Consider the following 57671-nt stretch of genomic DNA (forward strand, 5'->3'; position numbering starts at 1 on the left):
CTCGTGCAGGGCCGCCGTGGCCAGCTCCCGCCCGGCCGCCTCGCGCCGCCCGGGCGCGGTGTAGCGGGTCACGGAGGTCAGGGCCTGGCCGTGCAGCATCTGGAGCACGCCCACGTCCGACTCGCGGCCGGCGAACGCGGTCACCAGGGCCTGGAAGTCGCGGGCCGGCATCAGCCCGTCCCGGGTCAGGTTCCACACCGCCGACCAGCACAGGGCGCGGGCCAGCGGGTCGGTGAGGTCGCCGAGGTGCCGGCGGAGCGTGGCCAGGGACTCGGCGTCGAAGCGGATCTTGCAGTAGGTGAGGTCCTCGTCGTTGACGAGCACCAGCGCCGGCCGCTCCTGTCCGGCGAGTCCGTCGATGACGGTGCGCGCGCCGACCACGTCCGTCTCGGCCCGCGCGTAGCGGGTCAGGGACCCGTCCTCGATCCGGTACAGGCCGACGACCACGCGGTGCGGGCGGGCCGGTTCGCCCTCCTGGAGCACGGCGAGCTCGGTGATCCGGCCGGCGGCGTCCACCGTGAGCTGCGGGGTCAGGCTGTTCACGCCTGCGGTCTGGAGCCAGGCCCGCGACCAGGCGCTCATGTCCCGCCCGGAGACCTCGGCCAGCACCGACAGCAGGTCGTCCAGGGTGGTGTTGCCGTAGGCGTGCGCCTTGAAGTAGCGGCGGGCGCCCTCCAGGAACGCGTCCCGGCCCGCGTAGGCCACGAGCTGCTTGAGGACGGCGGCGCCCTTGGCGTAGGTGATGCCGTCGAAGTTGAGCTTGGCGTCCTCCAGGTCCCGGATGTCGGCCGTGACCGGGTGGGTGGAGGGCAGCTGGTCGGCGCGGTAGGCCCATGCCTTGCGGCTGTTGGCGAAGGTCACCCACGCCTGGTCGAAGCGGGTCGCCTCCACCTGCGAGAACGAGCCCATGAAGTCCGCGAAGGACTCCTTCAGCCACAGGTCGTCCCACCAGCGCATGGTCACGAGGTCCCCGAACCACATGTGGGCCATCTCGTGCAGGATCGTGTTGGAGCGCCGCTCGTAGGCGGCCCGGGTCACCTTGCCGCGGAAGATGTACTCCTCGCGGAAGGTCACCATGCCGGGGTTCTCCATGGCGCCGAGGTTGTACTCGGGCACGAACGCCTGGTCGTACTTGCCGAAGGGGTACGGGTAGTCGAAGTGCTCGTGGAAGAAGTCGAAGCCCTGCTTCGTCACGAGGAACACGTCGTCGGCGTCGAAGTACCGGGCGAGGCCCTTGCGGCACATCGCGCCCAGCTCGATGGTCAGCTCGCCGCGCGTGTAGGTGTCGGTGACGTAGTGGTACGGGCCGGCGACCACGCACGTGATGTACGTGGAGATGGGGGCGGTCTCCGCGAAGGTCCACACCCCGTCCTCGTGCGACTCCACCGCGCCGTTGCTCCAGACCCGCCACGCCTCGGGCGCGGTCACCACGAAGCGGAACGGGGCCTTCAGGTCGGGCTGTTCGAAGTCGGCGTGCACGCGCCGGGCGTCGGCCGGCTCGTACTGGGTGTACAGGTACACCTCGCCGTCCTCGGGGTCCACGAAGCGGTGAAGGCCCTCGCCGGTGCGGCTGTACGCGCAGTTCGCGTCCACCACCAGCACGTTCTCCGCGGCCAGCTCGTCCAGCGCGATCCGCGAGCCGTCGAAGACGAGCGCCGGGTCCAGGGAGCGTCCGTTGAGGGTGACCGCGTTCACGGAGGGGGCGATCAGGTCGGCGAAGGTGCTCGCGCCGGGCCGGGTCGCGCGGAACCGGATCGTGGTCACGGAGCGGAAGGTGCGCGGCCCCGCGCCGTCGGGGCGGGTCTGCCCGGCGGGGTCGACGGCCGAGCGGACGTCGAGGTTCACCTCGTACCCGTCGACGGTCAACAGCGCGGCCCGCTCCCGGGCCTCGTCGCGGGTCAGGTTCTCACCGGGCACAGGCACTCCTTCGTGCGTTTCGTTTCCGCGTGGCCACCCGGCGGGGTGTCCGCCGGCCTCGGCCGCTCGAAGTCTCCACGAAATCCTCGCACGGGGAATGCGGGCCCGAGGACGCCTGTTGCGCTGGGGGAACGCCCGTACCGCCCGAGTGACCGCCGTGAAGGAGTCCCCCATGTCCGAGACCCAGGTGTCCGAGGCCCAGGTGCCCGAGAAGACCGTCGTGGACTTCTGGTTCGACCCGATCTGTCCCTGGGCGTGGATGACCTCGCGCTGGGTCCTGGAGGTCGAGAAGCTGCGCGACATCCGGGTGCGGTGGAACGTGATGAGCCTGGCCGTCCTCAACGAGGCCCGGGTGGACGAGCTGCCCGAGTACTACCGCGAGATCGTCGGCCCCAAGGGCCTGGCCCCGGTGCGCGTCGCGACCGCCGTGGCGCAGAAGTACGACGACGAGACCGTGGGCCGGCTGTACACCGCGCTCGGCACGAGGATCCACAACGGGGGCGAGGGCTACGGCCGTGAGGTGATCGTGGCCGCGCTCGCCGACGCCGGACTGCCCGCCGAACTGATCGAGGCCGCCGACACCGACGCCTTCGACACCGCCCTGCGCGCCTCGCACGCGGACGGCATCGAGCGCGTGGGCCAGGAGGTGGGCACCCCGATCATCTCGGTGCCCGGGGCCGACGGCGAGGACGTGGCCTTCTTCGGGCCCGTCGTGACCCCGATCCCGCGCGGCGACGCCGCCGCCCGCCTGTGGGACGGCACCCTGCTCGTGGCCTCCGTGCCCGGCTTCTACGAGATCAAGCGGACCCGCACCGCCGACCCCAGCTTCGAGTAGTCCCACCCCGCACGACGGCGAAGAGCCCCCGCGAGTCACGTCCTCGCGGGGGCTCTTCGTTCCACACGTCCGGCCGCGAAGGTTGAGAAGACGATCACGAGGCGGACGGCACGGGGGCGCCGGCCGGGCCGCTCGTGGCGGCGGCCGGCCGACGGGGCCCGGAAGACCGGGCGGGTTGCCGCGACTCAGCCCTTGGTGGGGATGAGCAGCGGGGTCTTGGCCTTGGCGTCGACGTAGCGGGCCGCCACGTCCTGCCAGTTGACGACGTTCCACATCGCCTCGATGAAGTCCACCTTCTGGTTCTTGTACTGAAGGTAGAAGGCGTGCTCCCAGGCGTCGAAGACGAGGATCGGCACGGATGCCTGACCGACGTTGCCCTGGTGGTCGTAGATCTGCTCCACGATCAGGCGGCCCGAGACGGGCTCGTACGCGAGCACGCCCCAGCCGGAGCCCTGGGTGGCGGAGGAGGCGAAGGTGAGCTGCTTCTTGAACTTCGCGAACGAACCGAAGGACTCGGTGATCGCGTCGGCCAGGTCGCCCAGACCGTCGGCGGCGGTGGGCTCGCCGCCGCCCTCACCGGTCTTCGGGGAGGCCATGTTGTGCCAGTAGATGCTGTGGAGGATGTGGCCGGAGAGGTGGAACGCGAGGTTCTTCTCCAGGCCGTTGAGCGCGCCCCAGTTCTCCTTGTCGCGCGCCTCCTCCAGCTGCTCGATGGTGTCGTTCGCGCCCTTGACGTACGCCGCGTGGTGCTTGTCGTGGTGCAGCTCGATGATCTGCGGGTTGATCACGGGCTCCAGCGCCGAGTACTCGTACGGAAGCTCGGGAAGCGTGTAGATGGCCATGCGATGTCCGGTCCCCTCAACGTGCTCACTGCTCACTGCGGATGCCTATTGCAATCAATGCGCAACTGCACGCTAGCAGTATCTATTCCGCGTCACACGTAAGGGTCACCTCAGCTGTCGGCGCTTGTTTCCGGCATGCGAAAGGGGCCCCGCGCGCGGTGTGCGCGGGGCCCCTTCGAGGTGCCGGTGCCGGTCGGCTCAGAGCGCGGCGGCCTTCTTCTGTCGCAGGTAGCCGAAGACGCTCAGGGCCACGGCCAGACCGCCGGTGAAGACCACCTGGATCCGGGTGTCGGCGCTCCAGGCCATCAGGATCAGCACGCCCGCCACGCCGGCCAGGGTGACCCAGGTCAGGTACGGGAACAGCCACATCTTGACGACCAGCTTCTCCGGGCACTCCTTCTCCATCCGGCGCCGCAGCACCAGCTGGGAGGCGGCCGTGAAGCCCCAGACCACCAGCACGGTCGCGCCGACCATGTTCAGCAGCCAGGCGAAGACGGTGTCCGGCCACCAGTAGGACAGCAGCACCGCGACGAAGCCGAAGCCGGAGGAGGCCAGCACCGCGCGGCGCGGCACCTTGTTCGTCACCTTGCCCAGGGCCTTCGGGCCCTGACCGCGGGTCACCAGCGAGTACGCCATCCGCGAGGAGCCGTAGATGTTCGCGTTCATCGCCGACAGCAGCGCGATCAGGATGACCACGTTCATGATCTGACCGGCGTGCGGGATGCCCAGGGAGTCCAGGGTGGCCGCGTACGGGCCGACCTCGGTGACCGCCGAGCTGTGCCACGGGATCAGGGTGACGATGACCAGCATCGAGCCCACGTAGACGATCGCGATCCGCCACATCGTGGTCTTCACGGCCTTGGCCACGCCCTTGACCGGGCTGTCCGACTCGGCCGCCGCGATGGTGACCGTCTCCAGACCGCCGTAGGCCACGACCGAGGCCAGCAGGCCCACCAGCAGACCGTCCACGCCCTTGGGCATGAACCCGCCGTCGCCCATCAGGTGCGCGGTGCCGGGGGAGTCGGTGCCGGGCAGCAGGCCGAAGATCGCGGCGATGCCCAGGCCCAGGAAGATCGCGATGGCGCCGACCTTCAGGGCGGAGAACCAGAACTCGAACTCGCCGAAGTTGGAGACGGCCGCCAGGTTGGTGACGCAGAAGACCGCCATGAAGATCAGCACCCACATCCACGAGGGAGTGGCGGGGAACCAGTCGACCATGATCTGCGCGGCGCCGATGGCCTCGATGGCCACGCCCACGCACAGCAGGTTCCAGTACATCCAGCCCGAGGTCAGCCCGGCCCAGGGGCCGATGGCGCGTTCGGCGTGCACGGAGAAGGAGCCGGAGGCGGGGTTCGCGGCGGACATCTCGCCGAGCATCCGCATCACGAACATCACGAGCAGACCGGACGCGGCGTAGGCGAGCACGATCGACGGACCGGCGGCGGCGATGCCGGCGCCCGACCCCACGAAGAGCCCGGCACCGATGACGCCACCGAGGGCGATCATCGAAAGGTGGCGCTGCTTGAGGCCGTTCGACAGGGGGGAGGACTCGGGGGACTCCGGGTCGCTCGCCCGGTTGTCCGGGGGAGTCAGCGTGCTCTGGCTCATGGGGTTGCCTGTCCGGGTGTGCGGTGGTTTGAACTGGCCACAAGCATGACCGGTGTCCGCTGAACGGACAGGTTGCGTCCGTTATTCGGACAGGCGCCTCACGTTTCGTGATCACCCCCGCACGCTCGGGTCCCCGTCGGGACCACCGGGCCGCCCCCGCCGGGCCGTTCGGCCGGCCCCGGTCGTGTCGACGTGAACGGCCCCCCTCAACGCCGCCGCCCCGCCCGCGCGGTGGGCGCGGACGGGGCGGGGTCGGGAACGGGGGAGCGGGAACGGTGGGCGCGGGGCTCGGGCCTCAGCCCTTGGCGGGCGCGCGCCGCTCGCGCACCAGGGCCACGATCAGCACCAGCACGGTGGCCCCGCCCGACCACAGCAACTGCGGGCGCGCCGAGTCGTCGAGCATCATCAGCACGAAGACCGCGGCCATCGCCACCAGCGCCGCCCACGTCAGGTACGGGAAGGCCCACATCCGCAGGGTCAGCCGCTCGGGCATCTCCCGCTCGATCCGGCGCCGCAGCCGCAGCTGCGAGACCGCGATCAGCGCCCACACGAACAGCAGCACCGCGCCGACCGCGTTCAGCATGTAGAGGAAGACCGTGTCCGGCCACAGCAGGTTCAGCACCACCGACACGAAGCCGAAGGCCACCGACGCGAGCACCGCCGGACGCGGCACCCCGCCCGGCGAGACCTTCAGCAGCGCCTTGGGCGCCTCCCCGCGCTCGGCCAGCGAGAACACCATCCGGGAGGAGCCGTACAGGTTCGCGTTCAGCGCCGACAGCAGCGCCACGAACACCACGATGTTCATGATCTGCCCGGCCGCCGGGATCCCGATCGAGTCCAGCACCGCCACGTACGGGCTCTGGCCCGGGGTGAGCGAGTCCCACGGCAGCAGGGCCACGATCACGAGCATCGAGCCCACGTAGAAGAAGAGGATCCGCCACACCGCGCTGCGCACCGCGCGGGCCACCGAACGGGCCGGGTCGTCGGACTCGGCCGCCGCGATGGTGACCACCTCCAGGCCGCCGAAGGCGAAGATCACCGCGAGCACGCCGGAGACCACCCCGCCCCACCCGTTGGGCACGAACCCGCCCTGCCCGGTCAGGTTCGACAGGCCCACCGGGTCGGTGTCCGGCAGCAGCCCGAACACGGCCAGGGTGCCCAGCACCAGGAACAGGACGATCGCGCCGACCTTCAGCGAGGCGAACCAGAACTCGAACTCGCCGAAGTTCTTCACCGCCGCGAGGTTGGAGACGGTGAAGACCACCATGAAGATCAGTACCCAGCCCCACTGCGGCACCGAGGGCAGCCAGCCGTGCGCGATCGACGCGGCGGCCGTGGCCTCCACGGCCAGCACGACCACGAGCAGGAACCAGTACAGCCAGCCCACCGTGAACCCGGCCCAGCGGCCCAGGGCCCGCTCGGCGTGCACCGAGAAGGAGCCGGAGGAGGGCATCGCGGCCGACATCTCGCCCAGCATCCGCATCACCAGCATCGCCAGCACGCCGGCGAGGAGGTAGGAGTAGACGATGGCCGGACCGGCCAGGGTGATGCCGGCGCCCGAGCCGACGAAGAGGCCGGCGCCGATCACGCCACCGAGGCCCAGCATCGTCAGGTGGCGTTGTTTCAGGCCGTGGGACAGGGGCTCGGCGGGCGCGGCGAGGGAATTCGCCGCGGGTTCGTCGGGCTGGGGTGCGCGCATGAGGGGTGCTCGTACTCTCGTGCTCGGTCGGGCGGTGGATACATGGTTGGCGGGACCCTACAGTTTCACCGAGTAACACCCTTCTTCGCAAAACGGACTCTTGGCGTGATCTTGCTCGTGACCAGGATCACCCCGAGAAGGGTCAGGTCCGGGTGTGGACCTGATTCTTTGTCGGAAGTCCACCAATCGGTCGATCAAGGCTTTGTCGCGGACCCCGATGTCGGCGAACGGGCGCCCGCACTAGCGTCGGGACGTTCCCCATACCTGCCCCCTCGCGGAGTCCCCATGAGCACTGCATCCGTCGCCTCCCGTCCCGGTCTCGTCCTGGCCGACCTGCTGCCCGCGAGCCGCGTCCGTGACGTGGCCCTGGTCGCCGGCGGCGCCGCGCTCACCGGGATCGCCGCGCAGATCGCCGTGCCGATCCCCGGCTCCCCGGTGCCCGTCACCGGTCAGACCTTCGCGGCCCTCCTCGTCGGAACCGCCCTCGGCGCCCGCCGCGGCGCCCTCTCCCTCGGCCTGTACGCCGCTCTCGGCGCGGTCGGCCTGCCCTGGTTCGCCAACGGCACCTCCGGGGCCTTCGGCGCCTCCTTCGGCTACGTCCTCGGGATGCTGCTCGCCGCGACCGTGGTCGGCGCCCTCGCCCGGCGCGGCGCCGACCGCTCCGTGCTCCGCACCGCCGGCGCCATGGTGCTCGGCTCCGCCCTCGTGTACGCCGTCGGCGTCCCCTACCTCATGGGCGCCACCGGCATGGGCCTGACCGCCGCCCTCGCCGCCGGCGTCGTCCCCTTCCTCGTCGGCGACGCCCTCAAGGCCGCCCTCGCCATGGGCCTGCTGCCCACCGCGTGGAAGCTCCTGGACCGCCGCGCCTGAGTCCCGGCGACCGAACGGCCCCGGACCGCGAGCGGTGGTCCGGGGCCGTCGGCGTTCCGCGGGGCGATCAGCCGGCGTCGACGCCGGCCCGCCGGCGCAGCACGTCACGCGAGACGCCCACCGCCACCACGACCGCCGCCACCAGCACCGACAGCAGCACGACCTCGCGGTTCGCGTCGTCGAACAGCATGTAGACCAGCACGAACGAGATCATCGCGGCCGTGGCCCAGGTCAGGTACGGGAACAGCCACATCCGCACCGTCAGCCTCTCCGGCGCCTCGCGCAGCAGGATCCCGCGCATCCGCAGCTGCGTGAAGCAGATCACCAGCCACACGAACAACGCCACCGCGCCCGAGGAATTCAGCAGGAACAGGAAGACGCTGTCCTTGAACGCGTAGTTGAAGTAGACCGCCACGAACCCGAAGACCACCGAGGCCAGGATCGCCGTCACCGGCACGCCCTTGGCGTTGACCTTCGCGAAGGCCCTCGGCGCGTCCCCGCGCTCGCCCAGCGAGAACGCCATCCGCGAGGCCGTGTACAGCCCCGAGTTCAGGCAGGACAGCACCGCCGTCAACACGATCACGTTCATGATCTGCCCGGCCGCGGGGATCCCGATCGAGTCCAGGGCCGCGACGTACGAACCCTTCTCCTGGATCGACGGGTCGTTCCACGGCAGCAGCGTCAGCACCACCAGGATCGACCCCAGGTAGAACACGCCGATCCGCCAGATCACCGAGTTCGTCGCCTTCGTCACCGCGCGCCGAGGGTCCTCCGACTCGCCCGCCGCCAGCGTCACGATCTCGCTGCCCATGAACGAGAACACCACCATCAGCACACCGGTCAGCACCGCACCCACCCCGTGCGGGAAGAACCCGCCGGTGTCCGTCAGGTGCGCCAGACCCGCGCCCGGGTTGTCCGACCCGGGCAGCAGCCCGAACACGGCCAGCAGGCCCACCACGACGAACGCGCCGATCGCGACCACCTTGATGCCCGCGAACCAGAACTCGAACTCGCCGTACGAGGCCACCGAACCCAGGTTCGTCACCGTCAGCACGGCCATCACGATCAACGCCCACGCCCACTGCGGCACGGCCGGGACCCAGCCTTCCAGGATCACCGCGCCGGCGGTCGCCTCCACCGCCAGCACCACGACCCAGAAGAACCAGTACAGCCAGCCGATCGAGAACCCGGCCCAGCGGCCCAGCGCCCGGTCCGCGTACGCCGAGAACGACCCCGAGTTCGGGCTCGCCGCCGCCATCTCGCCGAGCATCCGCATCACGAAGACCACCATCGCGCCGACCAGCGCGTACGAGATCAGGATGGCGGGCCCGGCCTTGGCGATGCCGCCGCTCGACCCCACGAACAGACCGGCGCCGATCACGCCGCCGATCGCGATCATGGAGAGGTGTCGGTTCTTCAGACCGGCCTTGAGGCCGTCGGAGGGCTGGGGGGAGTCGGTGCCGGAGCCGGGTTCGCCGGAGGGGCCGCCGCCTGCCTTCCGAAGGGTCGTCGTGTTGCTCATGGACGAATCCTTGGGTGTGAGGGGTGCTCGGGTTACGAGTTGCCCGACATCAAACCCCGGCCCCCGCCCGGGGCGGAAGACCCTCCCCCGGACGGTTGCCCCGGGCACGAAGTCCGGGACCTTCGTCCCCCCTTGCCCCATCAGGGTCCTTAAGCGTTACTTGAGGTTTTCGAGTGACCCACGCCACCCCGCGACGAGCCCCGGCCGGCCCCGTGCCACACTCGTCCCATGCGCGTGTACCTCGGATCCGACCATGCCGGCTACGAACTGAAGAACCACCTCGTGGACTGGCTCAAGAACAACGGCCACGAGCCCGTCGACCTCGGCCCCCACATCTACGACGCCGTGGACGACTACCCGCCGTTCTGCCTCCGCGCCGCCGAGCGCACCGCCGCCGACGCCGACAGCCTCGGCATCGTCATCGGCGGCTCCGGCAACGGCGAGCAGATCGCCGCCAACAAGGTCAAGGGCGTCCGCGCGATCCTGGCCTGGAGCGTCGAGACCGCCAAGCTCGGCCGCGAGCACAACAACGCCAACGTCATCTCCGTCGGCGGCCGCATGCACACCCAGGACGAGGCCGTCTCCTTCATCGAGGCGTTCCTCGCCACCCCCTACTCGGACGAGGAGCGGCACACCCGCCGCATCGACATGCTCTCCGCGTACGAGACCACCGGCGAACTGCCCCCCATCCCGGCCCACCACCCGCAGGCCGACGCGAGCTGACGCCCGCGGCCACACCGGACCCGCCACGACGTGCCGCCCGCCCCGCCCCGGGGCCGGGCGGCACGCGCACGACCGCACCACACCCGAGGAGCCCGCCGTGCCCGAAGGGCATACGATCCACCGCCTCGCCCAGGACCACGCCGAGCGCTTCGCCGGCCGCCCCGTCCGCGTCAGCAGCCCCCAGGGCCGCTTCGCCGACTCCGCCGCCCTCCTCGACGGCCGCGTCCTCGACACCACCGAGGCCCACGGCAAACACCTCTTCCTCGGCTTCGGCGACGACTGGATCCACGTCCACCTCGGACTCTTCGGCAAATACGGCTTCGGCCCGCTCCCCGCACCCCCGGCCACCGCCACCGTCCGGATGCGCCTCACCGGCCACGACACCTACGCCGACCTGCGCGGACCCACCACCTGCGCCCTCCTCACCGAGGACGACAAGGCCGCGATACACGAGCGCCTCGGCCCCGACCCGCTGCGCCCCGACGACGACCCCGACCGCGCCTGGGCCCGGATCAGCCGCTCCCGCACCACCGTCGCCGCCCTCCTCATGGACCAGAAGGTCATCGCCGGCGTCGGCAACGTCTACCGCGCCGAGGTCCTCTTCCGGCACGGCATCGACCCCTACCGCGCCGGCCGCGACCTCACCCGCCGCGAATGGGACGCGATCTGGACCGACCTCGTCGCCCTCATGCGCGAGGGCGTCCGCCTCAACCGCATCGACACCGTCCGCCCCGAACACACCCCCGAGGCCATGGGCCGCCCGCCCCGCGTCGACGACCACGGCGGCGAGGTGTACGTGTACCGCCGCGCCGCCATGCCCTGCCACCTGTGCGGCGACGAGATCCGCACCGCCGACCTCGCCGCCCGCAACCTCTTCTGGTGCCCCACCTGCCAACAGCGCTGAGCGCGGGGCGCGGGCGGGGGGCTCAGGCGAAGCGGGGCATGATCCGGTCGTGGATCAGCCGCAACTGCGTCGGGATGTCCGCCACCCCGTCCAGCACGCGTCCCGTGAAGGCGTGCACCAGGGTCCGGTCGGTCAACGCGCAGATCATGTGGTTCACGCCCGCCGGGGCGATCTCCCGGGCGATCTTCTCGGCGCACTCCTCCGGGGTCCCGGAGATCGACAGCCGCTCCGCCACCTCCGGCGGGGTCAACTCGATCCCCGCCGCCAGATCGCCCTCCCGAATGGCCTCGATCGCCGGCTTCAACACCACCGGGTCCACCCCGTTGCGCACCAACTGGGCCTCGGGCATCGCGGAGGCGTAGATGCCCACCATGCTGCGGGCCGCCTCCTTCGCCGCCGCGCCGTCCTCACCGACCGAGAACACCACCCACGCGCCGATGTCCAACGACGCGAAGTCCCGGCCCGCCCGCTCGGCGCCCGCGCGGACGTGCCGCACCGCGTACTCGTACGCCTCCCGCGTGTAGCTCAACGCGTGGTGACACCCGTCCGACAGTTCCCCCGCCGCCTCGAAGGACCGCGGCCCGAGCATCGCGCCCAGCTTCAACGGCACCCGCTCCTGCGCGGGACGGGCGAAGGTGTACAGGCCGTCGTACCGGTAGAACTCGCCCTCGAAGGTGATGCTCCCCTCGTCGAGGAGGGTCCGCGCCACGTGCAGCGCCTCCTTCGTCCGCGACAGGGGCTTGGCACGGGCCGCGTCGATGCCGTACTGCGCCAGCAACTCGACGTTCCCGCTGGAGAGCACCGCCTCCGCCCGCCCGTTCGACAGCTCGTCCAGGGTGGCCAGCGCCTGGGCCAGGTGCGTGGGCTCGCGCAACAGCATCGGGGACACGCTCGGCCCGAACCGGATCCGGCTCGTCCGCCCGGCGGCCGCCGCGAACAGCAACCACAGGTCCTTGTGCCAGGTCTCGTCCGCCGCGTAGCAGGCGTGGAAACCCAAGGAGTCCGCCAACTCGATCGCGTCGAGGGACTCGTTCAACGGATGGTCCGGTAACAGGGCGTAACTGAATCGCATGCCGCGAGCATAGGCCCGCGTCACCCCCGCCGGACCGGGCCCGCCCATTCGCGCCACACGACGACCGAGACCCGCCCACCCGCACGGGCCTCGGCACCGAAGACTCAGAACCCGTGCGGCAACCAGGGGGCCACGTCGCCCGCGAACGCCGTCGACGCCGCCGCCAACGCGCCCGGCCGCAGCTCCGTCACCAGACCCGCCGCCGCCAGCTCCCGCAAGGTGGTCCCGCCGAGATAGGCCGCGCCCAGCTCCCGCACGTCCAAGCGCAGCTCCGCCGCGTCCGTCGTCGGAGCGCACTGCGCGCCCTTGGCGTCCCCCGTCAACCGACGCCGGCCCGAGTTCTCCGGCAGGAACCCGTCCACCACGTCCAGCACCACGTCCACCGGCGAGCGGTAACGCCGCGCCGCCAGCGCCGCGTCCACGTCCACCAACCGCACGTGCAACGAGTCCCGCACCCGGACCTCGCACCGCCGCACGTCGTTCACCAGGTGCAACAACGGCGCGTCCACCGGCAGCCTGTGCACCCGCACCCGCGAGACCAGGTCCAGCTCGAACACGTACCGCCACAACGCCGCGTACGCCGCCGGGGTCGACGCGTCCAGGGTGCGGACCTCCGCCTTCCCCTCCGCGCCCGACAACTCCCAGTCCGAACGCAGCGCGTACCGCACGTAGCCCACGACCTCGCCCGCCGCGTCCTCCGCCACCACGCACACCAGCGGGGAACAGCCCTCCCGGTTCGCCTCCGGGTCCAGCAGGTCCTGCTCCTCCCAGCCCGGGCGCCGCTCCATCATCCCCGGCCGCTCCGGCACCAGCGCCGCGTACACCCGCTCGCACGCCGCCAGCGCCTCGCGCGGATCCACCCGCCGCAACCGCACCTCGTCCACGCCCTCGGGCAGCCGCGCGATCCGGGCCCGCGTCACGTCCGCGTCCAACGAGACGCACCGCGTCCCGACCCCGTACCCGAACCGGCCGTAGATCTCCGGCTCCGAGGCCGTCAGCACCGCCACCGCCTCGCCGCGCGCCCGCACGTCGTCCAACTGCCGGCGCATCATCGACGTGAGGACCCCGCGCCGGCGGTGCGTCGGCGCCACCCCCACCATCGTCACCCCGGCCACCGGCAGCACCCCGCCGCCCGGCAACGTCATCCGGAACGAGAACGCCCCGGCACACCCCACCGGCGTCTCCCCGTCCCACACGCCCAGCGACCGCTCGAACTCGGTCAGCGACCGGTACAGCTTCCGCTCCTCAGGCGACTCCGGCGTGCCCCCGAAGGCCCATTCGAGGTTTCCGTACCAGGAGTCCCACTCCTCGGGCCGCAGCACCCGCGTCTCAATAGCCATAGGACCATGCTTAACAGGGCATTCCGCCGGAGTCGAAGGGTTTTCGACCCGGAATCGACATCCGTCGCAGGGGTAGCCCTGCGCGTACACAGCGAAGGTGGATAGGGTCCCCTGACAATGGCCAAAGCCCGTGTGGAGACGATCGCGGCCCGGATGCGCAAGACCTGGCACCGGGCACGCACCGCCCTGCGCAAATCCGCCGTGGACTACTTCCGCGGCGACGCGTCCGACTGGGTGGCCTTCGTCGGCCTCTTCCTCACCATTCCCGCGATCACCTGCGGCACACTCCTGTGGCCCGTCTGGTTCTCGCCCTCCGCCCTCGTCATGCCCATCGTCGCCGGCGGACTCCTGCTGCGCCCCGCGAGCCTCCTCGCCCTCTACGCCTCCGCCGCCGCCTCCCTGATCATCGAGGCCCTGGTCCTGGGCCCCTACACCGAGGGCCCCGCCCGCGTCACCCCCGGCACCGTCCTCGTCGTCGCCGCCACCGGACTCTTCGGCCTGGTCATCGCCCAGTTCCGCAGCCGCGTCGGCGTCCCCTGGAGACGCGGCGGCACCATGCTCTTCGACCTCCGCGAACGCATCCGCGTCCAGAGCGAACTGCCCGCCCTCCCCGACGGCTGGCACCACGAGATGGCCCTGCGCCCCGCCGGCGGCCAGTCCTTCTCCGGCGACTTCGTCGTCGCCGCCCGCACCGGCCCCCGCGGCCGCACCCTGGAGATCGTCCTCACCGACGTCTCCGGCAAGGGCATGGACGCCGGCTCCCGCGCCCTGCTCCTCTCCGGCGCCTTCGGCGGCCTCCTCGGCTCCCTGCCCCCGCCCGACTTCCTCCCCGCCGCCAACGGCTACCTGCTCCGCCAGGACTGGGACGAGGGCTTCGCCACCTCCATCCACCTGGTCCTCGACCTGGAGACCGGCGACTACGAACTCCTCTCCGCCGGCCACCTGCCCGCCCTCCAGCTCAACGCCGGCACCGGCCGCTGGAGCGAACGCACCGGCGAGGGCCCCCTCCTCGGCGTCTACGACGGGGCCGAGTTCGAACCCGCCAAGGGCACCCTCGGCAAGGGCGACGTCCTCATGCTCTTCACCGACGGCCTCGTCGAGACCTCCGACCGCGACATCGCCGAGGGCATCGACCGCCTCACCGGCGAAGCCGACCGCTACGTGGCCGCCGGCTGGGAGGGCGCCGCCTGGCACCTCATCGAGAAGGTCGCCAAGGACGTCAACGACGACCGCGCCCTCCTCCTCATCCGCCGCTCCCACTGAGCCGAGGCCCCGGCAGGCCGGCGCACGGCGATTGGCCGGCCCGCTCCCGCCCCGCCCGCTCTACCGTGCGCCCATGCACCCGCGCCTCGCCGCCGACCTCGACCGGCTCGCCGACCTCCTCGACACCACCGCCGCCGTCGCCCGCGACACCCTCGCCGGCCTCCACGACCGCCCCGTCCTCCCCCCGGCCGGCCCCGCCCCGACCCCGGAGGTCGACCCCGAGGACGGCATCGGCTTCGACGCCGCCCTCGCCGCCTTCCGCCGCGACTGGGAACCCCGCCTCTCCGCCTCCGCCGGCCCCCGCTACCTCGGCTTCGTCACCGGCGGCGCCACCCCCGCCGCCCTCGCCGGCGACTGGCTCACCGCCACCCACGACCAGAACCCCAACTCCGCCCTCGACCCCGCCGGCCAACACCTCGAACGCGAGACCCTCGCCCGCCTGCGCCCCTGGTTCGGCCTCTCCGACGCCCACACCGGCACACTCGTCTCCGGCGCCACCCAGTCCAACACCGTCGGCCTGGCCATCGCCCGCGAATGGCTCGGCGAGCACGCCGGCCTCAGCCCCGCCGCCGACGGCGTCACCGCCCTCACCGCCGCCGGGATCACCCCCCGCGTGTACTCCGGCGCCCCGCACTCCTCCGTCGCCAAGGCCCTCGCGATCCTCGGCCTCGGCCGCTCCGCCCTCGTCACCCTCCCCACCCTCCCCGGCCGCGAGGCCGTCGACCCCGAGGCCCTCGACCGCGCCCTGAGCGCCCACCCCGGCCCCGCCGTGATCCTCGGCAACGCCGGCACCGTCAACACCGTCGACTTCGACGACCTCACCGCGCTGGCCGCCCTCCGCGACCGACACGGCGCCTGGCTGCACGTGGACGCAGCCTTCGGCGCCTTCGCCGCGCTCAGCCCCGACCACGCCCACCTCCTGGCCGGTCTCGACGCCGCCGACTCCGTCTGCGTCGACCTGCACAAGTGGCTGAACGTCCCCTACGACAGCGCCGCGCAGTTCACCCGCCGCCCCGACCTCCAGGCCCGCGTGTACGCCAACACCGCCGCCTACCTCGGCCCCCTCGGCCCCGAGCCCGACCTCGTGCACCTCACCCCCGAGAACTCCCACCGACTGCGCGCCCTGGCCGCCTGGTTCACCATCCGCGCCTACGGCCGCGCCGGCCACCGTGAGATCGTCGAACGCGACATCGCCTGCGCCCGGATCCTCGGCGAACACCTCGCCGCCGACCCCGCGCTGCGCCTGCTCGCCCCCGTCCGCCTCAACGTCGTCTGCTTCACCCTCGCCACCGGCCCCGACCCCACCGCCCTCGCCGCCCTGCGCGAGGCCGCCGCCGAGGAGGTGTTCACCACCCCCACCGTCCTCGACGGCACCCCCGCCCTGCGCGCCGCCTTCGCCAACTGGCGCACCACCCCCGACGACGCCCGCCGCGCCGCCCGCGCCCTGTCCGCCGCCGCCCGAAAGGTCACCGCCCGATGACGCACGAAGCACCGCGACACCTCACCCTCGCCGAGGTCGAGGCCCTGGCCCGCGCCGCCCACGCCCCGCAGACCGACAAACTCGGCCGCCCCTACGTCGAACACCTCGCCGCCGTCGCCGCCGGCGTGCGCGAGCGGGGCGGGGACGCCGAACTCCAGGCCGCCGCCTGGCTCCACGACGCCGTCGAGGACCACGCCCTCACCGAGGAGTGGCTGGAAAACGCCGCCCTGTCGGACCGGGTCAAAGCCGTGGTCCGCGCCCTCACCAAGGCCCCCGGCGAGAGCCCCGAGAGCTACACCGCGCGGATCCTCGCCACCCCCGGCGCCCTCCTCGTGAAGACCGCCGACCTCGCCCACAACACCGACCCCACCCGCCTCGCCGCCCTCGACGACCCCACCCGTGCGCGCCTGCGCGCCAAATACGCGCGCACGCGGGCCCTCCTCGGCCTCGCCGGTCCCGCCGACCCCACCCCCTCCGGGGATGTCGATCAGTCAGGCCACGGGTAGCCGGCCCCGGTTGGTGGGAGGATGCTCCATGTGGGTGTGTGGGAGGACCGCGCATCCCGGGCCGAGCGGGGACGACCGAGGATGTGAGGGATCATGGCCATTTCGCTGTCGGCGGTGGTGTTGCTGGCGATCATCATGGTGGTGCTGATCAGAGGGAAGAACCTGAAACCGGGCCCGGCGATCGTCGCCGTCCTCTTCGGCTTCTTCCTCGCCTCCAGCTCCATCGCCGGGAACGTCAACCAATTCCTGAACTCGATCGCCGACACCCTCGGCAAGATCAGCTTCTAGGGACGCGCGCCCGACCGCACACGCACCGCACGCGGGACGCCGACGACGCCGTCCCGCCCACCGGCCGTGCCCGGACACCCGCCCGCGGCCCCGTGAAACGCCGAAGGGCCGGAACGGGGAGCGGACTCCACCGTCCCGACCCTCGGTCGAAACGAAGCGGGCGACGGGAATCGAACCCGCGTAGCCAGTTTGGAAGACTGGGGCTCTACCATTGAGCTACGCCCGCAAGCGCACCACCGGACCCCGGACCCGGGGTGTGGCACGTCACGCATCCTAGCGGGTTCCCGGGCGGCGGCGCACACCACTTCCCGACACCGCCGACGAGCGCGAGAACCCGCGTGTCGGAGGGTCCCCGGGCATGTACCCTACGTGTCGCACCGACGGGGTGTGGCGCAGCTTGGTAGCGCGTCCGCTTTGGGAGCGGAAGGTCGTCGGTTCGAATCCGGCCACCCCGACCATCATCTGTTCGTCGCGTCCGATCCGCCGACGGCCCCGGGCCGTCGGCGCGGACCGCCCCACAACCCCGCGCACGCGCCCCCGCGCGCGTACTCCCACGCCCCGCGCGCACCCCTCTCCACACCTCGCCGGCCGACCCCCGACGTGAAGATCGCGTTGTGGGCAGGTTCTCGTGTGCGGTTACTATGCAAGCTGCGTGCCCGTGTGTCTGATGTACCGGGCCCGATCCGCCGGCCCGCTGATTCCCAGCGTCGGCAGAACCCCCCGATGTCAGCCACAAGGAGACCGAACCGTGAAGAGCGCCGTGGAGACCCTGAACCCGACTCGGGTTCGGCTCACTGTCGAGGTGCCCTTCGAGGAGCTCAAGGACAGCCTCGACGCGGCGTACAAGAAGATCAACAAGCAGGTCACGGTCAAGGGCTTCCGTCAGGGCAAGATCCCGGCCCGGGTCATCGACCAGCGCTTCGGCCGCGGCGCGGTGCTGGAGGAGGCCGTCAACGACGCCCTCCCGAAGTACTACACCGAGGCCATCAACGAGGCCGAGCTGAACCCGCTGGGCCAGCCGGAGATCGACGTCACCGAGCTGAAGGACGGCGAGCTGCTGGCCTTCACCGCCGAGGTCGACATCCGCCCCGAGATCGAGATCCCGGACTACTCCGGCATCGAGGTCGAGGTCGACGCGGTCGAGGTCACCGACGAGGACGTCGAGAAGTCCGTCGAGCATCTGCGCGAGCGCTTCGCCGCCACCAACGTGGTCGAGCGCGCCGCCGCCGAGGGTGACGTCGTCACCATCGACCTCGAGGCCAAGGTCGACGGCGAGGTGCTGCCCGACGGCGTCGCCTCCGACGTCTCCTACACCATCGGCTCCGGCGAGCTGCTGGAAGGCATCGACGAGGCCGTGACCGGCCTGGAGGCCGGTGGCGAGGCCACCTTCACCTCCCAGCTCAAGGGCGGCTCCGCCGAGGGCAAGGACGCCGAGGTCACCGTGAAGGTCACCAAGGTCTCCGCCAAGGAGCTCCCGACCCTGGACGACGAGTTCGCCCAGATGGCCAGCGAGTTCGACACCCTCGACGAGCTGAAGGCCGACAGCCGCAAGCGCCTCGAGAACATGAAGCAGTACGACCAGGCCACCCAGGCCCAGGAGCGCGTGCTGGAGAAGTTCCTGGAGCTCGCGGAGATCCCCGTCCCCGAGAAGCTCCTCGAGGACGAGGTCAACACCCGCAAGCACAACCTGGAGCACCACCAGCTCGGCCAGATGGGCCTGAGCCTGGAGAAGTACCTGGAGTTCCAGGGCAAGACGGTCGAGGAGTTCGAGGCCGAGACCAAGGAGCAGGCGGTCAAGGGCATCAAGACCCAGTTCCTGCTGGACGCCCTGGTCAACAAGGAGAAGCTGAACGTCAACCAGGAGGAGCTCACCGAGCACCTGCTGCGCCGCGCCCAGTCCTCCGGCATGTCCCCCGACCAGTTCGCCCAGGCCGTCGTCGAGGGCGGCCAGGTCCCGATGCTGGTCGGCGAGGTCGCCCGCGGCAAGGCCCTCGCGGTCGTCGTCGAGGCCGCCAAGGTCGTCGACACCAAGGGTGAGGTCGTGGACCTCTCCGACGAGGACGAGGAGACCGCCGAGGTCGCCGACGCCGCCGTCGAGACCGAGGCCGTCGAGGCCGAGGCCAAGTAAGGCATCGCTCCGCCCCGGCGACACGCCGGGGTGAGCAGGGGAAGGCCCGGACGCGCCACGCGTCCGGGCCTTCCGCGTCACGGGGCCGCGCGGGGCGTCGGCCGGGGGCCGTCACCTTGCGCTCCAAGCGAACAGTTCGGGAAGCGGGATGGCGTCGTCCGACCTGCGCGTTAGGGTCCTTGAATACGAGGGCACGGAAAGCTGACGAACTTCACGGAACGCCGGCTTCCGCACCGGTCCGCCGAGTTGGACCGTGCAGGACCCGTGACCCCGAGAACGACACGCGAGGACGGCAACGCCGTCGGAGACGAGCAGGTGGCTACATGACGAATCTGAAGCCTTACGCCGCGGGGGAGACGGGTATCGGTGGTGGCCTCGGCGACCACGTCTACAACCGGCTGCTGGGTGAGCGGATCGTCTTCCTCGGCCAGCAGGTCGACGACGACATCGCCAACAAGATCACGGCGCAGCTCCTGCTCCTGGCGGCCGACCCGGACAAGGACATCTACCTCTACATCAACAGCCCCGGTGGCTCGGTGACGGCCGGCATGGCGATCTACGACACCATGCAGTACATCCCGAACGACATCGTCACCATCGGCATGGGCATGGCCGCCTCCATGGGCCAGTTCCTGCTGACGGGCGGCACCGCGGGCAAGCGCTTCGCGCTCCCCAACACCGACATCCTGATGCACCAGGGCTCCGCCGGCATCGGTGGCACCGCGTCGGACATCAAGATCCAGGCCCAGTACCTGCTGCGCACCAAGCAGCGGATGGCCGAGATCACCGCCCACCACTCCGGTCAGACCGTCGAGGCGATCATCCGCGACGGCGACCGCGACCGCTGGTTCACCGCCGAGGAGGCCAAGCAGTACGGCCTGATCGACGAGATCATCTCGGCCGCCTCCCTCGTCCCGGGCGGCGGCGGCACCGGGGCCTGAGCCGACAGGCCCACGGACCCGACCCCGCGCAGCGCGACCCCAGCCCGCAGAACGCCACCAGGATGGTGAACACCCAGATGCTGAACAACCTCTCCGGCCTCCACACCGGCCCGCAGGTGGAAAGCCGCTACGTCGTCCCGCGCTTCGTCGAGCGCACCTCGCAGGGCGTGCGCGAGTACGACCCGTACGCGAAGCTCTTCGAGGAGCGCGTGATCTTCCTCGGCGTGCAGATCGACGACGCCTCCGCCAACGACGTGATGGCGCAGCTGCTGTGCCTGGAGTCGATGGACCCGGACCGCGACATCTCGATCTACATCAACTCGCCCGGCGGCTCGTTCACCGCGCTGACCGCCATCTACGACACGATGCAGTTCGTGAAGCCCGACATCCAGACGGTCTGCATGGGTCAGGCCGCCTCCGCCGCCGCGGTCCTGCTCGCCGCCGGCACCCCGGGCAAGCGCATGGCCCTGCCGAACGCCCGTGTGCTGATCCACCAGCCCTCCGGCGGCACCGGTCGCGAGCAGCTCTCCGACCTGGAGATCGCGGCCAACGAGATCCTGCGCATGCGCGACCAGCTGGAGTCGATGCTCGCGACCCACTCGACCACGCCGATCGAGAAGATCCGCGAGGACATCGAGCGCGACAAGATCCTGACGGCCGAGGCCGCGCTGGAGTACGGCCTGATCGACCAGATCATCTCCACCCGGAAGATGAACAACGGCTGATACTTGCACGGGGCCCCGAAACGGGGCCCCGGCAAGGTACCGTCGGATATGAGGCACCAGGAGCGCTGAACCAGGCGTCTCCCAGGCGAAGGGGAAGCACCTCGTGGCACCACGCATCGGTGACGGCGGCGACCTGCTCAAGTGCTCGTTCTGTGGGAAGAGCCAGAAGCAGGTGAAGAAGCTCATCGCGGGCCCCGGTGTGTACATCTGCGACGAGTGCATCGATCTCTGCAACGAGATCATCGAAGAGGAACTCGCGGAGACGAGCGAGGTGCGCTGGGAGGAACTGCCCAAGCCCCGCGAGATCTACGAGTTCCTGGAGAGCTACGTCGTCGGCCAGGAGCCGGCGAAGAAGGCGCTCTCCGTCGCGGTGTACAACCACTACAAGCGCGTCCAGGCCGGCGAGAACGGCGGCGCGCAGGGCCGGGACGACGCGATCGAGCTCGCGAAGTCCAACATCCTGCTGCTCGGTCCCACGGGGTCGGGCAAGACCCTCCTCGCGCAGACCCTCGCGCGGATGCTCAACGTCCCGTTCGCCATCGCCGACGCCACCGCGCTGACGGAGGCCGGCTACGTGGGCGAGGACGTCGAGAACATCCTGCTCAAGCTGATCCAGGCCGCGGACTACGACGTCAAGAAGGCCGAGACCGGGATCATCTACATCGACGAGATCGACAAGGTCGCCCGCAAGAGCGAGAACCCGTCGATCACCCGCGATGTGAGCGGCGAGGGCGTGCAGCAGGCGCTGCTGAAGATCCTGGAGGGGACCACCGCCTCGGTGCCCCCGCAGGGCGGACGCAAGCACCCGCACCAGGAGTTCATCCAGATCGACACCACGAACGTGCTGTTCATCGTGGGCGGCGCCTTCGCGGGGCTGGAGAAGATCATCGAGTCGCGGGCGGGCGCGAAGGGCATCGGTTTCGGTGCCACCATCCGCTCCAAGCGCGAGATCGAGGCCAGCGACCAGTTCCAGGAGGTCATGCCGGAGGACCTGGTGAAGTTCGGGATGATCCCGGAGTTCATCGGCCGTCTGCCGGTCATCACCTCCGTGCACAACCTGGACCGCGAGGCCCTGCTCCAGATCCTCGTCGAGCCGCGCAACGCGCTGGTCAAGCAGTACCAGCGGCTGTTCGAACTCGACGGGGTGGAGCTGGACTTCGAGCGGGGCGCCCTGGAGGCCATCGCCGACCAGGCCATCCTCCGCCAGACCGGCGCGCGCGGCCTGCGCGCCATCATGGAGGAGGTGCTGATGTCGGTCATGTACGAGGTCCCGTCCCGCAAGGACGTGGCCCGGGTAGTCATCACCGCCGACGTGGTCCGCTCCAACGTCAACCCGACGCTGGTGCCGCGGATCGTCCCGAAGGACCAGGGGCCGCACGAGAAGTCGGCCTGACCGGGCCGGTACGACGCACGCACGAAGGGGCCGCTCTCCGCGAGGAGGGCGGCCCCTTCCGTGTGCGCTCCGCCGGGTGCCGGTCGGGGGAGCGGGCGGCGGCGGGTCGGGGGTCCGACGGGCCGTCACTACTTCTTGACGCGGGCCGCCTTGTGGGCCTGCGCGGTGAGCGCGGCGGTCTGGTCCATCGTCACGCCGGGCTTGCCGGTCATCGCGGCGGCGAGGTCGATGGAGTTGATGACGCCGAGGGTGCCGTAGTCGGCCCACATGCACATGGGGACCGTGAACGGCTTGGTGAGGGTCGCGCCCTCCCCGGTCTTTTTCGGGGTGAACTTCGCCTCCTGGCACTTCATGATCGCGCCGGAGAAGCCCTCGGGCTTCATCTCCTTGGGCTCGCCGGCGAACTCCAGGCTGTAGGTGGGGTCCTGGGTGGCGGCGTTGGCCTTGGCCTGGGCGAAGGAGTCGTCCACGGTCTTCGCCGGGTCGGCTATCTCCCCGTACATGCCGCTGAGGCTCAGCTGCTTGACGGCCGCGCCGCTGCCGGCCCGGTAGGCGCCGGAGACGCGGGTGGGGTTCTTCACGCCCATCGCCTCGGCCTCGTCCTTCTCCTTCGCGCCGAACTCCTTCTCCTTCGCGCCCGTCTTCTTGTAGTCGCCGACGGCCTCGGGGGCCACGAGCTTGAAGTCCTTGGAGTCGGCGGCCACGGCGGCGTTCGCCGCGGAGCCGGCGGAACCGGAGCCGGCGGCCTTCTTCTCCTCGCCGCCGTCACCGGAGAGGAAGAACCACCACACGGCGCCGCCGAGCACGGCGAGGGCGGCCACGGCCGCGACCACGATCAGTCCGAGCCGCGAGCGACCGGACCCGCGCTCGGGTTCGGGCTCGGGGGTGTAGGAGGTCGAGGAGGCGAGCGGCGCGGAGAACGGGGGCGGGGGAGGGGTGACCTGGGGGCCGCCGTACGGGGGCGTGCCGCCGGAGCCCTGCGGGCCGGCGCCGTACCCGTAGCCCGCGTCCTGAACGCCCTGGCCCGGGTGCTGTCCGTACGGGTCCTGGCCGCCGCCGTACTGCGGCTGCTGCGGCTGCGGCTGCTGCCCGTAGGGGGACGGCGGGGCCTGCGGGGCCTGGCCGTACTGCGGCTGCTGCTGCGGCTGCTGTCCGTAGCCCGGCATGGCCTGGGTCTGCTCGCCGTACGCGGGCATGGCCTGGGTCTGCTCGCCGTACTGCGGCTGCGCCTGCTGCCCGTACTGCGGCTGCGCCTGCTGGGGGTAGCCGTAGCCCTCGCCGTACTGCTGCTGCGGCGGCGGGGCCTGCTGCGGGTAGCCGTACCCGTACGCGTCGTCCTGCTGCTGCTGCTGCTGCGGCTGCTGCTGCGGCTGCTGCGGCGGGGGGCCGTAGGGCGCGGCCGGACGGGCCGGTCGCGGTGGTTGCTGGTCGTCGTACGGTCCCGGATGGTTCTGACTCATGCCCTCGTCCCCCGGTTCGGATGCTGATGTGACTCCCACATCCTGACGGAAATCGGCCGCCCGTGCGGGGCCTCACCCTCGGAATACCGGTTTCAGGACCACTGCCCGGCGCCCCTAAACTGTTCCTCGTGACCGAGAACACGCAGACACCCAGCAGCCCCAGCACCGAATTGCCGCCCCAGTACGCGCCGGCGGAGGTAGAGGGCGCGCTCTACGAGCGTTGGGTGGAGCGTGGCTACTTCACCGCCGACGCGAGCAGCGAGAAGCCCCCGTACACGATCGTCATCCCGCCGCCGAACGTCACCGGCTCCCTCCACCTGGGCCACGCCTTCCAGCACACGCTGATGGACGCCCTGACCCGCCGCAAGCGCATGCAGGGCCACGAGTCCCTGTGGCTGCCCGGCATGGACCACGCCGGCATCGCCACGCAGAACAAGGTCGAGCAGCAGCTCGCCGAGGAGGGCAAGTCCCGGCACGACCTCGGCCGTGAGGAGTTCACGGACCGCGTCTGGCAGTGGAAGGAGGAGTACGGCGGCAGGATCCTCGGGCAGATGCGGCGCCTGGGCGACGGCGTCGACTGGTCCCGTGAGCGCTTCACCATGGACGAGGGCCTGTCCAAGGCCGTCCAGACCATCTTCAAGAAGCTGTACGACGACGAGCTGATCTACCGCGCCGAGCGCATCATCAACTGGTGCCCGCGCTGTCTGACGGCCATCTCGGACATCGAGGTGGAGTACCAGGAGGACGCCGGCGAGCTGGTCTCCATCCGCTACGGCGAGGGCGAGGACTCCCTGGTCGTCGCCACCACCCGAGCCGAGACGATGCTCGGCGACACGGCCGTCGCGGTCCACCCGGACGACGAGCGCTACAAGCACCTCGTGGGCCGGCGGATCAAGCTGCCGCTGACCGACCGCACCATCCCGGTCGTCGCCGACGAGCACGTGGACCCCGAGTTCGGCACCGGCGCCGTCAAGGTGACCCCGGCGCACGACCCGAACGACTTCGCGATCGGCCGCCGTCACGACCTGCCGAACCTGGCGGTCATGGACGAGCGCGGGGTCATCACCGTGCACGGCCCGTTCCTCGGCCTGGACCGGTTCGAGGCCCGGTCGGCGATCGTCGCCGCCCTGCGCGAGCAGGGTCGGATCGTCGCCGAGAAGCGCCCCTACCTGCACTCCGTCGGGCACTGCTCGCGCTGCGCGACCACCGTCGAGCCGCGGCTGTCGCTCCAGTGGTGGGTCAAGGTCGGCCCGCTGGCCAAGGAGGCCGGCGACGCCGTCCGTGACGGCCGGGTCGCGATCCACCCGCAGGAGATGGAGAAGCGGTACTTCGACTGGGTCGACAACCTGCACGACTGGTGCATCTCGCGCCAGCTGTGGTGGGGCCACCGGATCCCGGTCTGGTACGGCCCGAACGGCGAGGTCGTCTGCGTCGGACCCGACGAGCAGCCGCCCACCGGCGAGGGTTGGACCCAGGACACCGACGTCCTCGACACCTGGTTCTCCTCGGGCCTGTGGCCCTTCTCCACCCTGGGCTGGCCGGAGAAGACCCCGGACCTGGAGAAGTTCTACTCCACCGACGTGCTGCTCACCGGCCACGACATCATCTTCTTCTGGGTCGCCCGGATGATGATGTTCGGCCTGTACGCGATGGACGGGCAGGCCCCGTTCAAGACGATCGTGCTGACCGGTCTGGTCCGCGACGAGCGCGGCAAGAAGATGTCGAAGTCCTTCGGCAACGTCGTGGACCCGCTGGACTGGATGGACAAGTACGGCTCCGACGCCGTCCGCTTCACCCTGGCCCGCGGCGCGAACCCGGGCGCGGACGTCCCGATCGGCGAGGACTGGGTGCAGGCGTCCCAGCGCTTCGCGAACAAGATCTGGAACGCGACCCGCTTCGCGCTGATGAACGGCGCCAACGTCGAGGGCCCGCTGCCGGACGCCTCGGAGATGTCGGCGACGGACCGCTGGATCCTGTCCCGGCTGAACGCGACGGTCGCGCAGACCGACGCGCTGTACGAGGACTTCCAGTTCGCCAAGCTCAGCGAGGGGCTCTACCACTTCGCGTGGGACGAGGTCTTCGACTGGTACGTGGAGCTGTCGAAGCCGACGTTCTTCGCCGGCGGCAAGGGCGCGGAGGTCTCGGCGCGGGTCCTGGGCGAGGTCCTGGACACGATGCTGCGGCTGCTGCACCCGGTGGTCCCGTTCGTCACCGAGACCCTGTGGACCACGCTCACGGGCGGCGAGTCCGTGGTCGTCGCCGACTGGCCGACGGACTCTGGTTTCCGGGACGAGGCGGCGGAGCGGGAGATCGGCGAGGTGGTCAAGCTGGTCACCGAGATCCGTCGCTTCCGCGCCGACCAGGGCCTCCAGGCCGGTCAGAAGGTCCCGGCCCGCCTCGACCTCGGGGACACCGGGCTGGACGCGCACGAGGCGGCCATCCGCCTGCTGCTGCGTCTGACGGCCCCGGAGGAGGGTTTCACGGCGGGCGCGACCCTGCCGGCGGCGGGCGCGACGGTCGAGCTCGACCTGTCGGGCACGATCGACGTGGCGGCCGAGCGCAAGCGCCTGACGAAGGACCTGGGCGCGGCCGAGAAGGAGAAGGCGCAGGCGGAGGCGAAGCTCGGCAACGAGGCGTTCCTCGCCAAGGCGCCGGACCAGGTCGTGGACAAGATCAAGGGCCGGCTGGCGGCGGCCGAGGCGGACATCGCCCGGATCACCAAGCAGCTGGAGTCGCTGCCGGCCGCGTAGCGGTACGGACGTGACACGGGCCCCGGCCCGGTGCGCGGACGCGTGGGAGCGCGTCCGGCACCGGGCCGGGGCCTTCTCGCGTGCGCGCGGCGGGCGGGTCTCAGCAGGGGCGGATCTTGTAGACGGGGGACCAGCTCGCGGTGCCGGTGTCCTTGGCGGTGTTCGTCCAGCGCAGGGAGCCGTTGGAGTTGTAGAAGCGGGCGACGGTGCCGGAGCTTTGATTGTTGTTGAAGAGGCCGTCGCCGACGCCGGAGAAGTTGTAGAGGCCGCAGGTGTAGTAGTCGTAGCGGGTGCCCTGACCGTCCTGGACGCACAGCCAGCCGTTGGAACAGGAGATGGCGACGGAGGCGGTGCGCGCGCCCGGGGTGTCGACGGTGACGGCGCCGCCGGGGAATTCGACGCGATTGTCGGAGACCCGGCGGGCCTCGGGGGTGCGGGCGAGGAAGGCGTCGAGCCTCTGTTGGGCGGCCGAGACGGTCGGGGCGGTCGAGACGGTCGGGGCGGTCGGGGCGGAGGCGGCGCCGGCCGGGCCGGCGACGACCTGTCCGAGGACCAGGGCCGAGGCGGCGACGGTCAGGGCCATGATCTTGCGGGCTGCTGCCATGATCACGTTCTCCCTTGGTTCCGAAGTGGCCAGGCCATCGTCCTGGGGGGACGGAGACGGCCGTAAGGGAGAAATCGGCCGGCCAATACGGGCGCAAAGCCCTGAATGCCCCCTGCCGGGATCAGTGGCGCGAACCCGTCGTCACGGGGCGCGCGCGGGCGCGGGAACGGAGGTGCGCGCGGGCGCGCACGGGCCGGGTGCCGGCGCGCGCCCGGCCGCTCACGCGAAGAGGCGGCCGCCGAATTCCGCGAGCAGCAGGCCCACCACCGCCGCGTACGCGACCGCCGGCACCAGCCAGTGCGGCAGCACCCGCAGGATCGACTCCGGGCCCGACAGCTCCCGGTTCACGTACCAGGCCAGCGGGATCATCACCGCCCACACCACCATGCACCACGGGCACAGCGCCCCGATCGCGAACACGCACTGCGTGATCAGCCACGCCGTGAACAGCGCCCCCGCGCTCACCCCCAGCCGCACTCCCAGCCACACCGGCCGGGGCAGCACCGCCCCCGCCACCAGCGCCGCGCCCAGCGCGGCCAGGGCGGCGAAGCCCGCGATCCCGAACAGCGCGTTCGGGGTGCCCAGCACGTGCGACTGCCAGGTGTTCATCACGTCGCCGCAGCTCAGCACCGCGTTCACGTTGCAGCCCGGTACGAACAGCGGGTCCTGGAGCATCTTGATCTGGTCGTGCGCCAGCACCCCCGAGGACAGGGTCCCCAGTGCCCCGCCCACCAGCACCAGCCAGGCCAACGCGCGCGGCACGGCCGGCCCGGGGGAGGGGGCGACGGCGCCGGAGCGCTTGCGGGTCGCTGCGGACCGCGTGACGGAACGGCTCATTCCGTCCACGCTAGTGGCCGTCGGGCATAAAGCCCCGGCGGCGGAAGTCGTGTGTCCTCGGGTCTTCCGTCCCGGCGGAAAGTGCGGCATTTCACGTTTGCCCCGGAGGTTGTGAATTCGTTCCCGAACGTCCCAGGCCGGATGATGGGGGGATGCACGTCAAGCCCGTCGACGCGGCCCGCCAACGGCTCACCACCCTGACCCGCCGGTGGGCCGATTCCTGGGACACCTCGCCCCGGGCCGTGGACCTGATCATCGCCGGCACCTGCCTGGCGCTGATGGCCCTGGACCTGCCCGGCCTGGCCGCCGACGACAACAGCCTCGACGGCCCCCGCGCCGCCGGGGTCCTCGCGGTGGGCTCGGCGAGTCTGCTCCTCAGACGCAGATGGCCGTGGATCCCGTACCTCGTGGCCCTCGCCTTCATCGGCTGGCTGCACGAGCTGACCCTGATCCAGTTCGCCCTGTACTCCGTGGGCCGCTTCCGGGGCCGCCGGGCCGCGATCCTCGCCACCCTCGGCTACGTGGCCTTCGCCCTGGTGATCTTCCACCTGCCGGACTGGCCCGAGAAACGCGCCGACACCCTCAGTTCCTTCCTCAGCCTCGTCGTCCCCATCGGCGTCCTGGCCTCCGCCGTCGGCACCGCCGCCTACCGGCAGGACCTCGTTCGCCGGCTCGACGCCCAACGCATCGAGGGCGAGATCCGCGAGGCCATCCAGCAGGAACGGATCTCCGTCGCCCGCGACGTGCACGACTTCGTCGGCCGCGAACTCACCCTGCTCACCGTCCGCTCCGAAGTGCTGTCCATGCGCTCCCGCAAGACCCCGCACGCCAAGGACTTCGAAGAGCTCGCCGACACCGCCCGCCGCGCCCACCTGATCCTCAACGACATCATCGTCCACCGCGGCGACCGGGCCGCGACCCCCGGACTGTGCGGGCTGGCCGCCCTCGCGGAGGAGAGCGAGCACGCCGGCTCGCCCGTGGCCCTCGCCGTGGCCCCCGAGGCCCACAACCTCACCCCGCTGCGCCAGGCCGCCGTCTACCGCGTGGTGCAGGAGTGCCTGACCAACGCGGCCAAGCACGCCCCCGGCGCCACCGTGGACGTCACCGTCGCGGCGGAGGGGGACGGGGTGCGGATCACCGTCGCCAACGCCCTGCCCACCGCGAGCCTCGGCCGCGCCCCCGTCTCCGCCGGCTCCGGCACCGCCAGCATGGCCGAACGCGTCGAGAGCCTCGGCGGCACCCTCACCGCGGGCCGCACCGAGGACGGCTACCGCGTGGAGGCCACCCTCCCGCGCGCCTGAGCACCCCCCCACGGACACGCGCGCACGACACACGAGAAGGCCCGGCCACCCCTCGGGGCGGCCGGGCCTTCGTCAGGTCCGGGGGGAATCAGGCCACCGTCAGGCGGACAGCAGCGCGCTCAACGTGTCCAGGTCCTCCACGCACTTGCCGGTGCCGTTCGCCACGCAGTCCAGCGGCTCGTCCGCCACGAACACCGGGATGCCCGTCGCCGACGCCAACCGCAGGTCCAGGCCCGGCAGCAGCGCCCCGCCGCCCGTCAGCACGATCCCGTGCTCCATCACGTCGCCCGACAGCTCGGGCGGGCACTCCTCCAGCGTCGCCCGCACGGCCTGCACGATCGCCTCCACCGGCTCGTCCAGCGCCGCCCGCACCTCCGCCGTCGTCAGCTCCAGCGTCAACGGCATCCCGGCGACCTTCTCCCGGCCGCGCACCGTGAACGTGCGGTCCTCCAGCTCCGGCATGTCCGGCACCGGCCACGCCGAACCGATCGCCACCTTCACGTCCTCGGCCGTCCGCTCGCCGATCAACAGCCCGTGCTCCTTGCGCACGAACTCGGTGATCGCCGCGTCCATCCGGTCCCCGCCCACCCGCAGCGACCGCGCCGTGACGATCCCGCCCAGCGAGATCACCGCCACCTCGGAGGTGCCGCCGCCGATGTCCACCACCATCGACCCGCGCGGCTCCGCCACCGGCAGCCCCGCCCCGATCGCCGCCGCCATCGGCTCCTCGATCAGGTGCACCTGCCGCGCCCCCGCCTTCGTGGACGCCTGCACGATCGCCCGCCGCTCCACCGGGGTCACCCCCGACGGCACGCAGATCACCATCCGGGTGCGCGGCCGGCGCCCCGGCAGCACCTTGCGCACGAAGTGCCGGATCATCTCCTCCGCCGCCTCGAAGTCCGAGATCACCCCGTCCTTCAGCGGCCGGATCGCCACGATCGACCCGGGCGTCCGCCCGATCGTCGCCTTCGCGTCGTTGCCCACGGCGAGGGCCTGCGTGGTCCCCGCCTTCACCGCCACCACGGACGGCTCACTCAGCACGATCCCCTGTCCCCGGGCGTACACCACGGTGTTCGCGGTCCCCAAGTCGATGCCGATGTCCCGGCTGTCCCGCCCGAAACCGGATTTCCTGCTGCTCGCCTGCGACATTCGTTCCCCAATCATCTGTTCGCAAGGCTTGCACGCGGGCCGAGAAGACCCGAAGGACCAAGGTCCCGAAAAGGGCGGGCCGAAAGGCCCCGTGCCCCACGTCCGTAGACTGGGTGCGTGAGTGAGCAGCAGCCCGACCGAGACCGTGACCGCACCGAGGGACTCTTCGACGAGTTCGACCAGATCATCGCGGACGAGACCGACCGCGACCCCGACCTCGCGGTGATCGAGGCCGGCAGCCGCACCCTGCGCGCCCAGGCCGGCCCGCCGCAGGACGACCGCCCGGCCGAACCCGAGGACCCGGAGGTGCTCAAGGCCCTGCGGGAGGTCGAGGAGGAGCTGGCGGGCCGCTGGGGCGAGACCAAGCTGGAGCCGTCCGTCGCGCGGATCGCCTCGCTCATGGACGTGCTCGGCGAACCGCAGCGCGCCTACCCGACCATCCACGTCACCGGCACCAACGGCAAGACCAGCACCGCCCGGATGATCGAGGCCCTGCTCGCCGCCTTCGACCTGCGCACCGGCCGCTACACCAGCCCGCACGTGGAGTCCGTCACCGAGCGCATCAGCCTCGACGGCGCCCCGATCTCGGCCGAACGGTTCGTGGAGACCTACGCCGACATCAAGCCGTACGTGGACATGGTCGACACCGCCGAGGAGTTCCGGCTGTCGTTCTTCGAGGTGCTGACCGGCATGGCCTACGCGGCCTTCGCCGACGCGCCCGTGGACGTGGCCGTGGTCGAGGTCGGCATGGGCGGCACCTGGGACGCCACCAACGTCATCGACGGCTCCGTCGCCGTCATCACCCCCATCAGCCTCGACCACACCGACCGCCTCGGGAACACCACCGGCGAGATCGCGGGCGAGAAGGCCGGCATCGTCAAGGCCGGCGCGACCGTGGTCATGGCCCAGCAGCCCGCCGACGCGGCGCAGGTGCTGCTGAAGAAGGCCGTGGAGGTGGACGCGACCGTGGCCCGCGAGGGCATGGAGTTCGGCGTCACCGCGCGCGAGGTCGCCGTCGGCGGCCAGAACCTCACCCTGCGCGGCCTCGGCGGCGAGTACGAGGACATCTTCCTGCCCCTGTACGGCGCCCACATGGCCCACAACGCGGCCGTGGCGCTCGCGGCGGTCGAGGCGTTCTTCGGGATCGGCGCGGAGCACGCCCGCCCGCTGGACCCGGAGATCGTGCGGCGCGCGTTCGCGTCCGTGTCCTCCCCGGGCCGCATGGAGGTCGTCCGCCGCAGCCCCACCGTCATCCTGGACGCCGCCCACAACCCGGCCGGCGCGGCCGTCACCGCGGACGCCGTCACCGAGTCCTTCGGCTTCAGCCGGCTCATCGGCGTGGTCGGCGCGAGCGACGGCAAGGACATGCGGGGCCTGCTGGAGACCTTCGAACCGATCTTCGCCGAGGTCGTCGTCACGGCGAACAGCAGCTACCGGGCCATGAGCGTCGACGACCTGGCCGCCATCGCGGTCGAGGTCTTCGGCGAGGACCGGGTACAGGTCGAACCCGGCCTGGACAACGCCATCGAGGCGGCGATCACGCTGGCCGAGGAAGAGGCCGAGTACGGCGGCGCCGGCGTGCTGGTCACCGGCAGCGTCATCACGGTGGGCGAGGCCCGCCTCCTGCTCAAGAAGAAGCGCTAGAACGAAGTGGGGCTGAGGGACACGTGCGCACTCTCTGCGCGAGCACACTGATCGGCGAGTTCTTCGTCGTCGGTTTCGCGGGTCTGGTCGCGATGAAGAACCCGGACCTGACACAGGCCCAGGTCTGGACCGTCTGCGGGATCGCGATGGCGCTCTCCGTGCTGCTGTGCGGGATGCTGTCGCGGCGCGGGGCGGTCGAGATCGGCTGGGCGCTCCAGATCGGGCTGATCGCGTCCGGGTTCATCGTGCCGACCATGTTCTTCCTGGGCGTGGTCTTCGCGGCGCTGTGGTGGGCCTCGATCCACTACGGCCGCAAGATCGACGCGGCAAAGGCGCGATGGGCGGCGATGGCGGAAGCGGAGTCGTCGCAGGCGACTCCGGCGACGAGCTGAGCCGACGCGGGCCGGCCGTGCACGGTGACGCTCATCGTCATGGTCGTCACCGTGGTCACGACGATCGGCGACACCCACGCCATCGGTGAGATGCGGTCCGTCAGGCGGTGACGCGGGCCGGGTTGTGCAGTCTCAGGACGAGGTGCCGGGCCACGGTTTGGCTCAGCGTCGGGTGATCGAGCGGGACGAGGGCGTCGGCGACGGCGCCCTCACCCGTGTAGATCGTCCCGATCACGGCGACGGGCATCGCGAGGCGGGTCCGCAGGGTCAGGTGCGCGCGCCGCAGCGCGGGGCAACGAGTGCGGGCGTCGGCGAGGTGGTCGGGGCAGACCGGGGGAGTGGTGGTGTCCACGTGCCCCGGCCACTCGGCGCCGGCGTCCGACAGATCCGACTCGTGCAGCAACCAGGTCCCGCCCCCGTGCGCGGGCACGGCGGGCCGGCCGCACACCCCGCACCGGAGCCGGTCCGCGCACTCCCACTGGGCGTCGGGGTCGACGCGGGCCCACAGCGGTTCGCCGGTCCCGTCCCCCTCCCAGCGTTCGCGCAGCACCCCGAGCCACGGATCCACCTGCTCCTCGCGCGGCCGGGGATCGTCCCCCCACCGCACGCCTTCGGGCGCGATCACGAGCGGCGCGAGCACCTGGCGGCGGTCGCTCCTGAGGGTGACGTAGGGGATCGGCGCGGGCTCCATCCCCTTCACCGGCCGGCCCCCGCGGCGCCGTTCCCCCGCAGGCACCGCGCGCATCGGCAGGGCGGAAACCCACCCTGGATCGGCACGGAGTACCACCGAGGGTCCACCCGATACTCCCGCTCGACCCCCACCTCCCCACCCGTACTCCACACCCGCACCCGCATGACGTGCTTCCTCATCACTCATGGTCCTTTCGAGGGCAACGGCGATCCGGCGCGGGCGGTGATCGTTTACTGACGCTGGGTCACCTCCGCGCTTTTCGAGGATGCACCCGGCCCACCCGGGTTCGCAACATGCCAACCCGTAATCGCAGCAGTAGAACCTTCGTGCCCATCGACGGTGCCGGTCCGGCAGGGCAGAATGCGGATCACGTGAACTGAGAGGACGGACCGCACCAATGCCGAACCAGCCCGCCCGGCCGACTCTGCGCAGACGGCGACTCGGCGGACTGCTCCGGGAGAAGCGCGAGCAGGCGCACCTGACGCTCGATGAGGTCGAGAAGCGCATGGGCTGGGTCAAGACCCGCCTGTCGAAGATCGAGAACGCGCGAGCCCACATCAGCGCGCCGGAGGTCGTGCGCCTACTGGAGCTCTACGGGGTGGACGACCCCAAGCTCTCGGAAGCCCTGCAAGTGCTTGCGAAGAGCGCAGGCAAGCAGGGCTGGTGGAGCGTCTACGGTGATGTGGCCCAAGAGGGCTATCGAGACCTGATCAGTCTTGACGGCGATGCGGACGAGATGCAGTTCTACTCACCCACGCTTGTCCCGGGACTGCTGCAAACTCCCCGGTACGCGCGCCAGATCATCACCGGCATTGGTGTCCGGCGCTCACCGGAACAGATCCAGCGATTGGTCGAGTTGAGGATGGCCAGACAGTCCGTCCTCACCCGTCCCGGCAATCCGCTCAAGCTGCACGCGGTTATGGAGGAGACCGCGCTGCGCTACGCGGTGTCCGACTCGTCGAGCGCCATGCCGGAACAGATGGCACGGCTGATCGAGATGAGCGAGTGGCCGAGTATCACCATCCAGGTGTTTCCACTGGGTGCTGCCCCGCATCCCGGAATGAGCGGGATGTTCAGCGTGATCTCGTTCCCGGACCCGTGGCCGCCGCTGGTGAACGCGGAAAACGTCAGCGGGAACATCTTCATCGAGGACCCCGGCAAGGTCGAGGTCTTCAAGACGGCGTTCGCGAGGATGGCCGAGAGGGCGCTCTCGCCGGAGCAAACCCGAGAACTCATGACCCACATCGTGAAAGGTGCCCGTTGATGACGATGCCGCAATCCGAACTGATCTGGCGCAAGTCCAGTTACAGCGGGGCCGAGAACGACTGCGTCGAGGTTGCGCAGCCGACCCCCGGGGCGATGCTCGTGCGGGACTCCAAGCGGGTCGAGGGGCCCGTCATCGGATTCGCCGCTGCCGCCTGGTCGGTTTTCGCCACGGCCGTCTCGCGGGGGTAGTGGCCCGGGGCAGGTGGGTGCGGGGGGCCCTGTAGTTTTGGGCCAACCGCACTCGTTTGCCGCAAGGAGTCACACCATGTCCCAGCGCACGCTCGTCATCCTCAAGCCCGACGCCGTCCGTCGCGGCCTGGTCGGGGAGATCCTGGGCCGCATCGAGCGCAAGGCCGAGTGGACCATCGCCGGCATGGAGCTGCGGACCCTGGAGCGCGACGTGCTGGAGCAGCACTACGCCGAGCACGTCGGCCGCCCCTTCTACGAGCCGCTCATGGGCTTCATGGCCTCAGGTCCGGTCGTCGTGCTCGCCGTGGACGGCGAGCGCGTGATCGAGGGCGTGCGTCAGCTCGCCGGTCCGACCGACCCGATCGCCGCCGCGCCCGGTTCGATCCGCGGCGACTTCGGGACGATCACCCGCGAGAACCTGATCCACGCGTCCGACTCCGAGGAGTCCGCCGCGCGCGAGCTGAAGCTCTTCTTCCCCACCCTCGCCGTCTGACCGACCCGAGCGACACCCCCGCACCACACCCACCGCCCCGGCCCCTCATCGGCCGGGCCGGTGGCGTTGGTGCCCTCGTTGTCGGTACCGCACGGCACGATGGCGCACATGTTCGACAATATGGACGAAATCGACTGGTCGGCCTTCGGTAACTTCGGGGGCGACTCCGCCGCTGTCCCGGAGATTCTGCGGGAGATGCTCTCTCCTCACCGCAAGACGCGAAACCGCGCCTTCGGACGCTTCTACTGCCTGGCCCACGATGTGGAGGGCTTGTGCGGGCTGACCCCGGTCACCCTGCCGTTCCTGTTCGCCATCGCGGCCGATCCCGCCGCCCCCGACCGCAGGTCCGTGGTCGAGTTGCTGTTCAGCATCGGGCAATCGAGCCTCGAAAGGCTTGAGGGCGTGACCGTCAACCCCGACGGGTCGTGGTCCATACCGGGCGTCGACTGCCTCGCCCTCGTGACCGCCCACGCCGACGACTTCCTGACGTACGCCCAGGACCCCGATCCGCACGTCCGCCGGCCCGCCATCTCGGCGATCGGACTGTTCGGCACCGACGCGGTCACGGCCGCCGCCGTCCTGCGGGAACGCCTGGAGGGGGAGGCGACGCCCGAGGACCGGGAGCGGGTCGTGTCCGCCATGGGCGATCTCGCGGCCCGGTTGCCGCAGGCGCGAGACTCGGTCGTCGCCTGTCTGGATGCCGTGACCCGGGATGAGGCCCGCGACCCCGAGACCCGGTTCGCCGCGCTTGTCCACCGGGTCCGTTGCGTACCGGACACCACCGACGAGGACACCGTGTCCACGGCTGTCGACCTGCTGCGCGAGCTCACGCCCACCCCGCCCCCCGGCCCCCTCACCGCTCCGCGTCCCGTCTTCACCCCCCATCAGATCACTTACGAGGGGATCCCCTACGGGCAGTATCGAAGAGATGTCCGCACCGATGCCCACGCGCCGACCTCCCCCCTCCTGCGGATCCTCCACGAAGCGCTGGACGGACGGCTGCCAGAGCGCAAGCGGCTGTTGACCGCGCAGTTCGACAGTCCGCACCAGGGAACCCGGTACGACGCGATCCGCATGGCGGACGAACTCGTCAGGGAGTGGCGCGGTGACCACACCGGTCTCGTCTGCTCGCTCGCGGGCTGTCTTCACGCAGAGGACCCGTACCTGGCCGGGCGGGCGGCGAGCAGCATGTGGTGGCTCGACCGGAGGGATCCGTCCGCCGAGGCCGCCCGTGTGGGCCTCGCCGCGTTCGTGGCCGGGCAGCGTGCCGTGTACGGGGACGGGGTGTGGGGACACCCCGACGGGCTCGTGCGCGAGACCTACCGGGATGTGGTCGCCGCACTGGCCCGACTCGGCGATGCGCGGGCCCTGCCCGACGTGCTGTCGGCCCTGGACTCGGACGACGACAACGAAGTCACACACGGGGTGTGGCTCGTCGAGCCGTTGCAGGAGGCCGCCGACGTACTGGTGCCGCGACTGCGCCGGCGCCTGGGGGCGGGCGCCACGGAGGACTGGTCGTGGCGGGACCCGACCGTGTCGACCCTTGTCGCCCTGTCCGGCCCGGAGGCCGTGCCCGTGCTCTTGGACGCCATAGGGCCGGCCGTCGCACGCGAGCATGTGTACCGAGCGAAGGCGGCCATTCGGGGTGTGATCTCCCTGGGGCCGGAGGCCGTGCCCGACCCGGCCGCCGCGTTGGCCGTGCTTCGGCCGGTGACGGGGGCGGAGGACACGGGCCTGCGGGCCGCCGCCGCGGTGGCCGTGTGGCAATTCGAGGGGTGGCCGGAGGCCGGCGTGCCGGGGCTGGTGGGACTGTTCGACTGCGCTGGCCGGGGCCTCGCCGTGGAAGAGCTTGCCCCCGTGGGGTGGGACGAGCCCTCGGAGGTGTTCGACCGTGCCGGTTGGGACGTGGCCGTGGATGCGCTCGCCCGGTCCGGCCAGCGTGCCGCCGTCGCGCTTCCGGCCCTGCGGCGCCTGGCGGAGTCGGAGAACCCGGTGGAGAGGGTGTACGGGGGATGCGCCCTGTGGGACGTCGGTGGTGAGGCGGAGGCCGGACTCGCGATGGCGGCGCTGCTGAGCGGCTGGGAGGAACTGCCGTCCTTCTGGGACCGTGACCCGGCTCTGGAGATCCGCGTCCTGGCCTGTCTGGAGCGGATGGGCTCCCTGGCAGTACCTGCTGCCCCGCTCCTGCGCGCCGAGATCGCCCGGCCCCGGCGGCGTCCGGGGCACGGTGTGGCGGCGGACGAGACGCTGCTGCGGGCGTGCCGGGCCGTTCTCGCCGGTCTCGGTCACGCCGCCTGACCGCCTGACCGCCTGACCGCCCGCTCCGGGTCCCGGCCCCGAGCCGGCCGCCGCTCGAACCTCTCTCCGATACCGGGCGCGTGGACCGGCCGGCGGTGGACCGGGTGGTGGGGTCGCGGTGTGGGTGTTCGCGCTGCCGGGGGTCGGCGCCGGCGGCGCTCGCCGCCCCCGTCACCCCGGCGGCCCGGCGGCCCGTCACCCGGTCGGCCGGTGGGGGTTCGCGGGCGGCGGGGGCCGTTCGTACGCCCCGGCGCGTGCGCCCGCTCGGCCGAACGGACGTACGTGCCACCGAACGAACGATTCGTTGCGGTCGGGATCGGCCGAACAGCGCTCATCCTGGGGCGACCGAAGTAATTTCGGTCGTCCTTCGGTATTACCGGGGTCGAGCGGGAACGCTTGTGCAGGACACAACGTCAGAACTGGAGAGAGGTCATCCCGTGGCCGCACGGCCGCCCCCGCTCGTCGCGCGGGGGGCGCGCGTCCCGCACTACGATGAGACCTCCACCCACACACCCACCTCGCCGACCTGACAGCAGCCGCTATCAACTGGAAGGCCAGACGCTCCTCATGGGGAACAAGGGGAACTCAATGTCGTTCATCGGCCGTGACATGGCTGTCGACCTCGGGACCGCCAACACGCTGGTGTACGTGAGGGGCCGGGGCATCGTCCTCAACGAACCGTCCGTCGTCGCCATCAACACGAACACCGGCGGCATCCTGGCGGTCGGCTCCGAGGCGAAGAAGATGATCGGGCGGACGCCCGGCAACATCGTCGCCGTACGCCCGCTCAAGGACGGCGTGATCGCCGACTTCGAGATCACGGAGCGGATGCTCCGCTACTTCATCCTCAAGATCCACAAGCGCCGTTACCTGGCCCGTCCCCGCGTCGTGGTCTGCGTGCCCTCCGGCATCACGGGAGTGGAGCGCCGCGCCGTGATCGAGGCGTCCACGCAGGCCGGCGCCCGGCAGGTGCACATCATCGAGGAGCCGATGGCGGCCGCGATCGGCTCGGGCCTGCCCGTGCACGAGGCCACCGGCAACATGGTGGTGGACATCGGCGGCGGCACCACCGAGGTGGCCGTGATCTCGCTCGGCGGCATCGTCACCGCGCAGTCCATCCGGGTCGCGGGCGACGAGCTGGACAACGCGATCATCCAGCACATCAAGAAGGAGTACTCCCTCCTCCTCGGTGAGCGGACCGCCGAACAGATCAAGATCACCATCGGCTCGGCGCACGACCTCGACCAGGACGAGCACACCGAGATCCGCGGCCGCGACCTCGTCTCCGGCCTCCCCAAGACGGTGGTCATCTCGGCCGCCGAGGTCCGCAAGGCCATCGAGGAGCCCGTCAACTCGATCGTGGACGCCGTCAAGACCACGCTCGACAAGTGCCCGCCCGAACTGTCCGGCGACATCATGGACCGGGGCATCGTCCTCACCGGCGGCGGCGCCCTGCTGCGCGGCCTGGACGAGCGACTGCGGCGCGAGACGGGCATGCCCATCCACATCGCCGAGGACCCGCTCGACTCCGTCGCCCTCGGCTCGGGCAAGTGCGTCGAGGAGTTCGAGGCCCTCCAGCAGGTGTTGGACGCGCAGCCGCGCCGCTGAGCCCCCGCCCCTGACGGGGCCGTCGCGGATCGACAATCCGCCGTTCGGGTGCTGCCATACCCGGACGGCGGATCGTTGACTCTTACGCACACCACCCGACGATGAGGAAGGCACGGCCGCCGCACGTGAGGGACACACGAGAGAGCCGGCTGCTCCTGGTTTTGCTGGTCGCCATCGCGTTCGCGCTGATCACGGTGGACATCCGGGCCGGAGAGGACTCCCCGGTCGACGGTGCCCGCCGCGCCGCCGCCACGGTCTTCGGCCCGGTCGAGAAGGGCGTCGCCGACGCCGTCGACCCGGTCGCCAACGCCGTGGCCGCCGTCCGCGACTCCGGCTCCCGCCACAGCCGCGTCTCCGCCCTGGAACGGGAGAACGCCGCGCTGAAGGCCAAACTGGGCAGCGACGACCGCAACCGCAGCCGCCTGAACGAGTTCGAGACGATGCTGAGGACGGCCGGCGCCGGCCAGTACGGCATCAAGGGCGCCCAGGTCATCGGGATAGGAGCCGCGCAGGGCTTCTCCTGGACCGTGACCATCGACGCCGGCACCAAGGACGGCATCCAGCGCGACATGACCGTCCTCAACGGGGAGGGGCTCGTCGGCCGCGTCACCACCGTCGGCCCCGACACCGCCACCGTCCTCCTCGCCAACGACCCCGACTTCACCGTCGGCACCCGCCTGGAACGCACCGGCGAACTCGGCTTCGCCACCGGCCAGGGCGACCGCGCCCTGTCCGTGCAGATGCTCAACGGCAAGGCCAAGGTCAAGCCCGGCGACCGCCTGGTGACCTTCGGATCCCGCGCCAACAAGCCCTTCGTGCCCGGGGTCCCGCTCGGCGAGGTGGTCCGCGTGGACCCCTCCGGCGGCGACCTCACCCGCACGATCTGGGTCCGCCCCTACGTCGGCTTCTCCCGGCTCGACGTGGTCGGCGTCGTCGTGGTGCCCCCGCGCACCGACCCCCGGGACGCCGTCCTGCCCCCCAAGCCCGAGGGCCCCAAGCCCACCCCCACCGTCACCGTCACCGTCACGCCCCCCGCCCCCGACGGGGAGAAGCCCGCGAAGCCGGCAGACGAGTAGGAGACGACCACCCCATGCGCTTCAACCGGATGCTCCTGTCCGTGTCCCTCGTCGTCGTCGCGCTGGTCGTCCAGGTCACCGTCCTGGGCCGCCTGCAACTCCCCGGCGCCGTCCCCGACCTGCTCCTGCTCACCGTCGTCTCCCTCGCCCTGGTCTACGGGTCGACGGGCGGCGCCCTCATCGGCTTCGGCGCCGGACTCCTCGCCGACCTCGCGCCGCCAGCCGACCACGCCGCCGGGCGGTACGCGCTCGTGCTGTGCGTCGTCGGCTACGCGGCCGGCGCGGTCCGGCCCGAGAGCGGGCGGTTCCGTTCCGCCTGGGGCCCGATGCTGACCGTCGTCGGCTCCGCGATCGGCTCCACCCTGCTGTACGCGGGTGTCGGCGCCCTCGTCGGCGACACCGCCGCCCGACACGTGGGCCTGTCCGGCCTGCTGTTCACGGCGGTCCTCTACGACCTGCTGCTCGCCCCGTTCGCCGTGCCCCTCGTCATGGGCCTGGCCCGGCGCGCCGAGAACGACCCGATGGCCGTCGAGGCCAACGCGGGCGGCGGCTCCGCCTCCGGCTCCTCCGACACCGTCGCCGCGGGCTGGCTCGCCGGCGGCACCGGCCTGCGCGTCGGCTCCAAGCGCGGGGGACTGCGCTCGCGCGGCGCGGCCCGCCGCGCCGACCGGGCGCTGAAGGCCCACGGCAAGGGCTCCATGAGCCTGGCCAAGGCCAAGCCGGTCAAGGGGCTCAAGACCGTGAAGGGCGTCCCGGGCGTCCGCAAGCCGTGACGGGGGGAACCACACCGTGACCAACATTCCCGAGACCGGGCGCAGCCGGCGGGTCCGGATCCGCCTCGTCGTCCTCCAGATCCTCGTCTTCTCCATGCTGTTCACGCTCGGCGGGCGGCTCTGGTACCTCCAGATCCGCAACGGCGACGAGTACTCGAACGAGGCCCGCAACAACCACGTGCAGCGCGTCGTGCAACCCGCCGTGCGCGGCTCCATCCTCGACGCGCGGGGGGTGCCGATCGCCGACAACGAGACCCGCCTGGTGGTCTCCGCGTCCCGCACCGAACTCATGAAGATGAAGGACCGGGGCGCCGCCGTGCTCGGCCGGCTCGCCGAGGTCCTCGACATGAGGCCGCAGGACGTGAAGGACAAGGTGCGGCTCTGCGACTCCAAGACGCCGCAGCCCTGCTGGAACGGCTCCCCGTACCAGCCGATCCCCGTCACCTCCGAGGCCACCACCCAGCAGGCCCTCCAGATCCGCGAACGTGCCGAGGACTTCCCCGGCATCACCGCCGAACCCACCGCCGTGCGCCGCTACCCGGCCCCCGGCGGCTCCAACACCGGGCAGGTCCTCGGCTACCTCTCGCCCGTCACCGACGGCGAGATCCAGAAGGCCAAGGACACCGACTCCCCGTTCCTGCGTTCCGACCAGGTCGGCCGCTTCGGCATCGAGCGGACCTACGACAAGGAACTGCGCGGCAAGTCCGGCGTCACCCGCTACGAGGTCGACAACCTCGGGCGGGTCATCGGCATGGCGAAGAACGACCCGGCCGTGCCCGGCGCCAACCTCGTCACCTCCATCGACGCCCGCGTGCAGGCCGTCGTGGAGTACGAGCTGAACGCCGCCATGGTCGAGGCCCGCAAGCAGAACGACCGCAACACCGGCGTCAACTACAAGGCCGACGCGGGCGCCGTCGTCGTCATGGAGAACAAGACCGGCCGGGTCGTGGCCATGGCCTCCAACCCGACCTACGACCCCAACGTGTGGGTCGGCGGGATCTCCGGCAAGGACTACGCCAAGCTCACCGCCAAGGAGTCCAACGTCCCGCTGATGAACCGGGCCATCCAGGGGCAGGCCGCCCCCGGCTCCATCTTCAAGGTCATCCCCGTGACCGCCGCCGTGAACTCCGGGCACCCCTTCGACGGCAAGTACCCGTGCCCCAGCTCGTACTCCATCGGCGGACAGGTCTTCAAGAACTTCGAGTCCCAGGGCCACGGCAGCATCACCCTCGGCCAGGCCCTGGAGGTCTCCTGCGACACCGTCTTCTACGGCCTGGCCCACAACCAGTGGCAGAAGGACGGCGCGCTCAAGCCGATCAAGAACCCGGCCGACCCGTACTACAAGACAGCCCACCAGTTCGGGCTCGGCGCCTACACCGGCGTGGACCTGCCCGGCGAGGAGAAGGGCCGGGTCCCCGACCGGCAGTGGAAGCAGAGCTTCTGGGAGGACAACAAGGACTACTGGTGCAAGGTCGGCAAGAAGGGCGGCGACTACATCCAGCAGCTGTCCTACGAGAACTGCCTCGAAGGCAACCTCATGCGCGCCGGTGACTCCGTCAACTACTCCATCGGCCAGGGCGACACCCTCGTCACCCCGATGCAGATGGCCGTCATCTACTCGGCCATCGCCAACGGCGGCACCCTGTGGAACCCCACCATCGGCAAGGCCGTGATCAGCGCCGACGGCAAGAAGGTCACCGAGATCAAGCCCACCGCGCACGGCAAGCTCCCGATGACCGAGGAGACCCGGGCCAAGATCGAGGAGGCCCTCGCGGGCGTCGCCACCCGGGGCACCGCGGCCTGGCGCTTCGGCGGATGGCCGCAGGACCGGATCCCCATGCACGCCAAGACCGGCACCGCCGAGGTCTACGGCAAGCAGACCACCTCCTGGTTCGCGACCTACACCCGCGAGTACACGATCGTCATGACGATCAGCCAGGGCGGCACCGGCTCCGGCGCCTCCGGGCCCGCCGTCCGCAACATCTACAACGCGATGTACGGGCTCGACATGGCCGGCAAGCAGGACCCCAAGAAGGCCCTCCTGCCCACCCCCACCGTCGCCCTGCCCGCCATCTCGCCCGACGGCAGCATCGACGCCCCCGCCGTCAAGCCCTACGTGCCCCCGACCCCCGAGGACGCGCCCCCGCCGGCCGCCGGCCCGCCCGCACCCCCCGCCGCCAGGCAGGACTGAGGCCATGCAGACCGCCAACAAGTTCTCGGTCTCCCGGTACGCGCCCGAACGCGGACCGCTCGCCAAGCTGACCGCCCGCGACTCCGTCGTGCGCCGGCTGGACTGGCCGATGCTCCTGTCCGCCCTCGCCCTCTCCGGCATCGGGGCGCTGCTGGTGTGGTCCGCGACCCGCAACCGGATGGGCCTCAACCAGGGCGACCCGTACTACTTCCTGTTCCGGCACTGCCTGAACACCGGCATCGGCGTGACGCTGATGATCGGCACGGTCTGGCTCGGACACCGCACCCTGCGCGGGGCCGTGCCCGTCCTGTACGGGCTGTCGCTGGTGCTCGTCGCGGCCGTCCTCACCCCGCTCGGCGCGACCATCAACGGCGCGCACGCGTGGATCGTGATCGGCGGCGGCTTCTCCCTCCAGCCCTCCGAATTCGTCAAGATCACCATCATCCTGGTGATGGCGATGCTGCTCTCCGCGCGCGTCGACGCCGGCGACCTCGAACACCCCGACCACCGCACCGTGCTGCGGGCCCTGCTGCTGGCCGCGCTGCCCATGGGCATCGTCATGCTGATGCCGGACCTCGGCTCGGTCATGGTCATGGTGATGATCGTCCTCGGGGTGCTGCTCGCCTCCGGCGCCTCCAACCGGTGGGTCTTCGGCCTGCTCGGTTCCGGGGCCATGGGCGCGGTCGGGATCTGGCAGCTCGGCGTCCTCGACGAGTACCAGATCAACCGGTTCGCGGCCTTCGCCAACCCCGACCTCGACCCCGCCGGCGTCGGCTACAACACCAACCAGGCGCGGATCGCGATCGGCTCCGGCGGCCTCACCGGCTCCGGCCTCTTCAAGGGCTCCCAGACCACCGGCCAGTTCGTGCCCGAGCAGCAGACCGACTTCGTGTTCACGGTCGCCGGCGAGGAACTCGGCTTCCTCGGCGCCGGCCTGATCCTCGTCCTGCTCGGGGTGGTGCTGTGGCGGGCCTGCGTCATCGCCCGCGAGACCACCGAGCTGTACGGGACGATCGTGGCCGCCGGGATCATCGCCTGGTTCGCGTTCCAGGCGTTCGAGAACATCGGGATGACCCTGGGCATCATGCCGGTGGCGGGCCTGCCGCTGCCGTTCGTGTCCTACGGCGGCTCGTCCATGTTCGCGGTGTGGGTCGCGATCGGACTGCTGCAATCGATCAAGGTGCAAAAACCCCTGTCGGCCTGAGCGCCGACGCGCCGCCGCCCCCGTCCCGCACCGGTGAGGTGCGGACGGGGGCGGCGGCGCGTCCGGGCCGGCTCGGGCCGGCTCGGGCCGGCTCAGAAGCGGTTGCTCGGCACCGGGCCCGTCGACATCAGCCGGTCCCGGTCCCCGTCGAGCCACAGCCCCGCCACCGACGCCGCGAACGCCGTGAACCGCAGGTCGAGATCGGCGGGCAGCAGCTCGGCCGCCTCGGTGCTCGCGGCCGCCGCGAGGATCCCCGCCGCGACCTCCGCCTCCGGACGCTCGTCCGCCGGCCCCCGCTCCGCCCCGCCGTCCGCCCCCACCCGCAGGGCCGCGCCCCACGGCGGGGTCACCACCTGCGCCAGCAGGGCCACGCTGTCCGCCGTCACCACCGGGGCGTCCGTCCAGTCGCTCACGTGCTCGTGCAGCACCTGCCCCGGCACCCGCGTGCGCAGCGCGGCCAGCGCCGCCGCCCCCTCCTCCGAGGTCCCCACCCGGTTCAGGTCGTAGGCCACCACCACCGTGTCCGGCTCCCCGGGAGCGAACTCCCGCACCGGCAGCCCCAGCACCCCGGCCGCCACCAGGCCCAGGATCCGGCTGTCCCGGTCCGGCAGCAGCGACACCGACCGCACCCCCACCCCGGCCGTCACCAACAGCGCCTTCAGCCGCCGCAGCCCCAGCAGACACAGCGCCGCCTCGTCCTGGAGGAACGCGTACCGGCCCGTCATGCCCTGCTCGAAACCGTGCGGGGACAGGGTGCCCAGCACCGTGCCGCCCATCACGAACTGCCAGCCCCGCAGCCCGGTCGGCCCCAACCAGTCCGAACCGTCCAGCAGCGCCGCCCGCGCCACCATCCGCGACTGCCGCGCGTACGCCCCCGCCCACTCCGGATCCGCCGGCGGGGCCAGCGCCGCGTGCCGCGCCCGCGCCGTCGCCACGTCCCCGGCCAGCAGCGCGTTGTGCACGAGGAGGTACCCGCCCGGCCACTCCGGCAGCGCCGGCCCCTGCGCGGCCAACACCTCCGCCGCCTCCGCGTGCCGGCCCAGCGCCTCGTACGCAGACACCAGCTCCCACAGCACCACCGGCTGCCCGCCCGCCACCCGCAACAGGTCCCGCAACACCGGCACCGCCACCTCCGGCAGCCCCGCCTCCACGCACGCGTACCCGAACGAGAACAGCTCCTGCCCGCCCGGCTTCGAGGACACCGCGCCCGCCGCCCGCGCCAACTCCGCGATCCCGGCCATCTCGGCGGCCCGCGCCACGACCAGCGCCGTCTCCACCACCGGCGCCTCCTCGGCCGCGTCCCGCAGCAGGGAGATCGCGTCCGGGACCGCGCCGGCCTCCAGGGCCTTCCAGGCGGCGAGCAACTCGGGGGACTTGGGGGCACGGGGCTTCCGGGAGAACATCCACCGATCATGCCCATGCCGCTCCCGAGCCCGCACCCGCGTTTCGCCCTCCACGCCCGAGCCCTTCGGCCCACCCCCGTTCCATCCCGGACGCGGGCCCGCGCGAGGCGGCCTGTCGCCGGCGGGCCCGGAGGTCTAGCGTCGAAGGATGGCGGACCACACGACGCACCGCGAGATCGAGGCCACCTACGCCTTCCGCAACGCCAAGGCGCTCCGCAAGGGCGTCCCCGACCTCACCGGCACCAGCGCCGGCGGTCCCGGGGCCGACGGGAACGGGGACGGCGCCGAGGCCCTGACCATCGCCGCCGTCGACGACCGGGGCACCCGCACCCTGGACGCCGTCTACTGGGACACCCCCGACCGCCGCCTCGCCGCCGCCGGCATCACCCTGCGCCGCCGCACCGGCGGCGCCGACGCCGGCTGGCACCTCAAACTGCCCGTCGCCCCGGGCGTCCGCGACGAACTCCACGCACCCCTCGCCGACACCCCACCCCCCGCCCTCACCGCCCTGCTCCGGGCCCGCGTGCGCACCGCCCCCCTCGAACCCCTCCTGCGCATCACCACCGAACGCCATGCCCGTCTCCTCACCGACGCCGCCGGCCGCGCCCTCGCCGAACTCGCCACCGACACCGTCCACGCCGCCCGCGGCCCCCACACCGCCGACTGGACCGAGGTCGAGGTCGAACTCGCCGACGCCGTGGATCCCGCCCTCCTCGACGCCGTCACCAGCCGCTTCGCCGCCGCCCGCCTCCACCCCTCCGAGGCCCCCTCCAAACTCGCCCGCGCCCTCACCGAGACCGGCGCCCGGGCCCCCGCCCCCGAACCCGCCCCGCACACCCCCGACCCCGACACCGCCGCCGCCCACCTCCTGGCCCACCTGCGCGAACAACTCGACGCCATCACCACCCTCGACCCCGCCGTCCGCCGCGACCTGCCCGACGCCGTCCACCGCCTGCGCGTCGCCACCCGCCGCACCCGCAGCGCCTTCAAGACCCACGGCGCCCTCCTCGACCGCGCCCGCACCGACCCCCTCGGCGAGGAACTCAAATGGCTCGCCGGGGAACTCGGCGTCGACCGCGACCAGGAAGTCCTCGTGGACCGCCTGCGCACCGCCCTCGACACCGTGCCCCGCGCCCTGCTCCACGGGCCCGTGCGCGGCCGGCTGCGCACCTGGCACGGCTCCCGCCGCAAGGCCGCCCACCGCCGCGCGCTCGCCGCCCTCGACAGCCCCCGCCACCTCGCCCTCCTCGAATCCCTGCACGCCCTCCTCGCCGACCCGCCGCTCCTCCCGCCCGCCGCGAAACCCGCCGACAAGGCCCTCCCCAAGGTCGTCCGCCGCGCCCACGGAAAACTTCTCGACCGGCTCGACACCGCCCTCGACCTGCCCGCCGGCCCCGCCCGCGACCTCGCCCTGCACGAGGCCCGCAAGGCCGCCAAACGCCTGCGCTACGCCGCCGAAGCCGCCCGCCCCGCCCTCGGTGCCCCCGCCAAACAGCTGGTCACACGCGTCAAACGGCTCCAGAACCTGCTCGGCGACCACCAGGACGGCGTCGTTGCCCGCACGGCCCTGCTCACCCTCGGCCGCCAGGCCCACGCCGCCGGCGAGTCCTCCTTCACCTGGGGCCTGCTGCACGCCCGCGAGAGCGCCCACGCCGCCGACCTCGAACGCGCCCTCCCCGCCGCCCGCGCCGACCTGGCCCTCCCGCCCGAACTCGCCGGCTGAGCTCCCGGCCGGGCTCCCCGGGCCGGGCGGGGGCCCGGGCGGCGCACGGTAAACTGGAGAGTCGCCCCCTGCCCGCCTTAGGAAAGTCGCGTGATGTCCGAGTCGGTCTTCCCCCAGCTCGAAGCACTGCTCCCGCATGTGCAAAAGCCCATTCAGTACGTCGGTGGTGAACTCAACTCCACCGTCAAGCCGTGGGAGAGCGCAGACGTCCGCTGGGCCCTGATGTACCCGGACGCCTACGAGGTCGGCCTGCCCAACCAAGGCGTCATGATCCTGTACGAGGTGCTCAACGAACGCGAGGGCGTCCTCGCCGAGCGCACCTACAGCGTCTGGCCCGACCTGGAAGCGCTGATGCGCGAGCACGGCGTGCCCCAGTTCACGGTGGACTCGCACCGCCCGGTGTCCTCGTTCGACGTGTTCGGCCTGTCCTTCTCCACGGAGCTGGGCTACACCAACATGCTCACGGCCCTGGACCTCGCGGGCATCCCGCTGTCCGCCAAGGACCGCACCGTGGACCACCCGATCGTCCTCGCCGGCGGCCACGCGGCCTTCAACCCCGAGCCGATCGCCGAGTTCATCGACGCGGCCGTCATCGGCGACGGCGAACAGGCCGTCCTCGACATGACCGAGATCATCCGCGCCTGGAAGGCCGAGGGCCGCCCCGGCGGGCGCGAAGAGGTCCTGCTGCGCCTGGCGAAGACCGGCAACATCTACGTGCCCGGCTTCTACGACGTGGAATACCTGGAGGACGGCCGCATCGGCCGCGTCGTCCCCAACCGCTCGGGCGTGCCGTGGCGCGTGTCCAAGCACACCGTCATGGACCTCGACGAGTGGCCCTACCCCAAGCAGCCCCTCGTGCCCCTCGCGGAGACCGTCCACGAGCGGATGTCCGTCGAGATCTTCCGCGGCTGCACCCGCGGCTGCCGTTTCTGCCAGGCCGGCATGATCACGCGCCCCGTGCGGGAGCGAAGCATCACCGGCATCGGCGAGATGGTGGAACGCGGCCTGAAGGCCACCGGCTTCGAGGAGGTCGGCCTGCTGTCGCTGTCCTCCGCCGACCACACCGAGATCGGCGACATCGCCAAGGGCCTCGCCGACCGCTACACCGAGGACAAGGTCGGCCTCTCGCTGCCCTCGACCCGCGTCGACGCGTTCAACGTGGACCTGGCCAACGAACTGACCCGCAACGGCCGCCGCTCCGGCCTCACCTTCGCCCCCGAGGGCGGCAGCGAGCGGATGCGCAAGGTCATCAACAAGATGGTGTCCGAAGAGGACCTCATCCGCACCGTCGCCACCGCCTACGGCAACGGCTGGCGGCAGGTCAAGCTGTACTTCATGTGCGGCCTGCCCACCGAGACCGACGAGGACGTGCTCCAGATCGGCGACATGGCGGTCAACGTCATCGCCAAGGGCCGCGAGGTCTCCGGGCAGAACGACATCCGCTGCACCGTCTCCATCGGCGGCTTCGTGCCCAAGCCCCACACCCCGTTCCAGTGGGCCCCGCAGCTCTCCGCCGAGGAGACCGACGCCCGCCTGGCCAAGCTCCGCGACAAGATCCGCGGCGACAAGAAGTACGGCCGCTCCATCGGCTTCCGCTACCACGACGGCAAGCCCGGCATCGTCGAGGGCCTCCTGTCCCGCGGCGACCGCCGCGTCGGCGACGTGATCCGCGCCGTCTACGAGGACGGCGGCCGCTTCGACGGCTGGCGCGAGCACTTCAGCTACGACCGCTGGATGCAGGCCGCCGAGAAGACCCTCCCGAACCACGGCGTCGACGTCGCCTGGTACACCACCCGCGAGCGCACCTACGAGGAGGTCCTGCCCTGGGACCACCTCGACTCGGGCCTCGACAAGGACTGGCTCTGGGAGGACTGGCAGGACGCCCTCGACGAAACCGAGGTCGAGGACTGCCGCTGGACCCCCTGCTTCGACTGCGGCGTCTGCCCGCAGATGCAGACCGAGATCCAGATCGGCCCCACCGGCAAGAAGCTCCTCCCACTCGCGGTGAAGAACGCCGGCCCCGCGCCGGCGCACAGCCACTGACCCGCACGGGCAACGGGAACGAGGGCCGGACGGCCCACCGGAACCCCCGTCGGACGCGTCCGACGGGGGTTCATCCGTGCCCGGGCGGGAACCGTCCAGGTAGGGGGCGCGTACTCTGGGTGGTACGACGCCGCGCACGCGGCACCCGCCGACGAGATCTCCCGACGCGCCACGCGACCGGGGTGAGCCCCGGCGGGGTCGACAGATGTCATGGGCGACGCGCGAGCCGCGACGCCCCGCACAAGGAGTTGAACCACTGGGCAAGCGACAGCCCGAAGGCCCGCCACCCGCACCCGCGGTGCAGCGCATCCGACTGCGCTACACCAAGCGAGGCCGCCTCCGATTCACCAGCCACCGAGACTTCCAGCGAGCCTTCGAGCGGGCCCTGCGCCGCGCCGAGGTCCCCATGGCCTACTCGGCGGGCTTCACCCCCCACCCCAAGGTCAGCTACGCCAACGCCGCCCCCACCGGCACCGGCAGCGAGGCCGAGTACCTGGAGATCGCGCTCACCGCGCGCCGCGACCCCGAGGCCCTGCGGGCCCTCCTCGACGAGTCGCTGCCCACCGGGCTCGACATCACCGACGCCGTCGAGGCCCACACCTCCGGCCTCGCCGAACGCCTCACCGCCTCCGTGTGGGAACTGCGCCTCGAAGGCGTCGAGCCCGCCGAGGCCGAACGCGCCGGCAAGACCTTCCTCGCCGCCGAGACCGTAGAGGTCCAGCGCCGCACCAAGAACGGCATCCGCACCTTCGACACCCGTGCCGCCGTGGTCTCCCTGGAGACCTCCGCCGCCGGTGACGATGGGCCCGCGGGCAAAGCCTGTGCGATACTGCGGCTGGTTGTTCGGCACGTGACACCTGCCGTGCGACCCGACGACGTCCTGTCCGGTCTCCGAGCTGTGGCCGACCTGGCGCCGCCGGTCCCCGCAGCGGTGACCAGGCTGGCGCAGGGGCTCTTCGACGAGGAGTCCGGCACGGTGACCGACCCGCTCGCGCCCGACCGCGACGCCGACACGACCGCCTCACCCACGGCCGTCGTGACCGCCGAAGCGAAGGCGCCGGAAGGTCCCGCCGCGTAAGGACGGTCGCCGCAGCGCAGCCCTGGCACCTCGGGAGCCACCTGGGTCGGGCAGCGCACAGACCTGAAGACTTCCGCCAGGCCGTACGACGCGACCGTCGTACGGAACCGGCGGCCATTGGACTACAGCTCCCGTGAGGCGCACGCGCCCCGGAGGCCCGGTCCCGCGCTCATCACGCGGAACCGCGCCGGACCGGACGTCAGCCGCGGCACCCGGGAGCGTGACGGGAGAACCCCGCATGGCCACGCACGACAACGACATCACCAACATCCCCGGCGACGACTCGCCGAGCGACACCCTGCCGCCGCGCCGCCGGCGCCGCGCGGCCACCCGCCCGGCCGGATCCCCCGGCGGCGAGAGCGCCGCCGCCCCGGCCGCGGACACCCCGGCCGCCGCGCCGGTCGCCGACGAGGCGCCCGCCGCCCCGGCCCGCACCCGCCGCCGCGCCACCCGCGCCGCGAGCACCCCCACCAACGAGGCCGCGCCCGCGCCGGTCGCCGAGGCCCCCGCCGCGCCCGCGGCCGACGAGGCCCCCGCCGCCGCCCCGGCCCGCACCCGTCGCCGCGCCACCCGCGCCGCGACCGCGCCCGCCAACGAGACCGCCGCCGAGGCCCCGGCCGCCGCCGTGCCGGCCGCCGAGGAGGCGCCCGCCGCTCCGGCCCGTGCCCGTCGTCGCGCCACCCGCGCGGTGAGCACGCCGACCAACGAGGCCCCGGTCGCCGAGGCCCCCGCCGTCGCCGCGCCCGCCGCCGAAGAGGCCCCGGCCGCTCCGGCCCGTGCCCGTCGCCGCGCCACCCGCGCCGTGAGCACGCCGACCAATGAGGCTCCGGTCGCCGAGGCCGCCGCCGTCGAGACCCCGGCCGCCGTCGCGCCCGTCGCCGAAGAGGCCCCGGCCGCTCCGGCCCGTGCCCGTCGCCGCGCCACCCGCGCCGTGAGCACGCCGACCAACGAGGCCCCGGCCGTCGAGCCCCCCGCCGCCGCGCCGGTCGCCGAGACCGCCGCCCCCGCCGTGACCGTCGCCGACGCCGTGGACGCCCCCAAGGGCCGCGCCCGCCGTCGTTCCGGCCGCGCCGCCGCCCCGGCCCCCGCGATCCAGGCCGCGCCCGTCGCCCCCGCGCAGCGCTCCCCGCGCCGCGCCGGCCGACCCGCCGTCGCCGTCTTCCAAGCCCCGGTGTTCGCCGAGCCCATGTTCCAGACCCCCGAGACGGCCGCCGCGCAGCTGCGCGCCCGCCGCGCCGAGGCCGCCGCCGTCGAGGCCGAGGTCGAGGAGGAGGAGACCGAGGAGACGCAGGCCGTCGAGGTCGCGCAGGCCGCGCCCGTCGAGACCCCCGCCCCCGCCGTCTCCGGCCGTCGTCGTCGCCGTCGTGGCGCCGACCCGGAGCCGGCCCCCGTCGCCGAGGCCGCCCCGGCCGCCGCGCCCGTCGTGACCGAGCCCGCCGAGACCGTCGCCGCCGAGGCGGAGGCCGAGGTGGAGGAGACGGACGCCGACGAGGCCGCCGAGTTCGACGCCGAGTCCGACCGCCCCTCGCGCCGTCGCCGGCGCGGCGGCCGTCGCCGCCGTCGCGGTGAGTCCGCCGACTCCGACGACACCGTCGAGAACGAGGCCGAGGACGCCGAAGCCGCCGACGCCGACGAGGACGCCGAAGCCGCCGAGGCCGAGGCCGACGATACCGTCGAGAACGACGCCGACGAGGACACCGACGCCCTCGGCGGCTCCAGCCGTCGCCGCCGTCGCCGTCGTCGCCGCAGCGGTGACGGCGCCGACGCCGAGACCGGCGCCGACGAGGACGGCGTGCGCACCGTCGTCAAGGTCCGCGAGCCGCGCCCGGCCCGCGAGAAGGCCGACGCCGGCGACGAGGTGCAGTCCATCAAGGGCTCCACCCGCCTGGAGGCCAAGAAGCAGCGCCGCCGCGAAGGCCGCGAGCAGGGCCGCCGCCGCGTCCCGATCATCACCGAGGCCGAGTTCCTGGCCCGCCGCGAGGCCGTCGAGCGCGTCATGGTCGTCCGCCAGTCCGGCGAGCGCACCCAGATCGGCGTGCTGGAAGACAACGTGCTCGTGGAGCACTACGTCAACAAGGAGCAGGCCACCTCGTACGTCGGCAACGTCTACCTGGGCAAGGTCCAGAACGTGCTGCCGTCCATGGAGGCCGCGTTCATCGACATCGGCAAGGGCCGCAACGCCGTCCTGTACGCCGGCGAGGTCAACTTCGAGGCCCTCGGCATGGCCCACGGGCCGCGCCGCATCGAGTCCGCCCTGAAGTCCGGCCAGTCCGTGCTCGTGCAGGTCACCAAGGACCCGATCGGCCACAAGGGCGCCCGACTGACCAGCCAGGTCTCGCTGCCCGGCCGCTACCTGGTCTACGTGCCCGAGGGCTCGATGACCGGCATCAGCCGCAAGCTGCCCGACACCGAGCGCGCCCGCCTGAAGACCATCCTCAAGAAGATCGTCCCCGAGGACGCGGGCGTCATCGTGCGCACCGCCGCCGAGGGCGCGAGCGAGGACGAGCTGCGTCGTGACGTGGAGCGGCTCCAGGCGCAGTGGGAGGAGATCAAGAAGAAGTCGCAGCAGATCTCGACCTCCTCGCCGAGCCTGCTCTACGGCGAGCCGGACATGACCGTCCGCGTGGTCCGCGACATCTTCAACGAGGACTTCTCCAAGGTCATCGTCAGCGGTGACGAGGCATGGCAGACCATCCACGGCTACGTCTCGCACGTGGCCCCCGACCTCTCGGACCGGCTCCAGCGCTGGACCTCCGAGGTGGACGTGTTCGCCACGTACCGCATCGACGAGCAGCTCGCCAAGGCGCTCGACCGCAAGGTGTGGCTGCCCTCGGGCGGCTCCCTCGTGATCGACAAGACCGAGGCGATGATCGTCATCGACGTCAACACCGGCAAGTTCACGGGCCAGGGCGGCAACCTCGAGGAGACCGTCACCCGGAACAACCTGGAGGCGGCCGAGGAGATCGTGCGTCAGCTGCGGCTGCGCGACCTCGGCGGCATCGTCGTCATCGACTTCATCGACATGGTGCTGGAGTCCAACCGCGACCTGGTCCTGCGGCGCATGCTGGAGTGCCTGGGCCGCGACCGGACCAAGCACCAGGTCGCCGAGGTCACCTCGCTGGGCCTGGTCCAGATGACCCGCAAGCGGGTCGGCCAGGGCCTGCTGGAGTCCTTCTCCGAGACCTGCGTCCACTGCAACGGCCGCGGCGTCATCGTCCACATGGACCAGGTGACGGCGCCGGGCGGCGGCGGCAACGGCAAGCGCGCCAAGAAGCGCGCCGCCGGGCGCGGCGAGAACGAGCACGGCCACGAGCACACCCACGAGGCCGACGCGATCGAGTCCGCGGAGACGGCGGCCGAGGTCGCGGCGGAGGTCGCCGAGCCGGTGGCCCTGCCCGAGCCCGCGTTCGTGCCCGACGAGGAGCTGTACGACAGCCCCGCCGCGGCCGAGGCGGCGGCCGGGCTGAGCCCGCGCCGCAACCGTCGCCGCGCCACCCGTCGGGCCACGGGCCAGGCCGGTGCCGGTCGCCACACGGCGGCCGAGACCGAGCCGGAGGCGCCGGTCGCCGAGACCCCGGCCCCCGCGGTCGAGGCCCCCGCCCCGGTGGTCGAGGCCCCCGCCCCGGTGGTCGAGGCGCCGGCCCCGGTGGTCGAGCCCGTGGTGGAGGCCCCGGCGGTCGTCGCCGAGCCCGAGCCCGAGGTCGACCCGGCCGCCCCCAAGCGGCCCCGTCGTCGCGCCACCCGCAAGGCCACCGCGCCCGCCGGCGCCCCGCAGGCCGCCGTCGAGGAGCCGACCCCGGTCGCCGTCCCCGAGCCGGTCGCGGTGCCCGTCGCCGAGCCGGAGCCCGTCGCGGTGCCGGAGCCGGTCGCCGAGCCCGTCGCGGAGCCCGCGCCGGTGGTCGAGGAGGCCACCGCCGCCCCGGCCCGTCCGCGTCGCCGCGCCACCCGGAAGGCGACGGCCCCGGCCGGTTCGCCGGCGGGTGCCGAGGCCGCCGTGGTCGTCGTGGCCGCCGCCCCGGCCGAGGAGGCCCCCGCGGCCGCCCCGGCGGAGGAAGCGGACGCGGAGGGCGTCGAGCCCGAGGCCGCCCCGGTCAAGAAGGCGGTCCGCAAGACGGCCGCCAAGAAGACCACCACCGCCAAGAAGACCGCGGCGAAGAAGACCACCGCGGTGAAGAAGACGGCCGCCAAGAAGACCACCACGGCGAAGAAGGCGACCGCCACGAAGAAGACGACCGCGAAGAAGACGGCGACGAAGAAGACCGCCGCGGCGGAGCAGACCGCTCCCTCCGTGACGGCCTCCACCGACGCCTGACCCATCCCGGTCCGCGCACGACCCGGACGGCCCCGCCCACCCCGCACAGGGGCGGGCGGGGCCGTCCCGCGTGCCGGCGGCGGTACGGGCCGGGGGTGGAACGCGTCACATCGGGGCGGGTACGGGGTCACGGGGGCGGGGCCGGTTTGACCTGTCCGAGCGATCCCACGTAGCCTTGCGAGTCGGCGTGCTTCTGTGCGCGCCAATCCCTGAGCACCTCACCTCCCGGGCCTCGGCACGGGGGAGGCCGCCTGTCGTTCGGCGGGGTCGGCTGGCTTCAGGGGTTTTCGATTCGAGCGAAAGAGAGTTCCGCGTGTACGCCATCGTGCGCAGCGGTGGTCGCCAGCACAAGGTTGCTGTCGGCGACATCGTTGAGGTTGACAAGATTTCCACCGGCAAGGTCGGCGACGCGGTCGAGCTCTCGACCCTGCTCGTGGTCGACGGCGACTCCGTGACCAGCGACCCGTGGGTCCTGGCCGGGATCAAGGTCGAGGCCCAGATCGTGGACCACCACAAGGGCGCCAAGATCGACATCCTGCGTTACAAGAACAAGACCGGCTACCGCCGTCGCCAGGGTCACCGCCAGCAGTACACGGCGATCAAGATCACCGCCATCCCGACGGCCGCGAAGTAAAGAGGGACTGAGCAATGGCACACAAGAAGGGCGCATCGTCCACCCGGAACGGTCGCGACTCCAATGCCCAGCGGCTCGGCGTGAAGCGCTTCGGCGGTCAGGTCGTTTCCGCCGGTGAGATCCTCGTCCGCCAGCGCGGCACCCACTTCCACCCGGGCACCGGCGTGGGTCGCGGTGGCGACGACACCCTGTTCGCCCTTGAGGCCGGTTCGGTGCAGTTCGGCACCCACCGCGGCCGCAAGGTCGTGAACATCGTCCCGGCCGCCTGAATCCTCTGATTCGGCGTACGCGACTTTTTCCGAGGGCGGATCTCGGCTTCCCGGCGTGTTCGGGAAGCGGGACCGCCCTCGGTGCGTTGAGGCGAATGGCCTTTTAATGGGCAGTGACGGCAATGCCGACCGCCCCGGACAGACCCGTATGCATCTGGAGGAACACCATGACCACCTTCGTGGACCGCGTCGAGCTGCACGTCGCCGCGGGTAACGGAGGCCACGGCTGCGCCTCCGTTCACCGGGAGAAGTTCAAGCCGCTCGGCGGCCCCGACGGCGGCAACGGCGGCCGCGGCGGAGACGTGATCCTGGTCGTCGACCAGTCCGTCACCACCCTGTTGGACTATCACCACAGCCCGCACCGCAAGGCCACCAACGGCAAGCCCGGCGAGGGCGGCAACCGCTCCGGCAAGGACGGCACGGACCTGATCCTGCCCGTCCCGGACGGCACCGTCGTCACCGACAAGCAGGGCAACGTGCTGGCCGACATGGTCGGCGAGGGCACCACCTTCGTGGCCGCCCAGGGCGGTCGCGGCGGCCTCGGCAACGCGGCCCTGTCCTCGGCCCGCCGCAAGGCGCCCGGCTTCGCGCTGCTCGGCGTGCCCGGCGACAGCGGGGACATCTCGCTGGAGCTGAAGACCGTCGCCGACGTGGCGCTGGTCGGCTACCCGAGCGCCGGCAAGTCCTCGCTCATCTCGGTGCTCTCGGCCGCCAAGCCGAAGATCGCCGACTACCCCTTCACCACCCTGGTCCCGAACCTGGGCGTGGTCACCGCCGGCTCGACGGTCTACACCATCGCCGACGTGCCCGGCCTGATCCCCGGCGCCAGCCAGGGCCGCGGCCTGGGCCTGGAGTTCCTGCGGCACGTGGAGCGCTGCTCGGTGCTCGTGCACGTGCTGGACACCGCCACCCTGGAGTCGGACCGCGACCCGGTCTCCGACCTCGACGTGATCGAGGAGGAGCTGCGGCAGTACGGCGGCGGGCTGGAGAAGCGCCCCCGTCTCGTCGTCCTGAACAAGGTGGACATCCCGGACGGCCTGGACCTGGCCGAGATGATCCGGCCCGAGCTGGAGGCCCGGGGGTACAAGGTCTTCGAGGTGTCGGCCGTCGCCCGTACGGGTCTGAAGGAGCTGTCCTTCGCGCTGGCCGAGATCGTGGCCCGGGCGCGCGCCCGCAAGCCCAAGCAGGAGTCGACCCGGATCGTGATCCGCCCGAAGGCGGTCGACGACTCCGGCTTCACCGTGGTCTTCGACGAGACCGAGGAGGTGTACCGGGTGCGCGGCGAGAAGCCGGAGCGCTGGGTGCGCCAGACCGACTTCAACAACGACGAGGCCGTCGGCTACCTCGCCGACCGCCTCAACCGCCTCGGCGTCGAGGACGCGCTGGTCAAGGCGGGTGCCCACGCGGGTGACGGCGTCGCGATCGGCTCCGTCGAGAACGCGGTCGTGTTTGACTGGGAGCCGACCATGCAGGCCGGCGCCGAGATGCTGGGCCGCCGGGGTGAGGACCACCGCATGGAGGCGCCGCGCCCGGCCGTGCAGCGCCGCAAGGAGAAGGACGCGAAGCGCGGGGACTCCGTGCAGCGCGAGTACGACGAGTTCCGTCCCTTCTGACCGGTTCTGATCGGTTGAGAGGGGCCGTGTGCGCGGAAAAGCCGTCTGTCGGGTGCCGGACGGCTTTTCGCCGTGTCCGAAGCGCCCGTTCCGGTCCCCTAGGATGCCCCGGGTGAGCAGTAGTGACGCGCCCGACCACGCCCCTGCCCCGTCCCCTTCCCCCTCCGCCGTCACCGCCGAAGCCCCCGGGGCCGTCGCCGTCGTCGTGATCGCGTACGACGACGTGGCCCTGGTGGGCGAGGCGGTCGCCTCGGCGTTGGCCCAGGGCCCGGCGGTCACCGAGGTGATCGCCGTGGACGACGCGTCCTCGGACGGCACCGGTGAGCTGCTGGAGCGACTCGCCGCCGACGAGCCCCGCCTGCGGGTGGTGCGGCGGCGCGAGAACAGCGGCGGCTGCGGCACCCCGCGCAACGACGGGATCGAGGCGTCCACCGCCCCGTACCTGATGTTCCTCGACAGCGACGACGTGCTGGAGCCGGGTGCGGCGACGGCGTTGCTCGCGGCCGCGCGGGCCGCGGACGCCCCGGTGGCCGTGGGGGCCTGTGTGCGGCGGGAGTTGCCGCAGGGCGCCGACTCGCCGTGGGTCCCGGGTCTGTACCGGGGGTCGGAGGTGA

Annotated in this window: 46 protein-coding genes and 2 tRNA genes (2 of these 48 cut by a window edge); 34 read left to right on the forward strand and 14 right to left on the reverse strand. The window is 71.9% G+C overall.

Translation table 11 applies throughout. From position 1 onward, the window contains the following. Window positions 1-1917: the 5' portion of an aminopeptidase N gene (gene pepN / locus ACN20G_RS17680; protein ID WP_424213755.1), read on the reverse strand. 642 nt of this gene lie to the left of the window's left edge; 1917 of the gene's 2559 nt are visible here — the first part of the coding sequence; the start codon lies at window positions 1915-1917; the stop codon falls past the left edge of the window. Between the two features lie 172 nt (window positions 1918-2089). On the opposite strand from pepN, the gene ACN20G_RS17685 reads away from it, so the two are divergent. Beyond that, a complete protein-coding gene (locus ACN20G_RS17685) occupies window positions 2090-2752 on the forward strand; it encodes a DsbA family protein (protein ID WP_424213756.1) in 663 nt (220 codons plus the stop codon). Between the two features lie 185 nt (window positions 2753-2937). Here ACN20G_RS17685 and ACN20G_RS17690 read toward each other — a convergent pair whose 3' ends face one another. The 3 genes from ACN20G_RS17690 to ACN20G_RS17700 form a co-directional block, all read right to left on the reverse strand. Then, entirely contained in the window at window positions 2938-3594 is a 657-nt protein-coding gene (locus ACN20G_RS17690; RefSeq protein ID WP_424213757.1) for a superoxide dismutase, read from the reverse strand. A 198-nt stretch (window positions 3595-3792) separates the two neighbouring features. Next, window positions 3793-5202: an amino acid permease gene (locus tag ACN20G_RS17695; RefSeq protein ID WP_424213758.1), complete on the reverse strand. Its 1410-nt coding sequence runs from the start codon at window positions 5200-5202 to the stop codon at window positions 3793-3795. A gap of 295 nt (window positions 5203-5497) precedes the next feature. After that, window positions 5498-6901: an amino acid permease gene (locus ACN20G_RS17700; RefSeq protein ID WP_424213759.1), complete on the reverse strand. Its 1404-nt coding sequence runs from the start codon at window positions 6899-6901 to the stop codon at window positions 5498-5500. Between the two features lie 285 nt (window positions 6902-7186). On the opposite strand from ACN20G_RS17700, the gene ACN20G_RS17705 reads away from it, so the two are divergent. Then, the gene (locus ACN20G_RS17705; RefSeq protein ID WP_424213760.1) at window positions 7187-7771 is read left to right on the forward strand and encodes a biotin transporter BioY; all 585 of its coding nucleotides are present in this window, start codon (window positions 7187-7189) and stop codon (window positions 7769-7771) included. Window positions 7772-7838: 67 nt separating this feature from the next. Here the strand turns inward: ACN20G_RS17705 and ACN20G_RS17710 are convergent, their stop codons facing one another. Continuing rightward, window positions 7839-9293 carry an amino acid permease gene (locus tag ACN20G_RS17710; protein ID WP_424213761.1) on the reverse strand — a complete coding sequence of 485 codons (1455 nt, stop codon included), beginning with the start codon at window positions 9291-9293 and terminating at the stop codon, window positions 7839-7841. Between the two features lie 228 nt (window positions 9294-9521). Between ACN20G_RS17710 and ACN20G_RS17715 the strand changes: the two genes are divergently transcribed. Both ACN20G_RS17715 and ACN20G_RS17720 read left to right on the forward strand, forming a co-directional pair. Beyond that, window positions 9522-10016 (forward strand): ribose-5-phosphate isomerase, encoded by a 495-nt coding sequence (locus ACN20G_RS17715; RefSeq protein WP_424213762.1) that lies wholly within the window; start codon window positions 9522-9524, stop codon window positions 10014-10016. Between the two features lie 97 nt (window positions 10017-10113). Continuing rightward, window positions 10114-10920, forward strand: coding sequence for an Fpg/Nei family DNA glycosylase (locus tag ACN20G_RS17720; RefSeq protein ID WP_424213763.1), 807 nt, complete (start codon window positions 10114-10116; stop codon window positions 10918-10920). A gap of 22 nt (window positions 10921-10942) precedes the next feature. On the opposite strand, the gene ACN20G_RS17725 is transcribed toward ACN20G_RS17720, so the two are convergent. Both ACN20G_RS17725 and ACN20G_RS17730 read right to left on the reverse strand, forming a co-directional pair. Beyond that, window positions 10943-11992: an LLM class flavin-dependent oxidoreductase gene (locus ACN20G_RS17725; RefSeq protein WP_424213764.1), complete on the reverse strand. Its 1050-nt coding sequence runs from the start codon at window positions 11990-11992 to the stop codon at window positions 10943-10945. Window positions 11993-12096: 104 nt separating this feature from the next. After that, window positions 12097-13332, reverse strand: coding sequence for a GNAT family N-acetyltransferase (locus ACN20G_RS17730; protein WP_424213765.1), 1236 nt, complete (start codon window positions 13330-13332; stop codon window positions 12097-12099). Window positions 13333-13449: 117 nt separating this feature from the next. Here ACN20G_RS17730 and ACN20G_RS17735 point away from each other — a divergent pair, with 117 nt between their 5' ends. The 4 genes from ACN20G_RS17735 (at window position 13450) to ACN20G_RS17750 (ending at window position 16869) form a co-directional block, all read left to right on the forward strand. Continuing rightward, on the forward strand, window positions 13450-14595 hold the full coding sequence (locus ACN20G_RS17735) for a PP2C family protein-serine/threonine phosphatase (protein ID WP_424213766.1): 1146 nt from the start codon (window positions 13450-13452) through the stop codon (window positions 14593-14595). Window positions 14596-14668: 73 nt separating this feature from the next. Then, the gene (locus tag ACN20G_RS17740) at window positions 14669-16075 is read left to right on the forward strand and encodes a pyridoxal phosphate-dependent decarboxylase family protein (protein WP_424213767.1); all 1407 of its coding nucleotides are present in this window, start codon (window positions 14669-14671) and stop codon (window positions 16073-16075) included. Next, the gene (locus ACN20G_RS17745; protein WP_424213768.1) at window positions 16072-16581 is read left to right on the forward strand and encodes an HD domain-containing protein; all 510 of its coding nucleotides are present in this window, start codon (window positions 16072-16074) and stop codon (window positions 16579-16581) included. The genes ACN20G_RS17740 and ACN20G_RS17745 overlap by 4 nt, the downstream gene beginning before the upstream one ends. Window positions 16582-16674: 93 nt before the next feature. Beyond that, a complete protein-coding gene (locus tag ACN20G_RS17750) occupies window positions 16675-16869 on the forward strand; it encodes a hypothetical protein (RefSeq protein ID WP_424213769.1) in 195 nt (64 codons plus the stop codon). Window positions 16870-17024: 155 nt separating this feature from the next. On the opposite strand, the gene ACN20G_RS17755 is transcribed toward ACN20G_RS17750, so the two are convergent. Then, a tRNA-Gly gene (locus ACN20G_RS17755) sits at window positions 17025-17095 on the reverse strand. A gap of 155 nt (window positions 17096-17250) precedes the next feature. On the opposite strand from ACN20G_RS17755, the gene ACN20G_RS17760 reads away from it, so the two are divergent. The 5 genes from ACN20G_RS17760 to clpX all read left to right on the forward strand — a co-directional run bounded on the left by ACN20G_RS17760 (window position 17251) and on the right by clpX (window position 22056). Beyond that, a tRNA-Pro gene (locus ACN20G_RS17760) sits at window positions 17251-17327 on the forward strand. A gap of 290 nt (window positions 17328-17617) precedes the next feature. Continuing rightward, window positions 17618-18997: a trigger factor gene (gene tig, locus ACN20G_RS17765; RefSeq protein ID WP_424213770.1), complete on the forward strand. Its 1380-nt coding sequence runs from the start codon at window positions 17618-17620 to the stop codon at window positions 18995-18997. A gap of 323 nt (window positions 18998-19320) precedes the next feature. Then, entirely contained in the window at window positions 19321-19938 is a 618-nt protein-coding gene (locus ACN20G_RS17770) for an ATP-dependent Clp protease proteolytic subunit (RefSeq protein ID WP_424213771.1), read from the forward strand. Between the two features lie 62 nt (window positions 19939-20000). Further along, window positions 20001-20663 carry an ATP-dependent Clp protease proteolytic subunit gene (locus ACN20G_RS17775; protein WP_424213772.1) on the forward strand — a complete coding sequence of 221 codons (663 nt, stop codon included), beginning with the start codon at window positions 20001-20003 and terminating at the stop codon, window positions 20661-20663. Between the two features lie 103 nt (window positions 20664-20766). Further along, window positions 20767-22056: an ATP-dependent Clp protease ATP-binding subunit ClpX gene (gene clpX / locus ACN20G_RS17780; protein ID WP_424213773.1), complete on the forward strand. Its 1290-nt coding sequence runs from the start codon at window positions 20767-20769 to the stop codon at window positions 22054-22056. Window positions 22057-22184: 128 nt separating this feature from the next. Here the strand turns inward: clpX and ACN20G_RS17785 are convergent, their stop codons facing one another. Next, window positions 22185-23516 carry a hypothetical protein gene (locus ACN20G_RS17785; protein WP_424213774.1) on the reverse strand — a complete coding sequence of 444 codons (1332 nt, stop codon included), beginning with the start codon at window positions 23514-23516 and terminating at the stop codon, window positions 22185-22187. A 128-nt stretch (window positions 23517-23644) separates the two neighbouring features. Between ACN20G_RS17785 and ACN20G_RS17790 the strand changes: the two genes are divergently transcribed. Continuing rightward, window positions 23645-26266 (forward strand): valine--tRNA ligase, encoded by a 2622-nt coding sequence (locus tag ACN20G_RS17790; RefSeq protein WP_424213775.1) that lies wholly within the window; start codon window positions 23645-23647, stop codon window positions 26264-26266. Window positions 26267-26366: 100 nt separating this feature from the next. Here the strand turns inward: ACN20G_RS17790 and ACN20G_RS17795 are convergent, their stop codons facing one another. Both ACN20G_RS17795 and ACN20G_RS17800 read right to left on the reverse strand, forming a co-directional pair. Continuing rightward, window positions 26367-26870 (reverse strand): hypothetical protein, encoded by a 504-nt coding sequence (locus tag ACN20G_RS17795; protein ID WP_424213776.1) that lies wholly within the window; start codon window positions 26868-26870, stop codon window positions 26367-26369. 219 nt (window positions 26871-27089) lie between these two features. Further along, a complete protein-coding gene (locus tag ACN20G_RS17800; protein ID WP_424213777.1) occupies window positions 27090-27707 on the reverse strand; it encodes a vitamin K epoxide reductase family protein in 618 nt (205 codons plus the stop codon). A gap of 152 nt (window positions 27708-27859) precedes the next feature. Here ACN20G_RS17800 and ACN20G_RS17805 point away from each other — a divergent pair, with 152 nt between their 5' ends. After that, window positions 27860-29008, forward strand: coding sequence for a sensor histidine kinase (locus ACN20G_RS17805; protein ID WP_424213778.1), 1149 nt, complete (start codon window positions 27860-27862; stop codon window positions 29006-29008). Window positions 29009-29107: 99 nt separating this feature from the next. Here the strand turns inward: ACN20G_RS17805 and ACN20G_RS17810 are convergent, their stop codons facing one another. After that, window positions 29108-30157: a rod shape-determining protein gene (locus ACN20G_RS17810; RefSeq protein ID WP_424213779.1), complete on the reverse strand. Its 1050-nt coding sequence runs from the start codon at window positions 30155-30157 to the stop codon at window positions 29108-29110. A gap of 117 nt (window positions 30158-30274) precedes the next feature. On the opposite strand from ACN20G_RS17810, the gene folC reads away from it, so the two are divergent. Next, the gene (gene folC, locus ACN20G_RS17815; RefSeq protein WP_424213780.1) at window positions 30275-31801 is read left to right on the forward strand and encodes a bifunctional tetrahydrofolate synthase/dihydrofolate synthase; all 1527 of its coding nucleotides are present in this window, start codon (window positions 30275-30277) and stop codon (window positions 31799-31801) included. Between the two features lie 23 nt (window positions 31802-31824). Continuing rightward, window positions 31825-32193: a DUF4233 domain-containing protein gene (locus tag ACN20G_RS17820; RefSeq protein ID WP_424213781.1), complete on the forward strand. Its 369-nt coding sequence runs from the start codon at window positions 31825-31827 to the stop codon at window positions 32191-32193. 100 nt (window positions 32194-32293) lie between these two features. Here the strand turns inward: ACN20G_RS17820 and ACN20G_RS17825 are convergent, their stop codons facing one another. Next, on the reverse strand, window positions 32294-32884 hold the full coding sequence (locus tag ACN20G_RS17825) for a hypothetical protein (protein ID WP_424213782.1): 591 nt from the start codon (window positions 32882-32884) through the stop codon (window positions 32294-32296). A 397-nt stretch (window positions 32885-33281) separates the two neighbouring features. Here ACN20G_RS17825 and ACN20G_RS17830 point away from each other — a divergent pair, with 397 nt between their 5' ends. The 9 genes from ACN20G_RS17830 (at window position 33282) to rodA (ending at window position 43982) form a co-directional block, all read left to right on the forward strand. Further along, a complete protein-coding gene (locus ACN20G_RS17830) occupies window positions 33282-34148 on the forward strand; it encodes a helix-turn-helix domain-containing protein (protein ID WP_424213783.1) in 867 nt (288 codons plus the stop codon). Then, window positions 34148-34339: a DUF397 domain-containing protein gene (locus ACN20G_RS17835; protein ID WP_424213784.1), complete on the forward strand. Its 192-nt coding sequence runs from the start codon at window positions 34148-34150 to the stop codon at window positions 34337-34339. Before ACN20G_RS17830 ends, ACN20G_RS17835 begins: the two co-directional genes overlap by 1 nt. Window positions 34340-34415: 76 nt before the next feature. Further along, window positions 34416-34832, forward strand: coding sequence for a nucleoside-diphosphate kinase (gene ndk / locus ACN20G_RS17840; RefSeq protein WP_424213785.1), 417 nt, complete (start codon window positions 34416-34418; stop codon window positions 34830-34832). Between the two features lie 108 nt (window positions 34833-34940). Beyond that, on the forward strand, window positions 34941-37130 hold the full coding sequence (locus tag ACN20G_RS17845; RefSeq protein WP_424213786.1) for a HEAT repeat domain-containing protein: 2190 nt from the start codon (window positions 34941-34943) through the stop codon (window positions 37128-37130). Between the two features lie 588 nt (window positions 37131-37718). After that, window positions 37719-38738 (forward strand): rod shape-determining protein, encoded by a 1020-nt coding sequence (locus ACN20G_RS17850; protein WP_424213787.1) that lies wholly within the window; start codon window positions 37719-37721, stop codon window positions 38736-38738. 125 nt (window positions 38739-38863) lie between these two features. Further along, the gene (gene mreC, locus ACN20G_RS17855) at window positions 38864-39814 is read left to right on the forward strand and encodes a rod shape-determining protein MreC (protein ID WP_424213788.1); all 951 of its coding nucleotides are present in this window, start codon (window positions 38864-38866) and stop codon (window positions 39812-39814) included. Window positions 39815-39828: 14 nt separating this feature from the next. Continuing rightward, window positions 39829-40587 (forward strand): rod shape-determining protein MreD, encoded by a 759-nt coding sequence (gene mreD, locus ACN20G_RS17860; protein WP_424213789.1) that lies wholly within the window; start codon window positions 39829-39831, stop codon window positions 40585-40587. A 16-nt stretch (window positions 40588-40603) separates the two neighbouring features. Further along, complete coding sequence (gene mrdA, locus ACN20G_RS17865; RefSeq protein ID WP_424213790.1) at window positions 40604-42778, forward strand: penicillin-binding protein 2; 2175 nt, start codon at window positions 40604-40606, stop codon at window positions 42776-42778. 4 nt (window positions 42779-42782) lie between these two features. Next, window positions 42783-43982, forward strand: coding sequence for a rod shape-determining protein RodA (rodA, locus tag ACN20G_RS17870; RefSeq protein WP_424213791.1), 1200 nt, complete (start codon window positions 42783-42785; stop codon window positions 43980-43982). Window positions 43983-44074: 92 nt separating this feature from the next. On the opposite strand, the gene ACN20G_RS17875 is transcribed toward rodA, so the two are convergent. Further along, window positions 44075-45385: a hypothetical protein gene (locus ACN20G_RS17875; RefSeq protein WP_424213792.1), complete on the reverse strand. Its 1311-nt coding sequence runs from the start codon at window positions 45383-45385 to the stop codon at window positions 44075-44077. A 148-nt stretch (window positions 45386-45533) separates the two neighbouring features. On the opposite strand from ACN20G_RS17875, the gene ACN20G_RS17880 reads away from it, so the two are divergent. The 8 genes from ACN20G_RS17880 to ACN20G_RS17915 all read left to right on the forward strand — a co-directional run. Continuing rightward, window positions 45534-47108, forward strand: a complete 1575-nt coding sequence (locus ACN20G_RS17880) for a CHAD domain-containing protein (protein WP_424213793.1) — start codon at window positions 45534-45536, stop codon at window positions 47106-47108. 93 nt (window positions 47109-47201) lie between these two features. Then, on the forward strand, window positions 47202-49151 hold the full coding sequence (locus ACN20G_RS17885) for a TIGR03960 family B12-binding radical SAM protein (protein ID WP_424213794.1): 1950 nt from the start codon (window positions 47202-47204) through the stop codon (window positions 49149-49151). A gap of 298 nt (window positions 49152-49449) precedes the next feature. Beyond that, entirely contained in the window at window positions 49450-50229 is a 780-nt protein-coding gene (locus ACN20G_RS17890; RefSeq protein WP_424213795.1) for a TIGR03936 family radical SAM-associated protein, read from the forward strand. 238 nt (window positions 50230-50467) lie between these two features. Further along, window positions 50468-54541 carry an Rne/Rng family ribonuclease gene (locus ACN20G_RS17895; protein ID WP_424213796.1) on the forward strand — a complete coding sequence of 1358 codons (4074 nt, stop codon included), beginning with the start codon at window positions 50468-50470 and terminating at the stop codon, window positions 54539-54541. A gap of 313 nt (window positions 54542-54854) precedes the next feature. Continuing rightward, window positions 54855-55175, forward strand: a complete 321-nt coding sequence (rplU, locus tag ACN20G_RS17900) for a 50S ribosomal protein L21 (RefSeq protein ID WP_424213797.1) — start codon at window positions 54855-54857, stop codon at window positions 55173-55175. Between the two features lie 14 nt (window positions 55176-55189). Beyond that, window positions 55190-55444, forward strand: a complete 255-nt coding sequence (gene rpmA / locus ACN20G_RS17905; protein WP_424213798.1) for a 50S ribosomal protein L27 — start codon at window positions 55190-55192, stop codon at window positions 55442-55444. Between the two features lie 167 nt (window positions 55445-55611). Further along, the gene (obgE, locus tag ACN20G_RS17910) at window positions 55612-57057 is read left to right on the forward strand and encodes a GTPase ObgE (RefSeq protein ID WP_424213799.1); all 1446 of its coding nucleotides are present in this window, start codon (window positions 55612-55614) and stop codon (window positions 57055-57057) included. A 112-nt stretch (window positions 57058-57169) separates the two neighbouring features. After that, window positions 57170-57671: the 5' portion of a glycosyltransferase family 2 protein gene (locus tag ACN20G_RS17915; RefSeq protein WP_424213800.1), read on the forward strand. Its footprint extends 1268 nt past the window's final position; 502 of the gene's 1770 nt are visible here — the first part of the coding sequence; the start codon lies at window positions 57170-57172; its stop codon lies beyond the right edge, outside the window.

The sequence above is a fragment of the Streptomyces dryopteridis genome, assembly GCF_049606955.1.
Lineage (GTDB): Bacteria > Actinomycetota > Actinomycetes > Streptomycetales > Streptomycetaceae > Streptomyces.

What these genes read in the sequence shown, in the direction of transcription:
- ACN20G_RS17705 (WP_424213760.1), top strand. Translation starts at nt 7,187, where the DNA reads ATGAGCACTGCATCCGTCGCCTCCCGTCCCGGTCTCGTCCTGGCCGAC.
- ACN20G_RS17695 (WP_424213758.1), bottom strand. Translation starts at nt 5,202, where the DNA reads ATGAGCCAGAGCACGCTGACTCCCCCGGACAACCGGGCGAGCGACCCG.
- ACN20G_RS17895 (WP_424213796.1), top strand. Translation starts at nt 50,468, where the DNA reads ATGGCCACGCACGACAACGACATCACCAACATCCCCGGCGACGACTCG.
- rodA (WP_424213791.1), top strand. Translation starts at nt 42,783, where the DNA reads ATGCAGACCGCCAACAAGTTCTCGGTCTCCCGGTACGCGCCCGAACGC.
- ACN20G_RS17690 (WP_424213757.1), bottom strand. Translation starts at nt 3,594, where the DNA reads ATGGCCATCTACACGCTTCCCGAGCTTCCGTACGAGTACTCGGCGCTG.
- ACN20G_RS17830 (WP_424213783.1), top strand. Translation starts at nt 33,282, where the DNA reads ATGCCGAACCAGCCCGCCCGGCCGACTCTGCGCAGACGGCGACTCGGC.
- ACN20G_RS17725 (WP_424213764.1), bottom strand. Translation starts at nt 11,992, where the DNA reads ATGCGATTCAGTTACGCCCTGTTACCGGACCATCCGTTGAACGAGTCC.
- ACN20G_RS17685 (WP_424213756.1), top strand. Translation starts at nt 2,090, where the DNA reads ATGTCCGAGACCCAGGTGTCCGAGGCCCAGGTGCCCGAGAAGACCGTC.
- ACN20G_RS17775 (WP_424213772.1), top strand. Translation starts at nt 20,001, where the DNA reads ATGGTGAACACCCAGATGCTGAACAACCTCTCCGGCCTCCACACCGGC.
- ACN20G_RS17715 (WP_424213762.1), top strand. Translation starts at nt 9,522, where the DNA reads ATGCGCGTGTACCTCGGATCCGACCATGCCGGCTACGAACTGAAGAAC.
- ACN20G_RS17850 (WP_424213787.1), top strand. Translation starts at nt 37,719, where the DNA reads ATGTCGTTCATCGGCCGTGACATGGCTGTCGACCTCGGGACCGCCAAC.
- ACN20G_RS17805 (WP_424213778.1), top strand. Translation starts at nt 27,860, where the DNA reads ATGCACGTCAAGCCCGTCGACGCGGCCCGCCAACGGCTCACCACCCTG.
- ACN20G_RS17735 (WP_424213766.1), top strand. Translation starts at nt 13,450, where the DNA reads ATGGCCAAAGCCCGTGTGGAGACGATCGCGGCCCGGATGCGCAAGACC.
- ACN20G_RS17730 (WP_424213765.1), bottom strand. Translation starts at nt 13,332, where the DNA reads ATGGCTATTGAGACGCGGGTGCTGCGGCCCGAGGAGTGGGACTCCTGG.
- ACN20G_RS17745 (WP_424213768.1), top strand. Translation starts at nt 16,072, where the DNA reads ATGACGCACGAAGCACCGCGACACCTCACCCTCGCCGAGGTCGAGGCC.
- ACN20G_RS17810 (WP_424213779.1), bottom strand. Translation starts at nt 30,157, where the DNA reads ATGTCGCAGGCGAGCAGCAGGAAATCCGGTTTCGGGCGGGACAGCCGG.
- ndk (WP_424213785.1), top strand. Translation starts at nt 34,416, where the DNA reads ATGTCCCAGCGCACGCTCGTCATCCTCAAGCCCGACGCCGTCCGTCGC.
- rpmA (WP_424213798.1), top strand. Translation starts at nt 55,190, where the DNA reads ATGGCACACAAGAAGGGCGCATCGTCCACCCGGAACGGTCGCGACTCC.
- ACN20G_RS17800 (WP_424213777.1), bottom strand. Translation starts at nt 27,707, where the DNA reads ATGAGCCGTTCCGTCACGCGGTCCGCAGCGACCCGCAAGCGCTCCGGC.
- ACN20G_RS17885 (WP_424213794.1), top strand. Translation starts at nt 47,202, where the DNA reads ATGTCCGAGTCGGTCTTCCCCCAGCTCGAAGCACTGCTCCCGCATGTG.
- ACN20G_RS17700 (WP_424213759.1), bottom strand. Translation starts at nt 6,901, where the DNA reads ATGCGCGCACCCCAGCCCGACGAACCCGCGGCGAATTCCCTCGCCGCG.
- ACN20G_RS17875 (WP_424213792.1), bottom strand. Translation starts at nt 45,385, where the DNA reads ATGTTCTCCCGGAAGCCCCGTGCCCCCAAGTCCCCCGAGTTGCTCGCC.
- ACN20G_RS17710 (WP_424213761.1), bottom strand. Translation starts at nt 9,293, where the DNA reads ATGAGCAACACGACGACCCTTCGGAAGGCAGGCGGCGGCCCCTCCGGC.
- ACN20G_RS17785 (WP_424213774.1), bottom strand. Translation starts at nt 23,516, where the DNA reads ATGAGTCAGAACCATCCGGGACCGTACGACGACCAGCAACCACCGCGA.
- ACN20G_RS17825 (WP_424213782.1), bottom strand. Translation starts at nt 32,884, where the DNA reads ATGGAGCCCGCGCCGATCCCCTACGTCACCCTCAGGAGCGACCGCCGC.
- ACN20G_RS17770 (WP_424213771.1), top strand. Translation starts at nt 19,321, where the DNA reads ATGACGAATCTGAAGCCTTACGCCGCGGGGGAGACGGGTATCGGTGGT.
- ACN20G_RS17795 (WP_424213776.1), bottom strand. Translation starts at nt 26,870, where the DNA reads ATGGCAGCAGCCCGCAAGATCATGGCCCTGACCGTCGCCGCCTCGGCC.
- mreD (WP_424213789.1), top strand. Translation starts at nt 39,829, where the DNA reads ATGCGCTTCAACCGGATGCTCCTGTCCGTGTCCCTCGTCGTCGTCGCG.
- ACN20G_RS17835 (WP_424213784.1), top strand. Translation starts at nt 34,148, where the DNA reads ATGACGATGCCGCAATCCGAACTGATCTGGCGCAAGTCCAGTTACAGC.
- ACN20G_RS17750 (WP_424213769.1), top strand. Translation starts at nt 16,675, where the DNA reads ATGGCCATTTCGCTGTCGGCGGTGGTGTTGCTGGCGATCATCATGGTG.
- ACN20G_RS17740 (WP_424213767.1), top strand. Translation starts at nt 14,669, where the DNA reads ATGCACCCGCGCCTCGCCGCCGACCTCGACCGGCTCGCCGACCTCCTC.
- ACN20G_RS17845 (WP_424213786.1), top strand. Translation starts at nt 34,941, where the DNA reads ATGTTCGACAATATGGACGAAATCGACTGGTCGGCCTTCGGTAACTTC.
- obgE (WP_424213799.1), top strand. Translation starts at nt 55,612, where the DNA reads ATGACCACCTTCGTGGACCGCGTCGAGCTGCACGTCGCCGCGGGTAAC.
- ACN20G_RS17880 (WP_424213793.1), top strand. Translation starts at nt 45,534, where the DNA reads ATGGCGGACCACACGACGCACCGCGAGATCGAGGCCACCTACGCCTTC.